The sequence below is a fragment of the Nocardiopsis ganjiahuensis DSM 45031 genome, assembly GCF_000341085.1.
Lineage (GTDB): Bacteria > Actinomycetota > Actinomycetes > Streptosporangiales > Streptosporangiaceae > Nocardiopsis > Nocardiopsis ganjiahuensis.
In genome coordinates this window covers 1-56,088 of sequence record NZ_ANBA01000027.1, presented here as the reverse complement: position 1 = coordinate 56,088, position 56,088 = coordinate 1, and the positions used below count along the sequence as shown (strand labels likewise).

General features: G+C 70.6%; 54 protein-coding genes, 1 tRNA gene and 1 pseudogene (1 of these 56 only partly in view). 34 read left to right on the top strand and 22 right to left on the bottom strand.

The window, feature by feature from the left end; all coding sequences use genetic code 11:
* Positions 1-688: the 3' portion of a hypothetical protein gene (locus D458_RS0128775; protein WP_017590185.1), read on the top strand. The gene continues 620 nt to the left of window position 1, outside the view; the window shows 688 of its 1,308 coding nt (coding positions 621-1,308); its start codon lies off the left edge, out of view; the stop codon is at positions 686-688.
* A 1-nt stretch (position 689) separates the two neighbouring features.
* On the opposite strand, the gene D458_RS0128770 is transcribed toward D458_RS0128775, so the two are convergent.
* The 3 genes from D458_RS0128770 to D458_RS0128760 form a co-directional block, all read right to left on the bottom strand.
* The gene (locus D458_RS0128770; RefSeq protein ID WP_017590184.1) at positions 690-1,253 is read right to left on the bottom strand and encodes a hypothetical protein; all 564 of its coding nucleotides are present in this window, start codon (positions 1,251-1,253) and stop codon (positions 690-692) included.
* A gap of 442 nt (positions 1,254-1,695) precedes the next feature.
* Positions 1,696-2,328 carry a hypothetical protein gene (locus D458_RS0128765; RefSeq protein ID WP_017590183.1) on the bottom strand — a complete coding sequence of 211 codons (633 nt, stop codon included), beginning with the start codon at positions 2,326-2,328 and terminating at the stop codon, positions 1,696-1,698.
* Between the two features lies 1 nt (position 2,329).
* Positions 2,330-2,935, bottom strand: a complete 606-nt coding sequence (locus tag D458_RS0128760; RefSeq protein ID WP_152521278.1) for a hypothetical protein — start codon at positions 2,933-2,935, stop codon at positions 2,330-2,332.
* A gap of 678 nt (positions 2,936-3,613) precedes the next feature.
* On the opposite strand from D458_RS0128760, the gene D458_RS37110 reads away from it, so the two are divergent.
* Complete coding sequence (locus D458_RS37110) at positions 3,614-3,784, top strand: hypothetical protein (RefSeq protein ID WP_017590181.1); 171 nt, start codon at positions 3,614-3,616, stop codon at positions 3,782-3,784.
* Between the two features lie 106 nt (positions 3,785-3,890).
* A complete protein-coding gene (locus tag D458_RS0128750; protein ID WP_449406594.1) occupies positions 3,891-6,890 on the top strand; it encodes a BTAD domain-containing putative transcriptional regulator in 3,000 nt (999 codons plus the stop codon).
* A 19-nt stretch (positions 6,891-6,909) separates the two neighbouring features.
* On the opposite strand, the gene D458_RS0128745 is transcribed toward D458_RS0128750, so the two are convergent.
* Both D458_RS0128745 and D458_RS0128740 read right to left on the bottom strand, forming a co-directional pair.
* Positions 6,910-7,761 (bottom strand): oxygenase MpaB family protein, encoded by an 852-nt coding sequence (locus tag D458_RS0128745; RefSeq protein ID WP_017590178.1) that lies wholly within the window; start codon positions 7,759-7,761, stop codon positions 6,910-6,912.
* A gap of 136 nt (positions 7,762-7,897) precedes the next feature.
* The gene (locus D458_RS0128740; protein WP_017590177.1) at positions 7,898-9,106 is read right to left on the bottom strand and encodes a DUF4037 domain-containing protein; all 1,209 of its coding nucleotides are present in this window, start codon (positions 9,104-9,106) and stop codon (positions 7,898-7,900) included.
* 558 nt (positions 9,107-9,664) lie between these two features.
* Between D458_RS0128740 and D458_RS0128735 the strand changes: the two genes are divergently transcribed.
* The 4 genes from D458_RS0128735 (at position 9,665) to D458_RS0128720 (ending at position 13,313) form a co-directional block, all read left to right on the top strand.
* The gene (locus tag D458_RS0128735) at positions 9,665-10,183 is read left to right on the top strand and encodes a lytic polysaccharide monooxygenase auxiliary activity family 9 protein (protein ID WP_017590176.1); all 519 of its coding nucleotides are present in this window, start codon (positions 9,665-9,667) and stop codon (positions 10,181-10,183) included.
* 252 nt (positions 10,184-10,435) lie between these two features.
* Positions 10,436-11,383, top strand: coding sequence for a transglycosylase SLT domain-containing protein (locus D458_RS34510; protein WP_017590175.1), 948 nt, complete (start codon positions 10,436-10,438; stop codon positions 11,381-11,383).
* Between the two features lie 65 nt (positions 11,384-11,448).
* Positions 11,449-12,177, top strand: coding sequence for a hypothetical protein (locus tag D458_RS0128725; protein ID WP_017590174.1), 729 nt, complete (start codon positions 11,449-11,451; stop codon positions 12,175-12,177).
* A 179-nt stretch (positions 12,178-12,356) separates the two neighbouring features.
* Positions 12,357-13,313 (top strand): Lrp/AsnC family transcriptional regulator, encoded by a 957-nt coding sequence (locus D458_RS0128720; protein ID WP_040702937.1) that lies wholly within the window; start codon positions 12,357-12,359, stop codon positions 13,311-13,313.
* A gap of 46 nt (positions 13,314-13,359) precedes the next feature.
* On the opposite strand, the gene D458_RS0128715 is transcribed toward D458_RS0128720, so the two are convergent.
* Entirely contained in the window at positions 13,360-14,814 is a 1,455-nt protein-coding gene (locus D458_RS0128715) for an amidase family protein (protein ID WP_017590172.1), read from the bottom strand.
* 294 nt (positions 14,815-15,108) lie between these two features.
* On the opposite strand from D458_RS0128715, the gene D458_RS34505 reads away from it, so the two are divergent.
* From D458_RS34505 to D458_RS0128695, 4 genes are all read left to right on the top strand, one after another.
* A complete protein-coding gene (locus tag D458_RS34505; RefSeq protein ID WP_017590171.1) occupies positions 15,109-15,915 on the top strand; it encodes a DUF5058 family protein in 807 nt (268 codons plus the stop codon).
* Between the two features lie 26 nt (positions 15,916-15,941).
* Positions 15,942-16,718 carry a hypothetical protein gene (locus tag D458_RS0128705; RefSeq protein WP_017590170.1) on the top strand — a complete coding sequence of 259 codons (777 nt, stop codon included), beginning with the start codon at positions 15,942-15,944 and terminating at the stop codon, positions 16,716-16,718.
* Positions 16,719-17,966 (top strand): amidohydrolase, encoded by a 1,248-nt coding sequence (locus tag D458_RS0128700; RefSeq protein WP_017590169.1) that lies wholly within the window; start codon positions 16,719-16,721, stop codon positions 17,964-17,966. It begins immediately after the preceding gene.
* A 98-nt stretch (positions 17,967-18,064) separates the two neighbouring features.
* Entirely contained in the window at positions 18,065-18,271 is a 207-nt protein-coding gene (locus tag D458_RS0128695; protein WP_017590168.1) for a hypothetical protein, read from the top strand.
* Between the two features lie 271 nt (positions 18,272-18,542).
* Here D458_RS0128695 and D458_RS0128690 read toward each other — a convergent pair whose 3' ends face one another.
* Positions 18,543-19,547 carry an HNH endonuclease gene (locus D458_RS0128690; protein ID WP_017590167.1) on the bottom strand — a complete coding sequence of 335 codons (1,005 nt, stop codon included), beginning with the start codon at positions 19,545-19,547 and terminating at the stop codon, positions 18,543-18,545.
* A 184-nt stretch (positions 19,548-19,731) separates the two neighbouring features.
* Here D458_RS0128690 and D458_RS0128685 point away from each other — a divergent pair.
* Positions 19,732-19,959 (top strand): annotated as a pseudogene (locus D458_RS0128685) (cell division protein FtsK); the annotation flags it as partial.
* Positions 19,960-20,234: 275 nt separating this feature from the next.
* Here D458_RS0128685 and D458_RS0128680 read toward each other — a convergent pair.
* On the bottom strand, positions 20,235-20,531 hold the full coding sequence (locus D458_RS0128680) for a hypothetical protein (RefSeq protein ID WP_017590165.1): 297 nt from the start codon (positions 20,529-20,531) through the stop codon (positions 20,235-20,237).
* Between the two features lie 71 nt (positions 20,532-20,602).
* On the opposite strand from D458_RS0128680, the gene D458_RS37760 reads away from it, so the two are divergent.
* Positions 20,603-21,007, top strand: a complete 405-nt coding sequence (locus D458_RS37760) for a replication initiator (RefSeq protein WP_338037030.1) — start codon at positions 20,603-20,605, stop codon at positions 21,005-21,007.
* A gap of 726 nt (positions 21,008-21,733) precedes the next feature.
* Here the strand turns inward: D458_RS37760 and D458_RS0128665 are convergent.
* Together D458_RS0128665 and D458_RS0128660 are read right to left on the bottom strand one after the other, a co-directional pair.
* Positions 21,734-21,810 (bottom strand) — tRNA-Pro (locus D458_RS0128665).
* A gap of 74 nt (positions 21,811-21,884) precedes the next feature.
* Entirely contained in the window at positions 21,885-22,805 is a 921-nt protein-coding gene (locus tag D458_RS0128660) for a metallophosphoesterase (protein ID WP_017590162.1), read from the bottom strand.
* A gap of 99 nt (positions 22,806-22,904) precedes the next feature.
* On the opposite strand from D458_RS0128660, the gene D458_RS0128655 reads away from it, so the two are divergent.
* Entirely contained in the window at positions 22,905-23,357 is a 453-nt protein-coding gene (locus D458_RS0128655; RefSeq protein ID WP_017590161.1) for a GatB/YqeY domain-containing protein, read from the top strand.
* A 145-nt stretch (positions 23,358-23,502) separates the two neighbouring features.
* On the opposite strand, the gene D458_RS0128650 is transcribed toward D458_RS0128655, so the two are convergent.
* Positions 23,503-25,899, bottom strand: a complete 2,397-nt coding sequence (locus tag D458_RS0128650) for a penicillin-binding protein (RefSeq protein WP_026119774.1) — start codon at positions 25,897-25,899, stop codon at positions 23,503-23,505.
* 440 nt (positions 25,900-26,339) lie between these two features.
* On the opposite strand from D458_RS0128650, the gene D458_RS0128645 reads away from it, so the two are divergent.
* The gene (locus D458_RS0128645; protein ID WP_017590159.1) at positions 26,340-26,657 is read left to right on the top strand and encodes a WhiB family transcriptional regulator; all 318 of its coding nucleotides are present in this window, start codon (positions 26,340-26,342) and stop codon (positions 26,655-26,657) included.
* Positions 26,658-26,682: 25 nt separating this feature from the next.
* Here the strand turns inward: D458_RS0128645 and D458_RS0128640 are convergent, their stop codons facing one another.
* Both D458_RS0128640 and D458_RS0128635 read right to left on the bottom strand, forming a co-directional pair.
* Entirely contained in the window at positions 26,683-27,891 is a 1,209-nt protein-coding gene (locus tag D458_RS0128640) for an ArsA family ATPase (RefSeq protein ID WP_017590158.1), read from the bottom strand.
* Positions 27,888-28,955 (bottom strand): ArsA-related P-loop ATPase, encoded by a 1,068-nt coding sequence (locus D458_RS0128635; RefSeq protein ID WP_017590157.1) that lies wholly within the window; start codon positions 28,953-28,955, stop codon positions 27,888-27,890. The genes D458_RS0128640 and D458_RS0128635 overlap by 4 nt, the downstream gene beginning before the upstream one ends.
* A gap of 148 nt (positions 28,956-29,103) precedes the next feature.
* Between D458_RS0128635 and D458_RS35885 the strand changes: the two genes are divergently transcribed.
* From D458_RS35885 to D458_RS0128615, 4 genes are all read left to right on the top strand, one after another.
* Positions 29,104-29,277 (top strand): DUF4177 domain-containing protein, encoded by a 174-nt coding sequence (locus D458_RS35885; RefSeq protein ID WP_017590156.1) that lies wholly within the window; start codon positions 29,104-29,106, stop codon positions 29,275-29,277.
* The gene (locus D458_RS0128625; protein ID WP_017590155.1) at positions 29,278-29,739 is read left to right on the top strand and encodes a RidA family protein; all 462 of its coding nucleotides are present in this window, start codon (positions 29,278-29,280) and stop codon (positions 29,737-29,739) included.
* Between the two features lie 59 nt (positions 29,740-29,798).
* A complete protein-coding gene (locus D458_RS0128620; protein ID WP_017590154.1) occupies positions 29,799-30,656 on the top strand; it encodes an NUDIX hydrolase in 858 nt (285 codons plus the stop codon).
* A gap of 108 nt (positions 30,657-30,764) precedes the next feature.
* Entirely contained in the window at positions 30,765-31,571 is an 807-nt protein-coding gene (locus tag D458_RS0128615) for an MBL fold metallo-hydrolase (protein WP_017590153.1), read from the top strand.
* Between the two features lie 219 nt (positions 31,572-31,790).
* On the opposite strand, the gene D458_RS0128610 is transcribed toward D458_RS0128615, so the two are convergent.
* The gene (locus D458_RS0128610; RefSeq protein ID WP_014908639.1) at positions 31,791-32,474 is read right to left on the bottom strand and encodes a Crp/Fnr family transcriptional regulator; all 684 of its coding nucleotides are present in this window, start codon (positions 32,472-32,474) and stop codon (positions 31,791-31,793) included.
* Positions 32,475-32,752: 278 nt separating this feature from the next.
* On the opposite strand from D458_RS0128610, the gene nth reads away from it, so the two are divergent.
* The 3 genes from nth (at position 32,753) to D458_RS0128595 (ending at position 35,600) form a co-directional block, all read left to right on the top strand.
* A complete protein-coding gene (gene nth / locus D458_RS0128605; protein WP_017590152.1) occupies positions 32,753-33,529 on the top strand; it encodes an endonuclease III in 777 nt (258 codons plus the stop codon).
* A 215-nt stretch (positions 33,530-33,744) separates the two neighbouring features.
* Positions 33,745-34,398: an NUDIX hydrolase gene (locus tag D458_RS0128600; protein WP_017590151.1), complete on the top strand. Its 654-nt coding sequence runs from the start codon at positions 33,745-33,747 to the stop codon at positions 34,396-34,398.
* Between the two features lie 23 nt (positions 34,399-34,421).
* On the top strand, positions 34,422-35,600 hold the full coding sequence (locus tag D458_RS0128595; protein WP_017590150.1) for a MarP family serine protease: 1,179 nt from the start codon (positions 34,422-34,424) through the stop codon (positions 35,598-35,600).
* Positions 35,601-35,701: 101 nt separating this feature from the next.
* Here D458_RS0128595 and D458_RS0128590 read toward each other — a convergent pair whose 3' ends face one another.
* Complete coding sequence (locus D458_RS0128590; protein ID WP_017590149.1) at positions 35,702-36,256, bottom strand: ATP-binding protein; 555 nt, start codon at positions 36,254-36,256, stop codon at positions 35,702-35,704.
* A 13-nt stretch (positions 36,257-36,269) separates the two neighbouring features.
* The gene (locus D458_RS0128585) at positions 36,270-36,617 is read right to left on the bottom strand and encodes an STAS domain-containing protein (RefSeq protein WP_026119772.1); all 348 of its coding nucleotides are present in this window, start codon (positions 36,615-36,617) and stop codon (positions 36,270-36,272) included.
* A 232-nt stretch (positions 36,618-36,849) separates the two neighbouring features.
* Between D458_RS0128585 and D458_RS0128580 the strand changes: the two genes are divergently transcribed.
* Positions 36,850-39,168 carry a DEAD/DEAH box helicase gene (locus D458_RS0128580; RefSeq protein ID WP_193374663.1) on the top strand — a complete coding sequence of 773 codons (2,319 nt, stop codon included), beginning with the start codon at positions 36,850-36,852 and terminating at the stop codon, positions 39,166-39,168.
* A 54-nt stretch (positions 39,169-39,222) separates the two neighbouring features.
* On the opposite strand, the gene D458_RS35020 is transcribed toward D458_RS0128580, so the two are convergent.
* Complete coding sequence (locus tag D458_RS35020; RefSeq protein ID WP_017590146.1) at positions 39,223-39,774, bottom strand: hypothetical protein; 552 nt, start codon at positions 39,772-39,774, stop codon at positions 39,223-39,225.
* A 201-nt stretch (positions 39,775-39,975) separates the two neighbouring features.
* Between D458_RS35020 and D458_RS35880 the strand changes: the two genes are divergently transcribed.
* The 4 genes from D458_RS35880 to D458_RS36845 all read left to right on the top strand — a co-directional run bounded on the left by D458_RS35880 (position 39,976) and on the right by D458_RS36845 (position 41,678).
* Positions 39,976-40,113, top strand: coding sequence for a DUF4244 domain-containing protein (locus tag D458_RS35880; RefSeq protein ID WP_017590145.1), 138 nt, complete (start codon positions 39,976-39,978; stop codon positions 40,111-40,113).
* Entirely contained in the window at positions 40,091-40,447 is a 357-nt protein-coding gene (locus D458_RS0128565) for a TadE family type IV pilus minor pilin (RefSeq protein ID WP_152521277.1), read from the top strand. Before D458_RS35880 ends, D458_RS0128565 begins: the two co-directional genes overlap by 23 nt.
* The gene (locus D458_RS0128560) at positions 40,444-40,833 is read left to right on the top strand and encodes an Rv3654c family TadE-like protein (protein WP_017590143.1); all 390 of its coding nucleotides are present in this window, start codon (positions 40,444-40,446) and stop codon (positions 40,831-40,833) included. The genes D458_RS0128565 and D458_RS0128560 overlap by 4 nt, the downstream gene beginning before the upstream one ends.
* A 683-nt stretch (positions 40,834-41,516) precedes the next feature.
* On the top strand, positions 41,517-41,678 hold the full coding sequence (locus D458_RS36845) for a hypothetical protein (protein WP_160168073.1): 162 nt from the start codon (positions 41,517-41,519) through the stop codon (positions 41,676-41,678).
* A gap of 21 nt (positions 41,679-41,699) precedes the next feature.
* Here D458_RS36845 and D458_RS0128550 read toward each other — a convergent pair whose 3' ends face one another.
* The 5 genes from D458_RS0128550 to D458_RS0128530 all read right to left on the bottom strand — a co-directional run bounded on the left by D458_RS0128550 (position 41,700) and on the right by D458_RS0128530 (position 47,459).
* Complete coding sequence (locus tag D458_RS0128550) at positions 41,700-42,464, bottom strand: type II secretion system F family protein (protein WP_017590142.1); 765 nt, start codon at positions 42,462-42,464, stop codon at positions 41,700-41,702.
* A 31-nt stretch (positions 42,465-42,495) separates the two neighbouring features.
* Positions 42,496-43,167 carry a type II secretion system F family protein gene (locus tag D458_RS0128545; RefSeq protein WP_017590141.1) on the bottom strand — a complete coding sequence of 224 codons (672 nt, stop codon included), beginning with the start codon at positions 43,165-43,167 and terminating at the stop codon, positions 42,496-42,498.
* Positions 43,155-44,294: a TadA family conjugal transfer-associated ATPase gene (locus D458_RS0128540; protein ID WP_026119769.1), complete on the bottom strand. Its 1,140-nt coding sequence runs from the start codon at positions 44,292-44,294 to the stop codon at positions 43,155-43,157. Before D458_RS0128540 ends, D458_RS0128545 begins: the two co-directional genes overlap by 13 nt.
* Before the next feature lie 209 nt (positions 44,295-44,503).
* Positions 44,504-45,676 (bottom strand): septum site-determining protein Ssd, encoded by a 1,173-nt coding sequence (ssd, locus tag D458_RS0128535; RefSeq protein ID WP_017590139.1) that lies wholly within the window; start codon positions 45,674-45,676, stop codon positions 44,504-44,506.
* Between the two features lie 970 nt (positions 45,677-46,646).
* On the bottom strand, positions 46,647-47,459 hold the full coding sequence (locus D458_RS0128530) for a Fic family protein (RefSeq protein WP_017590138.1): 813 nt from the start codon (positions 47,457-47,459) through the stop codon (positions 46,647-46,649).
* A 203-nt stretch (positions 47,460-47,662) separates the two neighbouring features.
* Here D458_RS0128530 and acs point away from each other — a divergent pair, with 203 nt between their 5' ends.
* The 7 genes from acs (at position 47,663) to D458_RS0128495 (ending at position 55,623) form a co-directional block, all read left to right on the top strand.
* Positions 47,663-49,633, top strand: a complete 1,971-nt coding sequence (gene acs / locus D458_RS0128525; protein WP_017590137.1) for an acetate--CoA ligase — start codon at positions 47,663-47,665, stop codon at positions 49,631-49,633.
* 215 nt (positions 49,634-49,848) lie between these two features.
* Positions 49,849-50,340 (top strand): phage holin family protein, encoded by a 492-nt coding sequence (locus D458_RS0128520; RefSeq protein WP_017590136.1) that lies wholly within the window; start codon positions 49,849-49,851, stop codon positions 50,338-50,340.
* A gap of 8 nt (positions 50,341-50,348) precedes the next feature.
* Positions 50,349-51,281 carry an alpha/beta fold hydrolase gene (locus D458_RS0128515; RefSeq protein ID WP_017590135.1) on the top strand — a complete coding sequence of 311 codons (933 nt, stop codon included), beginning with the start codon at positions 50,349-50,351 and terminating at the stop codon, positions 51,279-51,281.
* A gap of 7 nt (positions 51,282-51,288) precedes the next feature.
* Positions 51,289-51,804, top strand: a complete 516-nt coding sequence (locus D458_RS0128510) for a DUF309 domain-containing protein (protein WP_017590134.1) — start codon at positions 51,289-51,291, stop codon at positions 51,802-51,804.
* Between the two features lie 536 nt (positions 51,805-52,340).
* On the top strand, positions 52,341-54,779 hold the full coding sequence (locus D458_RS0128505) for a sodium-translocating pyrophosphatase (protein WP_017590133.1): 2,439 nt from the start codon (positions 52,341-52,343) through the stop codon (positions 54,777-54,779).
* 188 nt (positions 54,780-54,967) lie between these two features.
* Positions 54,968-55,123 (top strand): hypothetical protein, encoded by a 156-nt coding sequence (locus D458_RS36840; RefSeq protein ID WP_017590132.1) that lies wholly within the window; start codon positions 54,968-54,970, stop codon positions 55,121-55,123.
* Entirely contained in the window at positions 55,120-55,623 is a 504-nt protein-coding gene (locus D458_RS0128495; RefSeq protein ID WP_152521275.1) for a SixA phosphatase family protein, read from the top strand. The genes D458_RS36840 and D458_RS0128495 overlap by 4 nt, the downstream gene beginning before the upstream one ends.
* Positions 55,624-56,088: the final 465 nt, after the last annotated feature.

The window sequence follows — 56,088 nt, the reverse complement described above, 5'->3', positions numbered from 1 at the left end:
GGCGCTGAACCGCTTGGAGGTGTGGGTGAAGGGCCGGGTGGCCTGGGCCGGCTTCCAGGACGCGCTCAGCCTTTCGTTCAACTGGGCGGGGAGCCTCGTCGGGTTCGCGGACGTCGACGTGTACGTGGCGCTGCTCGGGCTGTGGGCGTCCCTGTGGGCGACGGTCAAGTCCGGCCTGCTGGCCCCGCTGCTGTGGCTGACCATCGCGGCGGTCGTCTACCGGGCCGAGATCGACGAGGACGCGGCGCTGTTCGAGCGGCGCCGCAGATCCCGGATCGGCCGGACGCTCAGCCGGTTCAGCCGGTTCAGCCGCGGCTTGGGCCGGGCGGGCGGGAAGGACCTGATGGACAAGTACACGCCGTTCCTGAACGCCTTCCGGTTCGTGCTCACCGTCGGACCGGTGTTCTACCTGACCTTCGCCTTCTGCTACGTGCTCATCGAGGTCGGGTTCAGCCGGTTGCACCGGCTGGTGTTCGTGCTCGGCGGCCCCGGCGACTTCCTGGCCGACTGGTGGGTGTGGCTGGCGCCGATCGACTTCCTCGTCGAAGCCGGGAGGGAGCTGCTGAGGATCTGCCTGCTCGCTGCGGCCTTCGAGGTCGCCCTGCGCAAGGTGGACGAGGGGGCGGTCGGGCACCGGGGACGCACGGTCGTCACGCACGTGCTCAGCCGGTCAGCACGCCGACGCTGAGTCAGTCCTCTCCGCCCAACTCGTCGGCGGAGAACAGCAGCGCGGCCGGGCTGGGCGCGTCCGGTTCCGGCCGGGTGGCGACCCGCACCTCGTAGCGCAGCTCCTCCACCACGCCGGCGGGGACCTTGAACGTCACGAGCAGCAGCTGGTCCTCTCCGGGGGTGATCGGTTCGGAGTCGGCGTTCTTGCAGCCGAACGTGATGTCTCCGGGGGTGAGGTCGCCGGTGTCACGCGACGAGAACTCGTTGGTGGGCTCCCAGGTCCGCCCCTGCCCGTCCACCGCGCGGAACCGGCACAGGTTCTCCAGCAGTCCGCTCGCCCGGTCGTCGCCGGGGACGACGTGGAAACCGACGTCGACCGCGGCCAGGCCCGCCTGATCGGGATCCTCGCCGAGGGAACTCAGGCCGTACCCGGTCACGTACCACTCACTGCCGGCGAGGTCGACGCTCTCACCCGCCGCGACGGGCTGCGGTTCGGGATCCGTCCAGCCGCGTTCGGCGCCGAGCGTGGCCTCGGTCCAGTACGGGACGCCGAGCGCGAGGGGCAGGAGGACCAGCAGCGCCACCGCGTAGGGGAGCTTGAGCTCCTTCCACAGGGGGCGGGCGTGCCGGGGCCTGCCTCCTTCGCCGGGAGGAGACGGCGTGTGCGGTGGCCGGGGCCCGGGCGGCCCTGAACGGTGAGCGTGCCTCGGGCCCTGGGGGCTGGGCGGTACGGGCGGTCCTTGGGGCGGCGGTTGAGCGGGTCCCTGGTGGGGTGGCTGAACCGGCCCCTGGGTGCGCTGCGGGGCCGGTCCCTGCCCGGGGGGAGGGGCCGGACGCCGCGTGCGGGGAAACGCCGGATCACGGCGGTCCGGAGGGACGGGCCCGTTCGGAGGGAGGGCGCGGTTCGGGGGTACCGGCCCCTGCTGGTGGCCCGGGGGCCGCGCGGGGCGGCCGGGGACCGCCCGCCGCGGGTCCTGGGGCGGCGGGTACCACGGGCGGTGCCGCGGATCACGCGGATCACGGGGGTCAGGCGGGTGCATCGGTGCTCTCCCCCAGGCGGGTCTCGGGTTCGGCCAACTCGGCTCCGCCGCGCTCACCCTCCAGGTCGTCGGCGTCGATCCCGAGGTCGACGGAGGCCTGCGCGGCCAGCCGTGCTCCTCCCCTGTCCGTGTGGGTGAGCAGCAGGGAAGGGGAGTCCAGCCGGTCCTCGGGGACCTCGAAGACGAAGGTGCCGTGTGTGGGTAGGGCGGTGGCGAACTCGGTGGAGCCGCTGATGGCGCTCTGGAACCAGGTCGACTCCGAGTAGGTCGTGCCGTCGGCCATCTCCAACTCGACCCGGGTGGCACGGATGGGGGAGCGCGTCGCGGTGACGCTCGCCCCCACGAGGACCCACACCCCGTTGGCCTCGACGGTCTCGGGTTCGAGGTGGGCGGTGTCGGTGACGGTGTCGGCCAGCCGCACGTCGGTCACCTCGACGGTGAACTCGTCCGTGGCCACCACCTCGCCGTGCTCGCCGGACGAGGTGATCGGGCCGACGACCTCGTGGTCGGCGACCTGGAACCGTTGGAGGACCAGGGTCGCCACGACCAGGACCAAACACAGCAGGAACCGGAGCGGAGCGCGGTGGGAGCGGGAGGCGCCGCGGGGACGGGGGGTCACTTCAGTTCCCGTCCAGGGGGAGCAGCGCGGTGCCGACCACCGTGCCGCCGCGGACCCAGAGGGGCCCGGAGTCGCCGCTGCCCGTGATCTTCTCCGCCTTGTGCACCGTGAGGAGCACGTCCACCGCGCCCTCGAGCTCGGAGGGGTCCTCCAGGGGCCAGGCCAGGACGGCCTCCTCGGGCATGTGCGGCTGGAGGGCCGTGATGTCGCGGGAGGGGTACCGGAGGAAGCGGAGCGAGGGTGACGTGAGCTCGGTACCGCCGGGTTCGAGGGTCAGCCGGGAGGTGGTCCCGAGGTCGAAGGAGGGGATCGGCTCGGAGTCACCGTTCTCGATGTCGACCCGTACCTGGACCTCGGTGGCGAAGTCGGCCTCGACCACAGCGGCCTCGATCGGCGTGATCTTGTACCGACCGGTGTCCAGTTCGGTCCCCGGGGGCAGAGCGCCGGTCCGCGCGTCCGCCGCTTCGAACCCGCCGAGCACGGTCACACCGAGCAGAGCGGCCGCCGCCACCGCCGCGGTGCACGACAGGAGCGCGAACCGCGCGTACGGGTCACGGGGGAAGAAGGACCGGCTGGGGATGTCTTCGGGGAGGACATGGTGGACCACGAGGCGCAAGTGTAGAGGGAGAGCGGGTCAATTCTTCCGGGATGTGCACGTATCCCCGAAGGTGGCCGATAGAGGCCAGCGAAAGATCGTCGAAGGCCCGGGGCGGGCGTGGTTCCGGACGCACGATTTCGGGGGCGGAGGCGTCGTTTTCCGGTCAGGGGATGCCCGAAGAGGTTCTTCCTGCCGTCGGCGGGGTACCGGCGACAACCGTGGCACGTGGATTCACCGATACGTGGATTCGCCGGTTTTTCGGGAAACCCGTCACTTCCCCTTCCGGATCCTTCTCCGGAGAGGGATCGAAAACATGGCGAATCGTGTTCGCTCAGTTACTCGAAGCATGGAGCGGTGCTTCGAAAAGCTCCTGGGTAACCAGGGGCGAACAGCGGGTAGCGACGGTGTGACCTTGGGTTTTCCACTTCCGGCTGAAAGCCGGTTGAAAGCGGAGCGCAAGAAGATCTCTCTAGTGTGAAGCACGTTCGCCGGACCGGTAGCTGCGTGAGGACGGCTCGCAGCTCCCCCACAGGTCGGCGTCCGTCGGACACATGCCATCCGTGGCGTAGCTGAGGCGGAAGCGCCACGGATGGCGGCTCCGTCGGAAGGCGGTGGCCCATGATGCTTCGTAGAAGACGTAGAGCTACATTGCGGCTCTACACGAGTGCTGTACGCAAAGGAGTTCGAGTGCCGAAGATGCTGACCGTGGACGAGCAGTTCGAGGCGATCGTCGTCGGAGCCGAGACCACGGCGAAGCTGAACCCTTACCAGGAGCCCAATCCCGAGCAGGGTTCCCCCTCCGAGGAGAAGCCCGCCGAGTCCGCTCCTGCCGAGGAGAAGCCCTCCGAGGAGAAGTAACACCTTGTGAGGTAGACCAACGGTCACTCCGAGTACCAGGATGGAGGGGGGTACTCGGAGCCGTTGGCATGCGCTCCTTCTGCTTTTCCGCTAATTCACCTTGCTAGTGTTACTGCTTGTGGAATTCGGAGTGCTTGGCCCCATCACCGTCCGGTCCGATGGCCATTCGATCCCGGTCGGTGGACCGCGTCAGCGCTGTGTCCTCGGAGCCCTCCTGGTCAATGTGGGCCGTGAGGTCACCGTTGACCAGATCATCAGCTATCTCTGGAGCGACGACCCGCCGCGCACCGCGCGTTCGGTAATCCAGGTACAGATCTCCCACCTGCGCAGAATCCTGCCGGACAGTATCGCCACGACCTCCGGCGGTTATGTCCTCGACGTCGACCCGGAATCTGTCGACCTCCACCGTTTTCGCCGCCTGAGGAAAAGCGCGGCGGGTTCTGACGCCGAGACAGCGGTCGTGTTGTTGGACCAGGCCCTGGACTGCTGGCGCGGGGTCCCCTTCTCCGGTGTCGGGTCCGAGTACCTCGACCACTCCGTGGTCGCCCCCCTGCGGGAGGAGCGGGCCTCGGCGGTGATCGAATGGGGTGGCCACGCCTTGGACCTGGGGCGATACCGGGACGTGGCCTCCCGGTTGACGTCCTTCGTGAGCGAGGAACCCTTCCGCGAGCGTCTGCACCACCTGCTCATCACCGCGCTGTGGCGGGACAACGAGCGTGCCGGGGCGCTCTCGGCGTACGAGGAGTTCCGTTCCCGGCTCGCCGATGAACTGGGGGTGGACCCCGGTCCCGAACTCGTCGCCCTGTACAACCGGATGCTCCAGGAGGAGGGCACCCCCCAGGAGAGCCTCGCTGCGAGCCGGGCACCGGAGACGGGCTTCACCTACCTGGTTCGAAACGACCTGCCCAGGGATCTGCCTGATTTCACGGGGCGCCAGGAACCGCTGCGGCAGCTGGAGGAACTCGCCTCCGCCGAGGACGGCCGGGCGAAGGTCTGTGTCATCACGGGTGCCGGGGGTGAGGGCAAGACCGCCACGGCGGTCCGGTTCGGTTACGAGGCCGCCAAGCGTTACCCCGACGGACAATTGTTCATCGACCTCTACGGTTACACCTCGAACAAGGAGCCGTTGGACCCGGCTTCGGCTCTGGGCGCTCTGCTGCGCGCCGTGGGTGTCGACGCGGGCGATGTTCCCGAGTCCCTCGATGAACGCTCCGCGCTGTGGCGGGCGACGTTGATGGGGCGCAAGGCACTGCTCGTCCTGGACAACGTCTCCAGCTACGCCCAGGTCAGCCCGCTTCTCCCCTCGTCCCCCGGGTCGCTGACGCTGATCACGACCCGTAACGAGCTATCCGGGGTGAGCGGAGCGCGTTTCCTCACTTTGGGGATGCTCGACGAAGCGTCCTCCCTGGAGCTGCTCGGCCGCATCCTGGGTGAGGAACGTGTCCGGAGGGAGCCTGAACAGGCACACGAGATCGCGCGGATCTGCGGCGGGCTCCCCTTGGCCCTCCGCGTGATCGCCGGCCGCATGCTCAGTCGTCCGAAGTGGACGTTCGCACATGTGGCACGGAGGATGAACGAGCAGAACCGCAAGTTCCGTGAGCTCCAGGTGGAGGGGCAGAGCGTCGAGTCTGTGATCGACCTCTCCTTCCAGAGCCTCAACAGCGAGCAGCGCAACGCGTTCCTCCTGCTGGGGCTGATGGTCGGGAACACTATCGACCTCGCCGGTGGCGCGGCCCTGCTGAAGGTGACGGTCGAGGACGCGGACGACATCCTCCAGGAACTCGTCGGGATGTGCCTGCTGGACGAACCCCAGGGTGACGTCTATCGGATGCACGACCTGATCAGGGAGTTCTCGCTGGCGCGCGCGGTGTCCGCCTTCGGGAGCGGGGACGTAGCCGACGCCAGGACGAGGCTGGCCGAGTACTATCTGTCGACCGCTCAGAAGGCCGCCGATCTGCTCGGTCCCCGAGCTCTCAGTGAGGAACCGGGAACGGAAGTCGAATATCGAACCGAACTCCTGAACCGGGAGGACGCGGAGAACTGGTTCTCCCTCCACCAGGAGAACCTGGCCGGGGCGATCGACTACTTCGCCGCGACTGACAACGGGGAACTCGCCTGGCGCATGGCCGAGGCGGTGTGGCGGTTCTATGCCCTGCACGGTGAGATGGGGCTGCTGATCAGCTCCCACGAACGGGCGCTGCAGATCAGTGAGAAACAGGGGAACCACCGCGGCCGGGCCGTCACCCTGATCGGTCTGGGTATCGCCTACTGCTTCTCCGGCCGTTTCAACGAGTCGATCTCCCTGCTCTCCGAGGCTCGGGACCTTCTGGAATCGGTCGGTGACCGCAGGGGGGTCGTCCGGGCTCTGGCCAACCTGGGGATGGCATACGAACGTGTCGGGCGGTTGGTGGATTCGGTCGGTGCCATCCAGGGAGTGATGGACAACGCGATCGAGCTGGGCGACCTGCGCCTCGAAGCTATTCAATGGGGGAACCTAGCGGTCCTTCGACAGACCTTGGGAGAACACGAGGAGGCGATCCGGTGCGCGGAACAAGCCATCGCACAAGCCCTTGGTGAAGACCACTCCGAAGTCAGAGCCCATGCCAAACGCGTCATGGGTGAGGCCCGGGCCGGCCTGGGGCAGTTGGAGCCCGCCTTCCAGGACCTGAACGAGGCCATGGAACTGTCACACGCGCTTCGGCTGGACGGGCCGCGAATATATGTCCACAATTCCTTGGGGCTGGCCTACAGGTCGGCCCGGTGCTGGGAGGAGGCCGTGGAGGCCCACTCCGAAGCGTTGGCCCTGGCAGAGAAGAGCGGTAACCGCAGCGGGGACTCCGAGATCCTGACCGACCTCGGGATCACCTACTCCGCCGCCGTCCGGTACGAGGAGGCCGCCGAGACCCTGGAGAAGGCCCTGGCCACCGCGACCGAGCGCGACGAGCGCTACATGGCGGCCCGGGCCTCGCTCGCGCTGGGGAAGCTCCCCGAGCCGGTGGTCGGCGCCGAGCGGGCCCGGGAGCTGCTCACGGACGCCCTTCGGACCTTCGAGGAGCTGGGACTGCCCGAGGCCGACCAGGCTCGGGAAGCTCTGAAGCAGCTCTGAACCCCCTCCCGGGCCGGGCTCAGCTCACCCGGCTTCCGTGGCCGCCGCCCCGGCCGTTCCTTCCGCCCTTCGCCGGTCTCCCCGACGGCTTCACCGGCTTCCATCCCTTGTTCTTCCGGAGGGACCGCATGTACAGCGTGGCGGGCAGGGAGCGCACCGTCTTCGGCAGGCGCGGGTAGACCGCCCGGGTGAGACGCATCAGGCGGTCGAACCTGCGCTGGTGGGCCCGTGACCAAGGGATCTCGAACTCGCGCCGCAGCTCCGGCGTCAGCAGCCCTCCGCTGAGGAACCTCTGAGTCAGGGTGAGCGGCCACAGCAGGCGGTTGTTCGGACGGAAGAGCTCCCGGGCCAGTTCCCGGGCCTGCGGGCCGACCTCCAGGCGCTCGGACGCGCGCTCCCAGTAGGCGTCGAACTCCGCCGGGTTTCGCGGCCACTGCTCGGGGGGTAGGCCGAGGGCGGTGGCATACACCGCGGCCTCGCGCAGGAAGCCCTCGCGCTCCTCCGCGCTCAGGTCGGCGACGGTCAGCTCGTAGAGGCGCACCGCGCTCCGGTGGAGGGTCGCCGCGACCCACAGCAGCAGCTCGGGGTCGAGGGCGTCGTAACCTGGCCCCCGGACCTTGCGGTGTACGGCTCGCACGATGGAGTGCACGCGTTCGCGCTCCTCCTCGGTCCCGTGCGCGGTCCCGTAGACGTAGTACAGGGTGCCGCGCAGGCGGTCGAGGGGGCGGGAGGCGAAGTCGCTGTGCTCGGCCACGCCCCGGGCGACGCTGGGGTGCGCGATCTGGAGCAGGACCGCGTAGCCGGCGCCGCCCAGCAGGCTGGCCTCGGCGTTGACGCGCCGGAACGTTGATTCGTCGGACGATCGGTCCATGTCTGGATCGTAGGGCAACGCCCTCGGCCGTCGCCGGTGACGCGCCCATCCTGGTTTGTGGTGAAAGATTCCCCCGGGGAGTGGCCCCGGAGAACCCGCTCATGGGCGGTTCCGGGCGGGCCCGCTCATGGGTCGCTCATGGGCGGCGGAGCCGGTCCACGGACGCGGACGCGCGGCGGGCCAGGGTGACGTCCTCCAGGGCGTCGGTGCTGTCCAGGTACTGGTCGACGGCGCCCACCGGCGGCCTGCCGACGAGTTCGGGGTCCTCGATCCCGGCCAGGAGCGCCTCGGTGAACCGCCGGGCGTCCAGAACCGGGTACGGCCGGGAGTGGAAGGGCCGCGGCTCGGGGGAGAGCTCCTCGGCCAGCCCGGTCCGATTCTGCCAGGAAGCGACCAGGCGGTAGGCCTCGGCCAGGTCGTGCTGGGGGTCCGCGGAGGTGAGTGCCCGGCGCAGTACCGGGGCCGTCTCGGCCGCCTCCGGGAGTGCGGAGAAGGCCGAGCCCAGCCACTTGGAGTAGGGCGGATAGCGGCGGGCCAGCAGCAGGCACAGCCGCATGAGGTCGCGGACCAGGCGCGCTGCGACCACCCGTTGGCCGAGATCGTCGCCGGCCTCCGCGCAGCGGCCCACGAACGGCTCCTCCTGGGCGATGCGCAGCCACTGGCAGGCCAGCACGTAACGCCAGACGTCGGTCGGGTACCAGGCCAGGGCCTCCCGTGCGGCGACCAGCTCTCCGGTGCCGTCATGGAAGACCGCCCCGCCGACGAGCCCGGCCAGCCGCTGCGTCGGGGCGGCCAGCCAGTCGGCGGTGCCCACCCCGGCGCGCGGGTCGAAACCCAGCCACTCGTCGAACCAGGGACCGAACCCGACCACGTCCACGAGGTGGTGCCCCGTCGGCGCGTCGGTGAGCTGCCAGACCCCCGGGTCGCCGGGGGCGGGCGCGTACCGGGTGGGCCAGCCTCGCACCCGCCGTGGCAGGGCCGCCCCGATCCGCTCGCGGAGCAGGGCGGGGTACTCGGGGGCGCAGCCATCGGGCAGGAACAGCTGGAGCCGGGGACCCCAGTCGTGGTCGGTGGAGCGCTCGGTGTCCAAACCGAGGACCTCCGAACCCGCGCCCACCCGGGCCGCCGCGTGCGGCACCCCCTCCAGCAGAGGGGCCACCCCCTCCTCGTACAGGGCGCGGGACAGCTCCAGGCCGGGCAGGAACGGGGGTTTCCCCGACCGGCGCGTCTCGGACCGGCACGCTTCGGTCCGGCACGCTTCGGACCGGTGCACCTCGGGCGGGTGCGCAGCGGAGGGGGCCGCCTCGGTCAGGGGTGCTTCGGACGGGGGTGCTTCGTCGACCATGGCCGTTCTCTCCGCTCTCGACGTCCCGTGCCGGTCCTCCCGCAGGGTCGGGTCCTGTTCTGCCACCCCCGCTCCGGCCCTGTCCAAGGGTTTTCGCCGGCCTTTCCGACGGGTGGGGGTAAGGAAAATATGACCTTCAGGTGAGGTCTGGTGGGGCGCGCGAAAGGTCGACCTATTGGTCTAGTCCTTTCCTCGGCAGACCGGTACCGAGCGCCGGTGATCATCGAGCCAGTTCGGGGCGCAGAGGGCTACTCACGCCCCACCAGTACCAGTGCCCGGAACCCCGCCGCTGGGCCCTTCCGCTGGTATGGGCGGAGCCCCTCAACCCCCGGTAGCAGGGATCTTGACGGGCGGTGACAACCTCTTTACCGTCTTCGGCACCGGGTGGACGGAAAGTCCCGAAACCCACGGGAACATCCCCGGGTACCCCGACCTGGGGACTCACGGAAATAACCGGCCGTGAGCGCATCCCACCCGCCCTGGGCCGGAAACGGTCCGGGTCACCCCGCTACGGCCTTCCGAGGTCGTGACCCAGCAAGAAGGGCTCCCTTCATGAGAATGCGCAACAAGATCCGCTCCACCGCGGCCGTCGGCGCCGCAACTGCCCTGGCCTTCACCCTGATGCCCGCGGGCGCCGCCAGCGCCCACGGCTACATCGACACCCCGGCCAGCCGACAGGCCCAGTGCGCCGCGGGCACCGTCTCGTGCGGGCCGATCCAGTGGGAGCCGCAGAGCGTCGAGGGCCCCAAGGGCCTGATGAGCTGCTCCGGCGGCAACGAGGCCTTCTCCGAGCTGGACGACGACAACTACGGCTGGGACGTCACCCCCGTCGGTACCACCGCCACGTTCGACTGGACGATCACCGCCGCCCACTCGACCGCCACGTGGGAGTACTTCATCGACGGCCAGCTGATCGAGAGCTTCGACGACGGCGGTGCGCAGCCGCCGTGGAACTTCTCCCACGACGTCGACCTGTCCGGCTACAGCGGCGAGCAGACCGTGCTGGCCCGCTGGAACGTCGCGGACACCCCGATGGCCTTCTACGTCTGCGTCGACGTGAACGTCGGCGCCCTCTAAGGGTTCCGGGGACACCTCCCGCACGTCGTGATCCCCTGTGCCAGGGAACCCCGCCCCGGTCCGGCCCAGTGAGCCGGACCGGGGCGCACCCGTGAACAGAGTTCTCCGCCCGAGCAGCGGGCCCGCGGCTGTTCTCTTATGGCCGGAATCGGCCGCGATCGACCCAACGGCTACCGGTGCCCGTTTCGGTGGTGACGTCATGGGACCATGCATGGGGTCAGGTCACGACTACTCCCGGACGGACCCTCTCGTATGGGACAGCCCTTCCCGCCGCCTTCCCCCGGCCACTCCGGCGACCAGGGACAGCCTCCGCTCCCGGCCGGGAGCTCCGGCTACCCGGACCAACAGAACCAGTTTCCGCAGCAGCCTCCGGGCCGGCCCCAGCAGCCCCCGCAGCCGGGTCACCCCCAGTACCAAGGCCAACCCCCGCAGCCGGGTCACCCCCAGTACCCGGGCCAGCCCCAGCAGCAGCCCCAGTACCCGGGTCAGCCCCCGCACCCGCCCGGACACCCCGGCGCGCCCGGCGGACCCCCGCCCGGCGGACGCCGTCCCCGGACCCTGCTGACCGTCGCCCTCACCGCCTCCGTCACCCTCGCCGTCCTCGGTTCCCTCACCTGGGTGGTCGCCACCTCCTACGGTTCCTCCACCGGGGTGGGCTCCGTCGGCGGTCTGCCCACCGACGACCCCTGCGCGGTCGTCGACGAAGGCACGCTTTCCGCTCTGGACGGGGAAGTCGCCTCCTGGCACACGAACACCTACGGCAACGGGTGCAGCTGGACGGTCACCCTGGACGACGAGGGTGAGACCTCCCTCTACTACAGCCGTTCCGTGCCCATGTCCGGGACCGACGCCGACCTGGTGGAGGAGTTCGACGACGAGCTCGAGGTACCCCGGGACGTCGACGCCCTCTACGAGCGCTCGGTCGAAGGCGCCGCCGAACTCGCGTACACGACGGACACCATGTCCGTCTCCGGTACCCGGGACCGGCCCCTCCAGTTCGGGGACGAGAGCGTGATCGTCCTGACCGACATCTCCTACGGGAGCGCGGGCTCCGGCAGCCAGCGCGTCTACGTCGTCGTCCGGGAGGGAGGGGTCGTCAGCCAGCTCAACTACACCCTGACCGTCCTGGACGACGAGAGCATCGACCTGGACGAGGCCGAAGAGCTGATCAGCGACGTGGCCGCCGACGCGTTCGGATGACCGCCGGCACTTTCCTCCCCTTTCCCTGAAACGTGCATGGACGACGTCCAGAACAGGAGACCGCCGTGTACAACGGCCCATCCCAGCAGTTCCCGCCGCAGCCCCAGCCGGGACCCCACCCCGTTCCCGGATCCCACCCCGCACCGTCCCCGCGCCGGGGCGGCACCGGGCGCACCATCGGGATCACCCTGGCCGCGACGGTCGGTGTCTACGCCCTGGTCGCCGGGGGCATCTGGCTGCTGGCCCCCTCCAGCGCCTCCGTGACGGGGCCCGAGTTCGAAGGGCTCCCCGGCGACCCCTGCGCCGTACCGACCGGCTCCCAGCTCAACTCCCTCTCCGCGAGGATGCCGAGCGCCCAGCTGTCCGCGGCCGACTCCAGGTGCTCGTGGAGCGTCGAGTACTCCGACGGGACCCGGGGCAGCCTGAACGTCAGGTACTGGTTCCCCACGGACGACGACAACCAGCCGAAGCGAGGCTCTTCGGAGGTCGAGGAGGCGTACGAGGACAGGGCCGAACAACTGCTCGACGGCACGAACGGGGAGGACGACTACTGGACGGTGGAGGTCCAGGAGTCACACGAGCCGGACTTCGGCGACCAGGCGGTGGTGTCGCACTTCCGGGAGGGCTACGAGGACCTTCGGGGCGGCGCCGAGGTGCTGGTCCTGGCCGACGGTGTACTGATCGAGGTCGCGGCCAAGGAGGTCGGGGAGGAGACCTCCGGACGCCCCGACTTCACCGGTGACGAGGACACCCTGGTCGCCGTCGCCGAACGCGCCGTCGCCCACCTGGAGTGACCCCGCCGCCCCGGCGGTCCCGCGGGCGAGGGGCGTCAGCTCCGGAGGCGGGCCTGCCGGAGACGGGCCCGGAGGCCGCGGGAGCGGAGAGCGCGGGACCGGACCTCCTCGTGAGGAGGTCCGGCGCTGACCGGCGAGTGGCCCCCCTCTAGGCTGACCACCATGGAAAGCGTGTGGAGATGACCCGCGTCCTGGACGGGTTGGAGCGGCGCATCGCAGCCGCGCTGCAGGTCGACGGGCGGGCCTCCTGGCGCGGGATCGCGTCGGTGCTCGCCGAACCCGAGCGCACCGTGGCCCGCCGCGGGAACGAACTGCTGGCCTCCGGAGCCGTGGCCGTCGTGGGGATACTGCCCCACGCTGACGCCGCGGTGCTGAGGGTCAGCTGCTCCCCCGGCACCGCGCGGATGGCCACCGAGTCGCTGGCCCAGCGCTCCGACTGCACCTTCGCCTACATGACCACGGGCTCCACCGACTGCGTCGCCGAGCTGATGTTCGACTCCGGGAAGCTCCCCCAGGTGCTCGGAACGGAGGTCCCCGCGACCGTGGGCCTGCTGACCGCGGTCAGCTACCCGGTCCTGCGCTACTTCCGCACGATCCGCGGCTGGCGCTCCGGACCGCTGACCGAGGCCCAGGTCGCCGCGCTGACCTCCGAGTACTCCACCGACCACACCGAGATGCCGGACAGCTCCGAGCTCACGCCCCAGGACCTGCGGATCGCCGAGGTGCTGGCCGAGAACGGGCGGGCCGGGTACGAGGAGATCGCCCGGCGGACCGGTACCTCCGAGAGCACGGCGAGCCGCCGCACCGACTGGCTGCTGCGGCACGGCCACGTCCACCTGCGCGCCCTCGTGGAGCCCGCGCTGGTGGGCCTGCCCGTGGAGGCCGTGCTGTGGATCCGCGCCGCGCCGAACCGGGTGGACGGGATCGGCCGGGAACTGTCCGCGCAGCGGGAGGTCCGGTACGCCGCCGCGCTTGCGGGCGACCACCAGCTCGTCGCCAACGTGACGGTCCCGGACAACGCCGCGCTCTACCGGTTCACCACCGAGTCGGCCTGGGCCGCCCGCGCCGAGAGCGTCGAGACCACACTGCTGCTGCACGCCCGCAAGCGCGGAGGCAGGATGCTGCCCGTCGCCTGACGGAAGGGCCGGGCGGCGCTGACCCGGCAGCGCCGCCCGGCGGTGCTCACCCGGCGGCCGCCGTCACCACCGGGCGCACGTCCTGCCCCGCCCGGGTCTCCGGTCGGCGGTCGGTGCAGCGCGTACGGTCCTCGAACGCCTTGGCGTAGCGCAGCAGCTCCACGTCCCGGTAGTGGTTCACGGCCATCTGGAAGCCCACGGGGAGCCCGGACGCGGTGAAGCCGGCCGGCATCGCCAGCACCGGGAGCCCGGTGGCGGAGAGCACGCAGGCCGAGCGCATCCAGTCCAGGTAGGTCTCGGGCCTTACCCCGTTGATCTCCGACGGGTAGCGCAGCCGTGCGTCGAAGGGGAGCACCTGCGCGCCCGGGCTCAGGAAGAGGTCGTAGCGCGAGTAGAAGGCGCGGACGGCCGCGGCCAACCGGGTCCGCGCGGCGGTCGCGTCCATGATCTGCTGCGCGGTCAGCTCCCAGCCGGACTCCACGTTCCAGACGACCTCGGGCTTGATGAGCTCCCGGTACTCGCGCACCAGCGGGCCCAGCCCGGAGGCGAAGTCGAGGGCACGGGTGGTCCGGAAGACCTCGTCGGCACCGGTGAGGTCCGGTGCGGCCTCCTCCACGGTCGCCCCGGCCTCCTCGAAGACGCGCAACTGCCGGGCGAGCACCTCCAGGACCTCGGTCTCGACGGGGATCCCGAGTCCGAAGTCCGGGCTCCAGGCGATCCGGACACCGCTCAGGTCACCGACCACCGGTCCGGCGAAGTCGGCTCCGGTCAACGGGGCCGGAGGCAGGACCCGGTCCGAAGGGCCGGCGACGGCGGACATGAACAGGGCGATGTCGGACACCTCGCGGGCCATCGGGCCGGTGCGCCCCAGCCAAGCCCAGTCGTTGTTCACCGACGGCGCGGGGAGCACCCCGTAGGAGGGGCGGAAGCCCACCACGTTGCAGAACGACGCCGGGATGCGCAGCGAGCCGCCCATGTCCGATCCCTCGCCCAGCGGCTGGATGCCGGCGGCGACGGCCGCGGCCACCCCGCCGGAGGAGCCACCCGCGCTGCGTGTGGGGTCGTACGGGTTGGTGGTGGTGCCGAAGACGTCGTTGAAGGTGTGCGACCCGGCCCCGAACTCCGGCACGTTCGACTTCCCGGTGGCGACGACACCCGCCTCCCGCAGCCGGGCGACGACGGCGTCGTCCTCGGCGGGCACGAGGTCCGCGAAGACCCGGGAACCGTTGGTGCTGCGCATCCCGGCCACCGCGTGGGTGTCCTTGTGGGTCATCGGCAGCCCGTGCAGGGGAGGGAGTTCGGCCCCGGAACCGGTGCGCCGGTCAGCGGCGTCAGCGGCGGCGAGGGCCTGTTCCGGTTCCACGGTGACCACGGCGTTGACGGCGGGGTTGACCGCGTCGATCCGCTCCAGGTGAGAGGCGACGGCCTCCCGTGCGGAGACCTCGCGACGGCGGATCGCGCCCACCAGGTCGGTCGCTGACATCTGCTGGATCTCGTTCATGGTCGCTTGCTGGCTCCTTCACCGCTGCGGCGTCTGCCGGGTCCGTCGGGAGCCGGGGAGATCCGGCGGGTCGGTCGGGGCCCGCCGGGTCCCCCCGGCTCGTGGGCCCAGTCTCCGCCGCGGCCGGGCGATCCGGAACGGCCCCCGGGTGATCGGCGCCATATTGACGGAAACGGCCATGTTCGTGGCCTTTTCCGCCAGGTATTGCCACCCCCGACGCGCCTGCCGGAAGGTGTCTGGATCAGGGGCAAGAAAAGTGTCGCCCGTCACAGGAAAGAAGGAGCGTCCCTGTCCATGGCATCCCTGAACCCGGGTCCGTCGGAGGGCCTGTCAGCGGTCCTGCCGCCGGGCCCGCCCCCAGCCCCGTCAGCGGCTCCGCCGACCGCGGACGGGGCCACCGACCTCCTCTCGGTGGCCAACTCCCCGGTGATCTGGCTGTGCGCGCTCGGCGTCTTCGCCGCCATCTTCGTCCAGACCTTCGTCTACATGCGGGCGGCCCGTACCGTCGGCCCCGAGGTCGGGATGAGCCGGACGGACCTCACCGGCGCCTTCCGAGCCGGTGCCGTGGCCTCGATCGGCCCGTCCCTCGCCGTCGTCCTGGTGGCGGTCGCCCTCCTGGCGCTGTTCGGCACCCCCGCCGTACTCGCGCGCATCGGACTGATCGGGTCGGCGGGCACCGAGGTCGCGTCCGCGGGGATCGCCACGGGCACGGCCGGGGCGACCCTGGGCGGAACCGGGTACGACGCGTCCGTCTTCGCCCTGGCCTTCATCGCGATGAGCCTGTCCGGGGGCATGTGGATGCTGGCCACCCTGCTGCTCACCCCGGTGCTCGAACGGGGCGGGAAGAAGCTGGCTTCGGCGAACCCCGCCCTCATGGCGATCCTCCCCTGCGGCGCCCTGCTCGGCGCCTTCAGCATGCTGACGGTCACCGAGATCCCCAAGTCGGGCATCCACCTGGTCACCGTCATCGCCTCCGCCGGCGTGATGGTCGGCTGCCTGCTCCTGGCCAGGGCGCTCGACGCGCGCTGGCTCAAGGAGTGGGCGCTCGGTTTCTCCGTCATCGCGGCCCTGGCCGTCGCCTACCTGGCCCACGCCGCGTGATCCCCGGTTCCGGAGAAGGGAACACCATGACCACGGAAACCTCCCAGCGCGCCGACGCCGGCATGGCCGCGTTCGTCAGCACCACCTCGCGGTGGGGGCGGATCACCATGACCACCGCCCTGCTGCTGTCCCTGGCCGGCCCGGTCCACCTCGTCGCCTTCACGGGTGTGGAGGTCGGCGGGGCCCAGATCTGGATCGCGTTCGCCGCCGTCGCCGCCACCTTCGGGGTGATCTGGGTACTGGAACCGCTGACGTACTACCCCATCCTGGGGCCGGCGGCGATGTACCAGGCGTTCATGATCGGCAACATCTCCAACAAGCTCCTGCCCGCGGCGATCGTCGCCCAGGACAGCGTGAACGCCGCCCCCGGGACACGGCGCGGGGACCTGGCCGCGGTGATGGCCATCTGCGGTGCGGCCGTCGTCCACCTGACCTCGCTGCTGGTCTTCGTGGGGCTGCTGGGGAACTGGCTCCTCTCGATCCTGCCCGCCGAACTGATCGAGGTGGCCCGCCTCTACATCCTCCCCGCCGTCCTGGGGGCGGTGCTCGTGCAGTGCGTGGCCACGATGCGCCGGCCCCGGCCCACCGTCATCGCGGTCGTCGCGGCGCTGCTGATCCAGTTCGCCCTGATCCCGGTGCTCCCGGGGCTGGCCATGTACGCCACGGCCCTGTGCGTGGCGACGACGATGGCCCTGTCCTGGTTCCTGCGCGACCGCCGTCCGCCCGGTGAAGCCCTTCAGGAGGGGGACACCGACCCCGTTCCGTCCGACCCCCACACCCAGCCCGCGAAGGAAGGCCGCTGAATGACCACCCCGACCCCGACCACCCCGAACGAGACCGGGCCGGGCTCCGTCCTGGCCGGCCTGGACGCCGAGCACATGCACGGGATCTACCTGCACCTGCACGCCCACCCCGAACTCTCCATGCAGGAGCACGCCACCGCCGACTACGTCGCGGCCGAACTGGACGGCCTCGGCATCGAGAACTTCCGCTGCGGCGGCACCGGGGTAGTGGGGATCATCCGCAACGGTGAGGGCCCTGTGGTGGCGTTCCGCGCCGACACGGACGGGCTGCCCATCGCCGAGGACACCGGACTGGACTACGCGAGCACGGTCACCGGCACCCTCGAGGACGGCACCGCCGTGCCGGTCATGCACGGCTGCGGGCACGACACCCACGTCACGTCCCTGCTCACGGCGGCCCGTCTGCTCGCGGACCGCACCGACGCGTGGTCCGGAACCCTGGTGCTGGTGTTCCAGCCCGGCGAGGAGACCGCGGCGGGCGCCCGGGCGATGGTCGACGACGGTCTCTGGGACCGCGCCCCGCGTCCCGAGGTCGTCCTCGGCCAGCACGTGATGCCGGGCCAGGCCGGGACCGTGAACCTCTCCCACGGCACCGCGATGGCCATGGCCGACGCGCTGCGGGTGACGGTGTACGGCAAACAGTCGCACGGTTCGCAGCCGCAGGCCTCGATCGACCCGATCGTGCTCGGCGCGCACATGATCGCCCGGCTGCAGACGATCGTCTCCCGCGAGATCGACCCCCGCTCCCCGGCCGTGGTCACCTCCGGTACCTTCCACGCGGGCCTGAAGGAGAACATCATCCCGGACCGGGCGGAGTTCACTCTGAACATCCGCACGTTCGAGCAGGAGGTGCGCTCCCAGGCCCTCGCCGCGGTCCGTCGGATCGTCATCGGCGAGGCCGCCGTCTCCGGCGCCCCGGAGCCGCTGATCGAGGAGATCTACACCTTCCCGCGCTGCCACAACGACCCGGCCGAGGCCGAGCGGATCGAGTCCGCCCTGCGGGCCGAGCTCGGCGAGGAGAACGTGGCCGTCTCCGAACCGGTGATGGGGAGCGAGGACTTCGGCCACCTCGCCGACTCCATCGGGGTGCCCTCGGTCTTCTGGATGTTCGGCGGGTTCGACCTCGGCGAGGGCGAACCGCCGGTGAACCACTCCCCGTTCTTCGGCCCCGCCATGGAACCGACCCTGACCACCGGCACCCGCGCCGCGGTCACCGGCATCCTGGCCTACCTGGGCACCAAACCCTGAGGGGCCGGAAAACAGGCCGCCTCCGGAACCGCGGCCGGTGCTAACGTGAGTCAATCGTGCTCCACCCCCTCCGTTCCGGAGCACGGAAGGGAACCGTCATGGCAGACCCGACCAGTACCGCTGGTGACCGATCCGCGCCCGGGGAGCCGGAGGACGAGGGTGTCGAGGTGAGCGTGCAAAGCCTGCCCCCGGCTGAGGGCGGTCCCGCTTGGGAGGCGTCGGCCGTCACCGACGACGAACGGCTCGGCACGGTCCAGCGCAACCAGCTCTTCGAGGCGATGGGTGACACCCCCGAAACCGCCTGAGGCCCCGGCACCCGGCCCTTGGCGGCTGGGCGCTCAGCCCTCATGAACGCCGAGAGGCCGGTCCCGAAGGACCGGCCTCTCGCTCTGTCGGGGTGGCGGGATTTGAACCCACGGCCTCTTTCCGTACTTGGGCCCTGCGGTGGCCTGTGGGTGAACTCCGAGAACCGGCCCTGACCTCGTCCTTCGTCCTGGTCGGTTTTCGCCTTTTTGGGGCTCTCCCGGAGCCATGCGCACTGAATGTGCATTGACAGCGGGGCTCCCGCGGCTCCGGTCAGACCTGGGTCTGGCGCTGTTCCTTCACAAGGGTGCGGAGCTGGTCGACGGTCAGCCAGGGCTTGGACACGTGGATCATGCGGTGGCAGTTGGCACACAGGAGCGCGAGGTCGTCGAGTCGTGTCTCGCTCTCCCCGATGTGGTGGAGGGGGACGATGTGGTGCACCTCGATGTAGTTGCTGCCGCGGTCGCCGTAGGCCGTCGCGAAGTCGAAGCTGCACGCCTCGCAGGAGATGGGCTTTCCCTCGGCCCGGATCCTGGCGATCTTCCGGGTGCGGAGCTTGCGGCTGCGCTCGCGTGCGTAGTGCTTCCGGACGAGCAGCCGGCCCTCGGGAGCGCTGATCTCCTCGTCCGCTTCCTCCTCCTCGAACGCGGGCAGATCAGCGAGGTCGCCCGAGAGGACACCTGCACGAATGCTCTTGGCCGCGGCGTGCATGCGCTCGGGATCTTCGAGGAATGCCTCGCCGATCCTGCGGTCCAGCACGCCGCCATTGGTCTTCTTCGTCGTGTGCGAGGGGTGCCAGTCGCGGATGTTCGCCATCTTCAGCCTGACGCTCGATGGGCTGCGGAAGTTAGCGGGACGCTGCTCCACGGGGTGCAGGGGCAGGAGCCGAAGGATCTCGGACAGATCGACCACCTCCGGCCTGGAGGTGTCCAGCGTCTTCCAGCCGTGCCGTGCCAACAGGTCGCAGGCCAGTATCAGCTCGTCCCATACCCACGGAAGGTTGGTTCGGGCGTGAAACTTGAAACCGAGCGAGTTCAGAGTCTTGGCCACGGTGGCTGCTCCTCCTGAGAACTCCGAGGCCGGAAGAGGCCGGCCGTTCGCGTACTTGTGGGCTACTCCGCAGATGGCCTTGGAGTCGTACTCCCTGCCTTCGTAGAGCAGCGTGTACGAGCGTGCGGGCTTGAACCCGTAGGTGTCGAGGAAGACGTCCTGGCCGAGTTCGTCGTACTCGGCGATCGCCTTGAGAACCGCATCCTGTGTGATGTCCGCCAGACCCATGGCGTAAGCCTAGAAGCGGCTGACGACACGTAAGAGCGGATGTGTTCGTCCTGTCCTACGACGCGGTTGAAAGCGCCTGCGGTCGGTACTCGGATCACCACTGTTTCGGTCCGAGGTGCCCGACAGCGCTGGAGCCAGACACCCGAGCCGGACGCTTCCGCTGCCGGGACGGCACTCGCGCCGTCGCCTTGATGAGGCATCCCAGGTGGACATGGTCCTCGGCGAAGGCGCTCGGGAACGCGGAGCCCAGGCGCACCTGATCGACCCCACCCTCCCCGGGGTGGCCTACGTCCGCCTGGAAACCTCACCCTCCCCGGTACGGGTACGGGCCGCCTACGTCTCGGACGAGGACATCACCGCTATGACGAGTGGTTACGGACGGGGCGTCTCCTCGCATGAGGAAGTGGCGTGATGTCGGCGGTACTCAACCCACTCATGTACGTAGAGGATCGCGCACGCTACCAAGGCGAGCAGGGAACAGACGAATGCGGCCCAGATGCTGTCTGTTCGCAGCAAATCCTCGGCCCAGAGCAGGAGGCTCGTCGTCAACGCGACGGTAGCGACAGCAAAGAGCAGAAGCCATGGCTGGGGACGCCTACTGCGCATGTATCGGTCTCTCTCCTGGGTCAACTGCGGGGATCGGGGGAATCCGCTCTGTGCTTGCAGGGCTGGTCCGGTGGTGCTGTGTCAGAGCGGTGCGTCTTCCTGCTGAGGGGCCGCTCTGTACCTCAGGTGGGCGCGGATCTCCTGGAAGAGATTGATCAGGTGGATCAGCGCACTCAACCCCACGGCCCACATTCCTCGCGGGTGCTCGATCCACACGAAGACACCGATCGCGGCGGTCAGCACCAGGCCGACGATCGAAAACTTGACCAGCCACCGGTTTGCGGGCTCGGGAGTGGTCGTTGCACGCTCGCGCTTCATGACCTCGCGTTCGAGCTTCCTGGCCTCGGGGTCGTCAGGCGCGCGATGCCGACCGGCCACGTGGGGGATCCTTTCCGAGCCGTGCGGGCGTGGTGCTCCTGGGATGCGGAGCGGTTCTGGGTGGTGGGTTGATGCCGACTCCTACCGGTAAGTCCACCCGGGCCGAACGACTCGCGCAACCCCTGGCCCGGGAAGTGGCCGAACAGGTCACCGCCGATCACGGGGTGTGCATCCGGCCCGTTTCCCTTCGACGTACGAACATCGCGACCGGTGCCACCGAGGTGATCGACGTCCCCAGCGGGTCCATGCTCGAATCACGCTGTTTGGCCTGTGCAAAGAGAAAACGCTCGCTGCGCAGAACCCAGTGTGAAGAAGACTGGCACCTGGAAGCCGAGCCTGTCGTGGAATTTGATCCACCCACCGAACAGCAACAAAGCTGGGTGGAGCAGCGCGCCATGGTCACAGCAGCACCGCGACCACGGAGATCGTGTACCGGAAGGAGCTCCGGTCGGTCATCACGGAGGGCGCGGAGGTGAGGGGAGACCTCTTCGGATAGATCCAGAAAAGTGACTTGCGACACATGAGTGATTGGTGGTTCTGGTTGGGGTGGCGCGCGGCTTCCGAGGGCTGCGCAGGTCAAGCGCCGCTCCCGTCTTCTGATAACCAGTTTCTAGACCTAGGGTTTGACCTGCGAATTTCAGGTACAGAAATTCAAGCTGTCTGGGAAGGCGCTAAATTTAGGAACGAGGATCCTTCGTTCTCCACTCACGAGATCTCCGCCAGATGTAGTGCTGGCGGCTAAAGAACGCCTGCAAGGTGCAGGTGTTTCAGAGAGGAGAAAGTATGGATCCGGTTCACAGGCCCCCCAGGTGGCGCGAGCCTGGGCTTTGGCGCTTCATGGAGGCCCTGTGTCGCCTCCTGATGGAGATCATCAGGAGTAGCTAGGCCGACCCCTCCTGTGTGGAGGGGCCGACCATTTGGCGGGTAGGGCCTCGGCTTTTGCTTTGCTGGCGGTGTCGAGGCTCTGCCTGGCCTTCATATCAATCTGATACGAAAGAATCAGATTGATATAGATGTAGATTACACCCGTTTTCACTGAGGCCCACGCTTAGGACCACTACATGCTTCATAGGATCATGGGATCTATCCTGCGAGGCGTCGGCTCGTTGCGCTGGTCGCTGGGAGCAGCCTGGTGAGACTACTGGCCCCCTATTTGGCCCTCAACACGACGAAGGCCGGTCCCGTAGGACCGGCCTTCGTGCTGGTCGGGGTGGCGGGATTTGAACCCACGACCTCTTCGTCCCGAACGAAGCGCGCTGCCAAGCTGCGCTACACCCCGAAGCAACGTCCCCAAGTCTAGCGGACTCGGGGAGTGCTTGTGCACGCCAATTTCGCCGGGGCGGAATCGGCTGCTCAGGGGCGGGCGACGAGGTCCAGGAGCGAGGCCTCGGGGCGGCAGCAGAACCGCACCGGGGCGTACGGGGACGTGCCCAGGCCGCCGGACACGTGCAGCCACGCGTCGCCGTACCCGTTGAGCCCCCAGGCCCGCTTCCGGTCGATCCCGCAGTTGGTGACCAGCGTCCCGTAGAACGGCAGGCACAGCTGGCCGCCGTGCGTGTGGCCGGCGAGGAGCAGCTGGTAGCCGTCGGCCTCGAAGCGGTCGAGGTTCGCGGGCTCCGGTGAGTGCAGGACACCCAGCCGGATGTCGGCCGCGGGGTCGGCCGGGCCCGCGACGTCGTCGTAGCGGTCCAGCTTGATGTGCGAGTCGTGCACACCGGCCAGGGCCACGTCCAGGCCGTTGGCCTTCAGGGAGCCCTTGTGGTTGTTCAGGTCGAGCCAGCCCGAGGCCGACATCGCCGATCCCAGCTCACGCCAGGGCAGGTCCGGCACCCGGCGCTTGTTGTAGTCCGTCTTGCTGGTCCGCCACAGGTAGCGCGCCGGGTTCTTCAGCTGGGGCGAGAACAGGTCGTTGGACCCGTACACGAACGCGCCCGGCCGGTCCAGGAGCGGGCCCAGGGCGTCCATGAAGGGCCCCACCGCCTCCGGGTGGGCCAGCGAGTCACCGGTGTTGACCACCAGGTCGGGCTCGTAGGCCTCCAGGCCGCGGATCCAGTCGATGAGCATCTTCCGGCCCGGCGTCAGGTGCGCGTCGGACAGGTGCAGGACGCGCAGGCGCGGGCTGCCGGGAGGCAGCAGGGGGAGTTCGTACCGGCGGAGCCGGAACCAGTTTCGTTCGATCACCGAGGCGTACCCCAGTCCGGCCGCACCGACCGCGCCGGTGATCGCGGCCGCGCGCCCGATCCGGCGCAGGAGCGGTCTGTTGTCGGATCCCATCCGGCCCTCCTTCGTCGTCGACCGATCGTCTCAGATCCGTCGGCCGCCCCGTGCGCAAACCGTTGGTGGGGTCGGTCGGCGCGGTCATAGGATCAGGTCATGTCCGAACTCAAAGCCCGCCTCAAGTCCGACCTGACCACCGCCATGAAGGCCAAGGACAAGGTCCGCACCGCCACCCTGCGCATGGTGCTCACGACCATCGCCACCGAGGAGTCCGCGGGCTCCTCCCAGCGGACCCTCAGCGACGACGAGGTCACCAAGCTCCTGATCCGCGAGGCCAAGAAGCGCCGCGAGGCCGCCGAGGCCTTCGACAAGGGTGACCGCCCCGAGGCCGCCGCCAACGAGCGGGCCGAGAGCGAGGTCCTCTCGGACTACCTGCCCAAGCCCCTCACCGACGACGAACTCTCCCAGCTGGTGGCCGCCGCGGTCGCCGAGACCGGAGCCACCGGGATGAAGGAGATGGGCAAGGTCATGAAGATCGTCAACCCCCAGATCGCCGGCCGGGCCGACGGCGCCCGCGTGGCCGCCGAGGTCAAGAGCCAGCTGGCCTAACCGCTCCCGGCTCTTCCGGCTGAGCCCGGACCCGCCCGGCTTCGGACGGTCCCGGGCCCTCCACGAGGGCCTGTGGCAGCGATGAGGGGGCGGTGGTGACCAGGTCACCACCGCCCCCTCATCGTGTTTTCCGTTCCCTGCGGGATCAGTCCCCGTCGTCCCGGGCGGTCGCGGGCGTCACCGGGTACCAGTCACCGTTGTCGGGGGAGTGGTCGGTGTTGGCCCGGCCGCCGCCGCTGCTCAGGAACACGTTGACGGTGGCACCCTCGGGAAGCCGGGTGCCCGGGTTCGGGTTGACCGCGGCCACCGAACCCTCCGACTCGGCGGACCGGACGGCCGTCCCCGACACGTTCACCACGTAACCGGCGCCCTCGAGCGCGGCCACCGCGGCCGACTCGGTCATGCCCACCACGTCCGGCACACCGCCGTCGTCGCTGGCCGGGCTGGCCTCCTCGTCCCCGTCGTCGTCATCGTCGTCCGGCTCCGGAGCGCGCGGCTCGGAGGTCGAGCCGAACTTGCCCGGCGCGGACGCCAGCTGCTCGGTCTCCAGGCCCTCGTGGGCGCCGCGCATGGTCTCCTGCCAGATCGGTCCGGGGATCGTCGCCCCGTACACGACCCCGTAGGGGCGACCGCCGATGTTGACGTTGCGCAGCGGGTACTGCTGGGGACCGCGCGGGTCTCCGACGAACACGCTGCTGGCCATCTGCGGGGTGAACCCGGCGAACCAGGCCGCCGCTGAACCGTCGGTGGTACCGGTCTTGCCCGCCGCCGGACGCCCGATGCCCAGGCTGGAGGCGGTACCGCCGTTGAAGGTCTGCGACAGCAGGTAGCTGGTGCCGTCGGCGACCTCCTCGTCGATCACGCGCTCGCACTGCGGCTCGATGTCGATGGTGGCGCCCGCCTGGCGGTCCTCGATCTGGGTGATGGCCTGCGGCTCGCAGTACGTGCCGCCGGAGGCGAAGGTCGCGTACGCGTTGGCCACCCGCAGCGGGGAGACCTCCTCGCTGCCGAGGGTGAAGCTGCTGTTGGCGAGGGAGTTGTCGTTCTCCGTGAACAGGGTGCCGTCGGCGCGCTTCAGGCCGAGCTTCTCCGCCATCTCCATCGTGTTGCACAGTCCGGCTCGGGCCTGGAGCTGGGCGAAGTAGGTGTTGGAGGAGGCCTTGGTGCCGGACACCATGTTGTGGTTGCCCGCGTTGCTGTCACCGGCGTTGCTCAGCGACCACGACTCCAGCCGCCCGCCCTTGCAGGAGACCTGTCCGCTCACCGTGGTGGAGCTCGGCGAGTTGAACGAGGTGCTGAAGGGCATCCCCTGCTCCAGCGCCGCCGCCAGGGTGAACGCCTTGAAGGTCGATCCCGCCTGGAAGCCGCTGCTGCCGCCGCGGTCCGAGTCGGTGGTGAAGTTGATCGAGGTCTCGCCGAGCTTGCTCTCGTCGGGACCGTAGTTGCGGCTCTGCATCATGCCGAGGATGTGGCCGGTGCCCGGTTCGACGACCGCCTGCGCGGCCACCTTGCGGGACTCGTTCTCGCGCGGAACCCACTTGTCCACGGCCTTCTGCCCCGCCTCCTGCGTCTGCGGGTCCAGGGTCGTGTGGATCTCCAGGCCCGCGGTGCGCAGCCAGCGGGCCCGTTCGGTCTCGTTGGGGCCGAACCGCTCGTCCTGTTCGATCTCCTGCACCACGTAGTCGCAGAAGAACGGCTGGTCGCTGGGGACGCACCCGTTGGGCGGGGTGTCCAGCTCCAGCTCCATGTCCTCGGCCTTGGCCTCCTCGGCCTCCGCCTCGGTGATGGCGCCGGTGGCGACCATGCGGTCGAGGACGACGTTGCGCCGCTCGGTGGTCTGCTCCGGGAAGAAGCGCGGGTTGTACAGGTACGGGTAGCGCACGAGGCCGGCGATGGTCGCGGCCTGGTGCAGCTCCAGTTCGCTCGCGGGCACCTGGAAGAAGTGCTGCGCGGCGGACTCGACGCCGTAGGCGCCGTCACTGAAGTAGGCGATGTTGAGGTAGCCCTCGAGGATCTCGTCCTTCGACATCCGCTGTTCCAGGGCGACCGCGTAGCGCAGTTCCCGGATCTTGCGGGCGATGGTCTCCTCGCGGGCCTCGTCCAGTTCCTCCTGGGAGGTCGCGGCCTCGATCTGCACGTTCTTCACGTACTGCTGGGTGATCGAGGAGGCGCCCTCGGTGTTCCCGCCCACGGTCCGGAGAGCGGCACGCAGTGTGCCGGACACGTCCAGGCCGCCGTGGTCGTAGAAGCGGGCGTCCTCGATCGCCAGGATCGCGTCGACCATCACCGGTGAGATGTCGTCGATGTCGACGAGCTCGCGGTTCTGGTCGAAGATCTCGGCGATCACGCCGCCTTCGCTGTCATAGATGGTGGACCGCTGCGGGGGCGGCGGTGTCTCGAGTTGGCTGGGCATGTCCAGGAAGCCGCTGGCGATGTTGCGGGCCGTGATCCCCATGCCGCCGACTGCCGGGAGGGCCAGTGCGGCGACGAGGAGACCGGCGATCACGCCGACGACCACCAGTTGGCTGATTCTTTGAAGCAATGTCCCCTGACCCACCCCATCAGACTAAGTGACCACGAACGCTCAAAAACGGTGCTGTCGGCGACGGACGGTGCGTTCTCACGCCGAATCGCCCAAGCCGACGCACGAGCCGTGCCCCCGGACCATCTTTCCACGGTTATCGCTGACCGGTCCCGGCGCGGTTCGGCAGATATGTACCCCTGCCCCGGTCGGGGAGGGGGTCCGGTCGGCCACGCAATGGCCCGCTCGGGCCATATCCCTGAGACGGAAAGTGGGTCGAGTGGGTTCTGTTGGCGCGGCGATCCGAACCGTAATTTCGAGATAACGGGGGGTGCCGTGACAGCACGTGTACGTCGCACCCCACGCGGTAGCGGGAGGCCACCGTGTTCACCTCCACTCAACCAGAGCACACCAACCACCTGTGACCGCGAGCGCAAGCACACGTCTGGGAAGTGGGCCACATGTGGACCAATCAGTGGACGACGAAGGCTCTGTGCCGACGAATCGACCCCGACGCCCTCTTCGTTCAGGGGGCCGCGCAGAACCGGGCCAAGCTCTTCTGCCACGGCTGCCCCGTGCGCAACGAGTGCCTGGCAGACGCGCTCGACCACCGGGTCGAGTTCGGGGTCTGGGGCGGTATGACCGAACGCGAGCGCCGCTCCCTGCTGCGCAAGCACCCCGAGGTCACTGACTGGGGTCCCCTCCTGGAGGAGGCGCGAAGAGAGGGCGAGGACGATCTCTCCCGCTACGCGCGGACCCTGGGGGACCCAGCCGCCTGAGACCCGGCCCGAAACCCGTCGGGTCTCAGTGGTCCTCCTGCCCGGTCCCGTCGCCTTCCCTCCGCCGGGTCCCCTCACCGGTCTGTCCGGCCTCCCCGGCGAGCGCCGAGCCGATCCCGCGCAGCCCGGCCAGGTCGTGCACGTCCTCGGGCCGTGCCGCGACCTCGGACACCCGGACCCCCCGGTGCGCCGACAGCAGCCGGGCCCGCAGCCGTGTCTCGCGCTCGTGGGTCCGAACCCGCTCCGCGTGCAGCCGCAGCGCCGCCACCGCCAGCGGGTGGGTGCCGGCCTCCGCGAGGTCCCCCGCCGCGGCCAGCGCCTCGGCGGACCCCAGGCGCGCCCCGGGGCCGGACGGCAGCGGATGGGTCCGGTTGATCACCAGCCCGGCCAAGGGCATGGACTCCTGCGCCAGCCGGTCCACGAAGTAGGAGGCCTCACGCATCGCGTCCGTGTCCGGGACCGCCACCACCACGAACGCCGTCCCCGGTGTCTGGAGCAGCCGGTAGGTGCGCTCGGCCCGCTCCTGGAAACCGCCGAACACCGTGTCGAAGGCCGAGACGAAGGAACGCAGGTCGGCCAGGAACTGGGCGCCGACGATCTTGCCCACCACCGAACTCACCACGTTGAACCCGGCCCCCAGCAGCCGGAACGCCCCGCTCGCGGGGGTGCTCAGGAAGCGGATGAGCTTGCCGTCCAGGAACCGGCCGAGCCGCTCGGGCGCGTCGAGGAAGTCCAGCGCCGACCTGCTGGGCGGGGTGTCCACCACGATCAGGTCCCACTCGTCGGACTGGCGCAGCTGCCCCAGCTTCTCCATCGCCATGTACTCCTGCGTGCCGGAGAAGCTCGTGGAGAGGGTCTGGTAGAAGGGGTTGGCCAGGATCTGGCGGGCCCGTTCGGGGTCGGCGTGCTCCTTCACGACCTCGTCGAAGGTCCGCTTCATGTCGAGCATCATGGCGTGCAGGCTGCCCCGGGCCGTCTCGGGGAGCGGCACCGGACGCGGAGTGTTGTCCAGTTCCGCCAGCCCCATCGACTGCGCCAGGCGCCGGGCCGGGTCCACGGTGATCACCACGGCCCGCCGTCCGCGTTCGGCGGCCCGCAGCCCCAGTGCGGCCGCGGTGGTGGTCTTTCCGACCCCGCCCGCACCGCAGCACACGACGATCCGTGTCCGGGGGCTGTCGAGGAGTGCGTCCACGTCCAGTCGGGCGGTCTCCCGCACGTCGTTCGTCTCCGTCACTGTCCCGCCCCCTGCTCGGCGAACCCGCGCGCCAGGTGGGACAGCGCGTCGCGGTCCACCCCGCCCTCCAGCCTGGGCAGCTCCACCAACGGGCGGCCCAACCCCTCGAGCTCCCCGCGGACCCTCTCCTCCAGGAGGTGGCGCAGCGCGTGCGCCCGCACCTCCTCCGCGAGGTCCGCCGCCAGTGCCTCGTGCTCCCCCGTGCGAGCGGTGTCCAGCCGCGCGGCCTTCAGCCCCGCGGCGAGTTCCGCGGTGTCCAGCTCCCCGGCCGCGGCGGCGGCCAGACCGGCCCCGTCGAGCAGCGGCGGGGACACCATGTTCACCACGACCGCACCCACGTCGAGCCCCATGCCCCGGATCTCGGCGATGCCGTCCCGGGTCTCCTGGGCGGGCATCTCCTCCAGCAGGGTCACGAAGTGCACGCGGGTCTGCTCGGAGCGGATGACCTCCATGACCCGGTCGGCGTGGTTGCGGATCGGCCCGACCCGGGCGAGCCCGGCCACCTCGGAGTTGACGTTCAGGAACTGGGCGATCCGCCCGGTGGGCGGCGCGTCCATGACCACCGCGCCGTAGTGGAAGGGGGCGTCGGCGGGGGTGTCCGTGGAGCGGCGCCGTCCGCCCGCGCGCCGCCGGACCGCCTCGGTGGCCTTGCCGGTGAGCAGGACGTCCCGGAGGCCGGGCGCGATGGTGGTGGCGAAGTCCACGGCGCCCAGCCGGGTGAGCGCCTGACCGGCCCGCCGCATCCCGTAGAACATCTCGAGGTACTCCAGCAGGGCCGCCTCGGCGTCCGCCGCCAGCACGTGCACGGAGCCGCCGTTCGGCGCGGAGATCATCTCGCGCTCCTCGTAGGGCAGGGCGGGGCTCCCGAGCAGGGTGGCCACGCCCTGGCGGCCCTCCACCTCGACCAGGAGCACGCGTCCGCCCCGGGAGGCCAGGGAGAGCGCCAGCGCCGTGGCCGCCGTCGTCTTCCCCGTGCCGCCCTTGCCCGTCACGATGTGCAGTCGGGCACCGGCGAACGCCGCCCCCGGGCCGCTGGTCCGCGGTCCCTGTTCACGATCGTTCACCCAACGGAGTCTATGTGCGGGCACTGCCCCCGGCGCGGGCGAGGTGTCACCGGGTCGGCCTGGACTGCCGGGTGGGTGCGGGTGAGTAAGGTGAGCGGCGTTGAGGTGCGGTCCCACAGGGCCGCCGGCGACCGAGAGGGGTAGACCGATGAGCAAGTGGGAGTACCAGAGCGTGGCTCTGCTGTCGCACGCCACCAAGCAGATCCTGGACAACTGGGGCGAGGACGGCTGGGAGCTCGTCTCCGTCGTGCCCGCGCCGCTGCCCGAGGGGACCGACCCGCGCAACCAGCAGTACGTCGCCTACATGAAGCGGGCCAAGTAGATGGCGACCCCCGAGGACCGGATCGCCGAACTCGGTCTGACCCTTCCCGAGGTGGTCCCCCCGGTCGCGGTGTACCAGCCGGCCGTCCGCAGCGGTGACCACGTCTACGTCTCCGGCCAGCTGCCGTTCGTCGGGGGCGAGCTGCCCGCGACCGGCAAGGTCGGGGCCGAGGTCGACGCCGAGGCCGCCAAGGACCTGGCCGCCGTGTGCGCGCTCAACGCCATCGCGGCGGTGCGCGCCGAGGTCGGGGAGCTGTCCAAGGTGGTGCGGATCGTGAAGGTGGGCGGTTTCGTCGCCAGCGCCCCCGACTTCACCGGCCACCCCGGTGTGATCAACGGGGCCAGCGAGCTGCTCGGTCAGGTCTTCGGGGAGGCCGGGGTGCACGCCCGCGCCGCCGTCGGTGTCGCGGCCCTGCCGTTGGACGCCCCGGTCGAGGTTGACATGATCGTCGAGGTCCGCTGACCGGACCCGAGGACGACCCGGGCCACAGCGGGGCTTTCGCGAACGACAGGAGTACGTCGATGACCGAGAACGACGGTGTGGCCCGGCCCCGACCCGCCGCCACCGTGATGCTTCTGCGTCCGGCGGCGGGCACCGCGGCCCCCACGGCCGCCGGGGGATCCCGGGCGGAGGGCTCCATGGAGGTCCTGCTCATGCGCAGGGTCTCCTCCATGGGCTTCGCCCCGGGCGCCTATGTCTTTCCCGGCGGCCGGGTGGACGAGCGCGACGCCGACGGCGACCTTCCGTGGACCGGCCCGAGCCCCGGCGAGTGGGCGCGGACCCTGGGCACCGACGTGCCGATGGCCCGGGCCCTGGTCTGTGCCGCCGTCCGGGAGACCTTCGAGGAGACCGGCGTCCTGCTGGCCAGCGAACCGGAGCGGGCCGGGGAGGAGGCCATCACCCTGGACACCGCCACCGAGGACTGGGAACGGGACCGGGTCGGCCTCATCGACCACACCCACTCCTTCACCGAGGTGTTGCGGCGGCGCGGGCTCGTGCTGCGCTCGGAGTGGCTGCGCGCCTGGGCCCGGTGGATCACCCCGAAGGACCAGCCGCGCCGCTTCGACACCTGGTTCTTCACCGCCGAGCTCCCCCCGGGGCAGACCTCGCGCGACGTCGGCGGGGAGGCCGACCTCACCCGGTGGACGGACCCGTCCGTGGTCGCCGGTGAATGGCGGGCCGGGCGGATGCCGATGCTGCCGCCGACCGTGATCGCCTGCGCTGAGCTGGCGGACCGGCGGACCCTCCGAGGTGTGCGACAGGCCCGACGGGATATCGTTCCCATCGAACCGGACGTTCGTGTGATCGACGGCCAGATCCGTGTCGTTGCCCCGGACGGGAGCGACTTCCCCCTACCGAAACCCGACGCGACGCCCTGAGCGTCCTCACCCAGCGGTGTGGATCGCCTCGTCACGGATAGGTTTCCCAGCATGTCCTCTTGGCCGTCCTTCAGACCAGTCCGGTTTCGGCGAGCGAAGCGAGGTGCGATGAGGATCGACGGTTCCGGGACACTGCGCGCCGGCTGCGTACTGTGCCCCAACCCAGGCCCGATGACGTTGGAGGGAACCAACACCTGGATCCTGCGGGAACCGGGTGCGCGCGGGGTCGTGGTCGTCGACCCCGGGCCGCACGACGAGCGGCACCTGGAGCGGGTGGCGCGGACCGTGCAGGAGCAGGGCGCCCAGGTTCTGATGACGGTGGTGACCCACCGGCACTTCGACCACACGGAGGGTTCGCGGTACTTCTCCGACCTGACCGGCGCCCCCGTGCACGCGGTCGACCCGGAGATGCGGGTGAGCGGTTCGGGGCTGGAGGACGGCCAGCTGCTCGACGCGGACGGGCTGGAGGTCCGGGTCATCACGACCCCCGGGCACACCGACGACTCGGTCTGCCTGTTCGTGGAGGCCGACAGCGCCGTCCTGACCGGCGACACGATCCTGGGCCACGGCACCACGGTGATCGACGGCGACGACGGCCTGGCCCCCTACATGGACTCGCTGTACAAGCTCCGCGACCTGGTCAGGGAACACCAGGTGCGGACCCTGCTGCCGGGCCACGGCCCGATCCTGACGTCTCCGCTGGCGGCGCTCAACTCCTACATCGACCACCGCGAGTCGCGCCTGGCCCAGGTGCGGGACGCGGTGGAGGCTGGCGCGACCGCGGTCGACGAGATCATCGACCGCGTCTACCCGGACGTCGTGGAGCGGATCCGTCCCGCGGCCGCCTCCTCGGTCCGGGCGCAGCTGCGCTACCTGGCGACCAGGGGCGAACTCCCCGAGGGCGTCGAGAACTGATCCGGGGCCCGGACGCGGTCAGGGTCCGAGGCCGGTCCGGCAGGGTTCCCTCTGCCCCGGCGCGGTCCCGGGTGCCTCTGCGCGGCCCCGACTGCCCCGGTGCGGACCCGAGTCGCCTCCGCGCGGCGCTGAGAGGCCTCCAGGAGGCCGGGACAGCGCTGCGGCCGCCACCCCCGAAGGGTGACGGCCGCACAGCGTCTTGAGTTCTGCTGAAGCGGTCTAGCGGGCGCGGCGGCGCATGCGCTCGACGTCCAGCAGGACCACGGCCTTGGCCTCGATCCGCAGCCAGCCGCGGAGGGCGAACTCGGCGAGGGCCTTGTTGACCGTCTCACGGGAGGCGCCCACCAGCTGGGCCAGCTCCTCCTGGGTGAGGTCGTGGTGAACGTGCAGGCCGTCGTCGCCCTCCTTGCCGAACTTGTCGGCGAGCTCGAGCAGGGCCTTGGCCACACGGCCGGGCACGTCGGTGAAGACCAGGTCGGCCATCACGTCGTTGGTGCGGCGCAGACGGGCGGCCAGCGACTTGAGCAGCTGGAGCCCCACCTGCGGGCGGCTGGACAGGAACGGCCGCAGGTCGTCGTGGCCGAGCCCGGCGAGCACGGAGTCGGTGACGGCCACGGCGCTCGCGGTACGCGGGCGCGGGTCGAACAGCGACAGTTCACCGAACATCTCGCTGGGGCCGAGCACGCCCAGCAGGTTCTCGCGGCCGTCCACGGCCGTGCGGGTCAGTTTCACCTTCCCGCTGAGGATCACGTACAGGCGGTCGCCCTCGTCACCCTCGTTGAACAGGGTCTGACCGCGACCGAGACGCACCTCGTTCACCGAGGAGCGGAGCGCGGCCGTGTCCTCCTCGTCCAGCGCCTCGAACAGAGGGGCCTTCCGGAGCACCTCGTTGATCTCGTCCACACGTCCTCCTAAAACCTGACCGTCAACAGTGTGACGTATATCGCAACCGGGTGTGAAACCAGGTCGTTACCTCGGCTTGTCCGCCGGGAGACAACGTGCCCACAACAGCCGACGTCAGCCCATGCGATCTTAGTCGTAATCGGTCTGTGTCAGGGCTTGCCCGCGCCGTGTGACCGGACATTGGTTACATAATCTCGGTCACCAGTCGAAATGTCGGCGCGTCACCGAATTCCGACGACCCGGGTGTGCCCCCGCAATCGGACGCCTACCCTGTGACGATGCCTCGTGACACCCCAGATGCCCGCGACGCCGCGCCCAGCGGCACCGCGGCCGTGCCCGCGGAGAACACCACGCCCACCGGCGAGAGCCGACTCGCGTTGGTCCGCCGTGCTCGAAAGACGTACCGGAAGCTCTCGGAGCTGTATCCGGACGCCCACGCCGAACTGAACTTCACCACCCCGCTGGAGCTCCTGGTCGCGACGATCCTGTCCGCGCAGTGCACGGACAAGCGGGTCAACCAGGTCACCCCGGCGCTCTTCGCGCGCTATCCCGACGCCGAGGCCTACGCGTCGGCCCGGCGTGAGGACCTGGAGGAGATGATCCGTTCGACGGGGTTCTTCCGGGCCAAGGCCAACAGTCTGCTGGGGCTGGGCCAGGCCCTGTGCGAACGGCACGGCGGCGAGGTTCCGGGAAACCTCGCCGACCTGGTCAAACTACCGGGTGTAGGGCGAAAAACCGCAAACGTACTGCTCGGTAACGCCTTCGGTGTGCCGGGTATCACGGTCGACACCCACTTCGGTCGGCTCGTCCGGCGTTTCGGGTGGACCGACGAGCAGGACCCGGTCAAGGTCGAGCACGCGGTCGGTGAACTCTTCCCGCCCAAGGACTGGACGATGCTGTCCCACCGCGTGGTGTGGCACGGCCGCCGCGTCTGCCACGCACGCAGGCCCGCCTGCGGGGCCTGCGGCGTGGCCCAGTGGTGCCCGTCCTTCGGTGAGGGTCCCACGGACCCCGCCACCGCCGGGAAACTGCTCCGCATGCGCTCGTTCGCGTGAGCGGGAGGAGCCGCGGAACACGCCCCCGGTCCGCCGGCACACGGGGCGAGCCGGTACGGCGCGGATGGGCCCCACCGGTGCGCGGAACCGGTAGCGGCGGGCACAGGTCGCGGCAGTTTGTACCCTGATTCACGTGAGTGCGCACACATCGGCCCCCGAGGCGTCCGCACCCGTACCCCACGTCGGCGCGACAACCCCCGGAACAGGTTCTTCGAATGAACTCGACCCCGCTCTGGCTGTCCGCGCTCGCGGACGCCGCCCGGACGATGCCGGTGCCCGAACCGATGCGCCCGCCGGAACAGGGCGGCCGCGAGTCGGCCGTCCTCATCCTCTTCGGTGAGACCGACAGGGGTCCCGACCTGCTGCTCATCCAGCGCAACGCCGGGCTGCGCCGCCACGCGGGCCAACCGGCCTTCCCCGGCGGCCGGATCGAGCCGACCGACCCCTCACCCGAGGCCGCCGCGCTGCGCGAGGCCGAGGAGGAGACCGGCGCCGTCCCCGCGGGGATCGACGTGGTCGGACGCCTGCCCGAGCTCTACCTGAGCTTCAGCGACTTCCGGGTCGCCCCCGTCCTCGGCTGGTGGCGTGAGCCCTCCGAGGTGCGTGCCGCCGACACCGGTGAGGTCGCCGCGGTCTCCAGGGTGCCCGTCGCCGACCTCGCCGACCCGGCCAACCGGGTCGAGGTCCGCTACGGGGGAGGGCCGGTGTGGGGCCCGGGCTTCAGGGTGGACAACATGCTCGTATGGGGCTTCACCGGTGCGATCATCGACAACCTGCTCGCTCTCGGGGGTTGGGAACTTCCGTGGCGTGACAGGGGTCTAACCGACGTGTTCGAAGCCACCCCGCAGGGCCTCCGGCCGGTCGGGTAACGCTCACTTCTTGGAGGGCATCCGTGCTCGACGCGGTTCTGGTCATCCTGTTGCTGCTCTTCGCGGTGACCGGCTACCGGCAGGGTTTCATCGTCGGAGTCTTCAGCTTCGTCGGTTTCATCGGAGGGGGGATCCTCGCGGCCGTCACCGCCCCGGGCCTCATCCAGGACTGGGTGGCGGACCCCGGCCGGCAGGCCCTGCTGGCCATCGCCGTGGTGTTCCTGTCCGCCGCGCTGGGCCAGTTCCTCGCCTCCTACCTGGGCACCCTGGTCCGCAACAAGGTCACCTGGGACTCGGCGCGGGTCGTGGACGCGTTGGGCGGGGCGCTGGTCAGCGGGCTCTCGGTGCTCCTGGTCGCCTGGTTCATCGGCAGTACGGTGGCCAACTCGGCCCTGCCGTACGTGTCCAGCCAGGTCAAGGACTCGCGCATCCTCCAGTCGGTGGACGCGCTGATGCCCAACGCCGCACACCAGGGCTTCTCGACCTTCCGCCGGGTCGTGGACCAGAGCGCCTTCCCGCAGGTCTTCAGCGGTCTGGGCACCGGTGAACTCGCCGAGGTCGAACCGCCGGACCCCGACGTCCTCACCACCCCGGAACTCATCGAGTCCAGCCGCAGCGTCGTCAAGGTCCTGGGCACCGCACCCTCCTGCCAGCGGCGGGTGGAGGGCACCGGCTTCGCCTACGGCGAGGACCGGATCATGACCAACGCGCACGTGGTCGCCGGGGTCACCGAGGACCTGCGCGTGGTGACCCGGGACGGGCACCAGCTGGAGGCCACCCTGGTGCTGTTCGACGCCCAGCAGGACCTGGCCGTGCTGCACGTTCCGGGGATGGACCTGGAACCGCTCGAGTTCAACGGTGAGGCCGCCCAGGGCGACGACGCGGTGGTGGCGGGCTTCCCGCGCAACAGCGGGTTCACCGCCGTACCCGCGCGCATCAGGGCCAAGCAGACCGCTCAGGGCTCGGACTTCTACCACTCGCAGCAGGTGAGCCGGGAGATCTACCAGGTGCGCGCGGTCGTGCGCCCCGGAAACTCCGGCGGTCCGCTGCTGGCCCCCGACGGCACGGTGTACGGGGTCGTGTTCGCCGCCGCCACCAACGAGGACGAGACCGGCTACGTGCTGACCTACGAGGAGATCGCGGACAACGTCGAGGCGGGGCTGACGGCCTCCTCGGAGGTCTCCTCCCAGACCTGCGACTAGGTCCTGGCCAGGGGCCGGGCTCCTGGCCCTTCCGCACGAACGACGAGGGGGCGCCTCCCGCACCGGGAGGCGCCCCCTCGTGACGTGCTGACAGATCTGAGCTAGTTCGAGCTCGGGTTCTGGGTCTGGTCCGCCTGCAGCGGCCAGCTCATCCGGACGACCGTGCCCGCGTCGTTGGGTTCGATGGTCACCTCGTCCGCGAGGCCCGTGATCACCGCCAGGCCGAGGCCGGGGGAGAACCCGGAGATACCACCGGGAGGGGTGTCCTCGCCGTCCAGGAAGAGGCCGTCCAGCAAGGGCTCCAGGTGGTTGGCCGTCTCCTCGGTGTCCTTCGCCGGGGCACGGTCGGAGACGACGACCTCGAAACGTCGTGTGGCGCTCCCGTTGGCGCGCAGCGTTCGGCTCGAGGTGTCGGTGCGGGGGTCCGACACCGGATCAGTTCCGCTGTCGTCGATCAGCTGGAGCAGGATCGGCTGTGTGGGGCAGTGCAGCTTGTGTGCCGCCACCGCCCGGGAACACGCCTCTCCGACCGCCAGCCTGATCTCGTCGATCGCGGAGGCGGCGATACCCGCCCGCCGCGCGACGGTCGCGGCCATGAGCCGCGCCGTACGCACGTGGGCGGGAAGCGCACTGATCGTGAGCGTGATGGTTGCCATCGCTCGCTCTGGGCTACTTCGAGGAACGCTTGTCGATGGCTTCCTGCACCGAGCTGTGGATACCGAACACCTTGGTCAGCCCGGTGATCCGGAAGATCTTCAGAATCCGTTCCTGGGTGCAGACCAGATCCAGGGTCCCGTCGTGAGCACGGACCCGCTTCAACCCGCCCACAAGCACACCGAGGCCCGTCGAGTCCAGGAACTCCACCTTCTCCATGTTGACCACGAGGTGGAAGTTGCCCTTGTTGACCAGGTCGATCAGCAGCTCGCGGAGCCGGGGCGCGGTATAGACATCGATCTCACCCTCAACGACGACGATCTCGGTGTCGCCCTCGGTGTAATGATCAAGCTTCAAATCCACAAGTCCTCCAGCGCCGAACCGCGAAATATCGCGAAGTATCTCTGCCGGGCGTTACCCCACCAGCACGCATTCAACCACGGGTGTCCTGAGTGTCTCCCCGTCATGCACAGGAAAACGGTGACCCCGCGCCACTCTTCCCCCGGATGTCACACTGAAACCGATGTCGACCGGCGCCCCGACCTCGGGACGAGGACCAGCGACTCGTGAACGTGTCCAGTGAGGAGGGGTCTCGATGAGGCGATCGGAGCCCGTGCTCCCCGGTGTGTGGCGTGACGACACCCGGTACCCGCAGGTCACCCATATCGAGCATGTGGCCCGGAACGCAGGAGTGAGCGGGGACTGGCCGGAGTGGACAGCCTCCCACCTGGTCGAGCGGTTGGCCGAACGGGGGATCACGGGTCCGTGGTCCCACCAGGCAGCCGCCGCCGACCTCGCACGCTCGGGCCGTGATGTGATCATAGCCACGGGCACCGCCTCGGGGAAGTCGCTTGGCTTCCTTATGCCCGCAGTGGAGGCGGTTGACTCCGGTGAAACGGTGCTCTACCTCTCCCCGACCAAAGCGCTCGCCCAGGACCAACTCAGATGGATTACGGACCTGGGACTTTCGGGCATGCGCGCGTCCGTCTACGACGGGGACACCACCCCGGAGGAACGCTCCTGGGTGCGCGAGCACGGGAACTACGTCCTGACCAACCCGGACATGCTGCACCACGGGATCCTCCCCCGGCACGGGGCGTGGGCGAGGTTCCTGCGGCGGCTCCGTTACGTGGTGATCGACGAGGCGCACCGGTACCGCGGGGTCTTCGGCTCGCACGTCGCCCAGATCCTGCGGCGACTGCGGAGGGTGTGCGCCCGCTACCGGTCCGAGCCGGTGTTCGTCCTGGCCTCGGCGACCTCGGGTTCACCCGCTGAGAGCGCCACCCGGCTGACCGGGGTCCCGGTCACCGCGGTGAGCGAGGACGGCTCGCCGCGGCCGGGGATGTCCGTCGCCCTGGTCGAGCCGGAGCTCACCGACCTGACCGGGGAGCACGGTGCCCCGGTGCGCCGTACCGCTCCCTCACAGGCCGCCGAGATGCTGGTCGACCTGGTCCGGGACGGGGTGCGCACGCTGGTGTTCGTGCGTTCGCGCCAAGGGGCCGAGGTGGTCGCGATCAACGCCCGGCGCATGCTGACCGAGAACGGTGAGCACGACCTCGCCGACCGGGTGGCCGCCTACCGCGGCGGGTACCTGGCGAGTGAGCGCCGGGAGCTGGAGGAGGCCCTGCGCTCGGGGGAGCTCCTCGGGCTGGCCAGCACCAACGCGCTGGAACTCGGTGTGGACATCAGCGGGCTGGACGCCGTGCTCATCGCCGGCTGGCCGGGCACGCTGGCGTCCCTGTGGCAGCAGGCGGGCCGTGCGGGACGGCGCGGCGAGGACGCCCTGGCGGTGTTCATCGCCCGGGACGACCCCCTGGACACCTACCTGGCCCACCACCCCGAGGCTATTTTCGGGCGCTCGGTCGAGGCCACCGTCCTTGACCCGGAAAACCCGCACATCCTCGGTCCGCACCTGTGCGCGGCCGCCCAGGAGCTCCCGATCACGCGTGACGACTTCGCCCTTTTCGGTGAGACGACCGAGGGACAACTCGCCGAACTCGTGCATTGCGGACTACTCAGGAAGCGTCCGAGGGGTTGGTTCTGGACAAGCAATGAGCGTGCGAGTGACCTGGCCGATATCCGTGGGGCCGGTGGGCCGCCGATCCAGATCGTCGACACCGGCAGCGGACAACTGCTCGGCGAGATCGACGAGGCGGCCGCCCACGGCACCGTCCACACGGGCGCGGTCTACCTCCACCGGGGGGCGACCTACCTGGTGGACGACCTCGACCTGGACGAGGGGGTGGCCCTGGTGCACGCGGCGGAGCCGCCCTACAGCACCTGGGCGAGGGACACCACGGACATCACCGTGCTGTCGGTTCTGCGGCAGGAGACCTGGCCGAGCGGGGCCGTGGTGCACTTCGGCGAGGTGGAGGTGGCCCGCCAGGTGGTGGGCTTCCTCAAACGGGACGTACGCACCGGATCCGTCCTCGGGGAACAGCCCCTGGAGATGCCCGAGCGCACCCTCCGGACCCGCGCGGTCTGGTGGACCCTGCCCCAGGAGGGCGAGGACCGGCTGCGCAAGGAGGACGTGGCGCTGCTGGGGGCCGCACACGCCGCCGAGCACGCGGCGATCGGCCTGCTGCCGCTGCTGGCCACCTGCGACCGCTGGGACATCGGCGGGGTGTCCACCGCCGTGCACAGGGACACCGGGAAGCTCACGGTGTTCGTCTACGACGGCTACGAGGGCGGAGCCGGGTTCGCCGAACGCGGCTACGCGGCCGCCCGGGAGTGGCTCTCCGCCACCCGGTCCGCCATCGCCGACTGCGAGTGTGATCAGGGCTGCCCCTCGTGCATCCAGTCGCCCAAGTGCGGGACCGGCAACGAACCGCTGAGCAAGTCCGGCGCCCTGCGCCTCCTGGACGAGGTGCTGGGCGAGGTCGGGGACCGCGACCACGGGGACGCCGAGGGATGACGCGCCGGGCCTGAGGAGGCGGCAGCAGGGGAGCCGGTGCGGCCCCGGCCCTCCTCACCCTCCGAGGAGCCCTCCGGGCAGGGCCGACCAACCGTCGGGGGACAGCTGCCTCGCAGGAACGGGACCGGAACGCGGGGGTGCGGGGACGGGTCCTCTGCCGACCACCCCCACCAGCATGATCTCGAGTTCGCGGTCGTGCTGGACCGAGGTCAGGCCGAACCAGCGCTCCGAGCCGGAGAGCTGCCAGACCCGCAGTTCGCGGAAGGCGTCCTGGAGGGAGGCGAACGGCTCGGCCACCGCCTCGTTCCTGAGTGCGGCCGCCTCGTACCAGGGGCGCGGATCCAGGATCCCGTGCGCACCCCAGCGGTTGTCGAGGGCCGTGGTGAGCTCGTCCCCGGCTCCCCGGATCTCCTCCTCCGCTGCCTCCACGGCCTCGACCGAGCCGTCCTCCCAGAAGTCCCGGCTCATGGCCAGCACGACCAGGTGGTGGTCGGGACTCCCGGACAGGTGTCCCCCGGGGAGGTGCCGCGAGGGGAACGGGGAGCCGACGACCTCCTCGACGGTGCTCAGCCGCTGGGCGGGCGAGGAGGGTACGGAGTTCACCATGGGCGGCACCCTAGGGGCTCGGGGCGGAGTTATCCACAGGCTGGGGAGGGCCGCTTCCCTTCCGGCCGGGCTCGGCGCAGTCTGGAAGGGCCGGGGCGGAACCGTTCCCGCCCGGCTCACCAGGGAGGTCCCATGTTCTCTTCGCCGTGCCCGAATCCGCCCGCTGCCACCCCCGCTCCCGCCCCCGCTCGCGACCGGGGCATGAGCACCGCCGAGTACGCGATGGGCACCATCGCGGCGGTCGCCCTCGCCGGGGTCCTCTACTTCGTCGTCACCAGCGACGCGGTCAGTGCCGCCCTCACCTCGATCGTCGTCGATGCGCTCCAGTCCAGCCCCTGACCGCGGGTCCGTGACGATGGAGGCCGCGATGGTGCTGCCCTCCCTGCTGCTCGTGCTGGCCGTCGCCCTCGGCGCGGTCGGCGCGGCGGCCGCACAACTCTCCTGCGCCGACGCCGCCCGGCTCGGGGCCCGGGCCCTGGCCCGCGGAGAGCCACCCGAACACGCCCGTGCCCTCGCCCTGGCCGCCGCACCGGCTCAGGCCCGGGTCCACCTGGCGGAGAGCGACGGCACGGCCCGGGTCACCGTCCGGGCCGAACTCAGGATCGGGCCGCTCCGGGCACCGCCCCTGGAAGTCGACGGCAGCGCGGCGGTTCCGCTGGAACCGGGCCGGTGAGATCCGCGGGGCGCCAGAGGGCGGGGCCGGGCCCGGCGGACGGCGGCTCGGCCACCGTCTGGTGGATCTCCCTGTGCCTGGCGCTGTGGTTCCTCACCTACGCCGTACTCCTCACCGCCGCGGCCCGCCTGGACCGGGACCGTGCCGCGACCGCCGCCGACCTCGCCGCGCTCGCGGCGGCGGCCCGGGCCCACGAGGGCGCCGGTGCGGCCTGCGCCGTTGCCGAACGGACCGCCTCGGCCAACGGGGCCGCCCTCGACACCTGCGACCTGAACGGCCTCACGGTCACGGTGAGGGTCTCCCTCCCCGCGTCCGCCCTGCCCCACGAGGTCGGTGCCCGCTCCAGGGCCGGACCCGCCCATGACCCCGCCGAGGAGGTGGAATGACCGCCCCACCGGTCCTGGTGTGTGTTCTCCTGCTCTGCGGTCCGGCCCTGACCGGCATCGGACCCGGGCCCGAACCCTGTACCGGGGCGCCCGCCACGGTGCGGGGGTCGGACCCGGAGGCGGAAGCGGACGTCGAGGCGGACCCGGACGCGGGAGCGGCTTCGGACGCGGAAGCGGGACCGGAAACGGGTCCCGAACCCCGGTCGGCCCCGGGCAGCTCAGAACCGGCCCTTCCCGAGCGGCCGCCCTCCTCGGCCGATCCGTCCGAACCGCCGCGCCCCCCGCCCGAGTCGAGCGCCGTCGCCGAACCCTGCCCCTCCGGCCCCGAACCCCTCGACGCGCCGCAGGAGGGGCCCGGGACAGGTCCGGCCGAGGGACCTCCTCGGAGCTGGGCCGGGGCACAGGGGCAGACGGAGGAGAAACCCCCGGAGTCCGCAGGGGCCGGACCCGCCGGGGAACCGGCGGCCCGGGCCTCCTCCGATCCCCCGGAGGCGATTGGACCCCCGGAGGCGACCGAACCCCCGCAGAGGAGCGGCCCGACCTCCCAGAGGCCGGACCCAGGTCTCGCGCCACCGGCTGACCGTGTCACCGCCACAGTTCCCGCGCCGCCGGAGGAGGCGGCCCCGGATCCGGTCGGGCACTTCGCCTTCGAGGACCCCGCCCGAGCGGGGACGGTCGGCCGTGTGGTCGGGACCGCATCCACCGCCCTGTTGCTTCTGCTGGGGACAGGCACCCTGATCCTGCGTCTGACCGTCGGCTGGCCGCGCTTCCCCGCGCGTTACCTGGGCCGCCGCCGTGAGAGGCGGACCGGGCAGCACGGAGGCGGCGGGCCGGGGGCTCTGTGAGCGGGAGGGGTCGCACACGGCTCAGCGAGACAGCGCCGAGGTGAGGAGCTCGGCGGCCATCGGGACCACCCCGATGAGGATGAAGGCGGGCAGGAAGCACAGACCCAGCGGGGCGACCACCAGCACACCCAGACGTTCGATCCGGGCGGTGGTCCGGGCCTTCAGCCGGCGGCGCAGATCCGCCACGTGCCGGTCGAGCAGGTCGGCCGCCGGAGCGCCGGTCTCGGCGGCTCGGGCCAGGTCCCGGCCGACCTCGACCAACGGCTCGGGCAGCGCCGACCGCTGCCAGGCCAGAACGGGTTCGGAGCCCAACCGAAGACGCTCGGAGACCGCGGCCAGCTCGGTGCCCAAACCGTCGCGGGCGGCCCGGGACACCGCGGTCAGGCAGGCCGGGACGGTCGCCCCGGCGCGGATGCCCGACGCGATCAGCCCGATGAGCACCGGGAGGTCGTCGGTGACCGGCAGCCGCTCGAGGCGCTCCCGGGCCCTCCGGGCGCGCAGCCACAGGAAGGCGCCGCCGCAGACCACGGCCACCGCGCCCACCGCGCCCAGCAGGGCCACCAGCAGGGCCGCGGCGCCGCTCCCGGCGAGCAGCCGGAGCCAGGGGCGCACTACCGGCCGCCGGGCGCCCTCGTCCGCCACACGCCCCCTCCCGCCGGCCCTCGCACCGGCCTCCGTGCCGGACCTCGCGCCGACCGCCAGGCCCGGTACCCGACGACGGTCCGAACCGCACAGGACCCACACCGCCGCCACCGCGCACAGCACGGTTGCCACCTCGAAGAACATCCCTCTCCCCTTCCTCCCGGGCCCCGTGCTCTCAGGGCACCGCGCTCCGGACCATCCGCAGGGTCCACCAGGCACCCACCAGGTCGAGCAGCACACCGAGGCCCAGGCAGAGCAGGCCCAGCGGTGTGGTGAACAGGAACACCAGCGGGGACCCGCCGAGCCCCGCGGACATCGCCATCCCGAGCAGCGGCAGCCCGCTCAGCACGAGCGCGGTGGTGCGCGGGCCCGCGGTCCTGGCGGACACCTCCTCCCGCTGTTCCTCGCGTTCGGTCAGGCTGACCGCCAGCGCGTCCACCACCCCGGCCATCCCCGCACCGGTCTCCGCCGCCACCTCCCAGCACGCCGCCAGGTAGGCCAGTGCCCACAGGTCCTCCTCCCGATCGGCCGCTCGGCGCAGCGAATCCGCGTCCGTGACCTCTCCCACCAGCGGACCGGCCTCCAGAGCCGCCACCCGCAACGCCACCTCCGGAGGCTGTCCGGCGCGGAGCTCGGCCGCCGTCACCCGGCACAGCAGGACCACGGCCCGCCGCCGGTCCGCCCCCTCGTTCCGGCGGTCGAGGAACGCCTGGAGCGAGGGCCGGGGGAGCCGTGGACGGGGCGCCGCGGGAAACAGCCAGGCCAGTCGGCGGCGTCCGGTGAGGGGCAGCGCCCACACCAGGGCCGCTGCCAGCGCGAACACCACCACAGGGGTCACCGGCGCCACCCCTGGCCCAGGCGGGAGATCACCTCCGCCACCCCCGAGTACTCGTGCCGACGCCCGTCCGGGGTGAAGGCCACCGCCGGTACTGCCCGCACCAGCCCGGAGTCCTCCTGGCGCAGGACCCGCACCTCGGACAGGCGGCGCCCCCGACCGTCCCTGACCAGGTGGACCACCAGGACCCTGGTGGCGGCGAGCTGGCTGTGCACCGCGCCCCGGCCGAGTCCGGCGGCGCACCCCATCGCCTCCACCCGGGCGGGCACGTCCTCGGCCCCGTTGGCGTGCAGGGTGCCGGCCCCGCCCCGGTGACCCGTGTTGAGAGCACCCAGCAAGGACACGATCTCCGGCCCCCGGGCCTCGCCGACCACCAACCGGTCCGGGCGCATCCGCAGCCCCTGGCGGACCAGCGACGCCAGTGAGACCTCCCCGCTGCCCTCGATGTTGGGCGGCCGGGTCTGGAGCCGAACCACGTGCGGGTGCTCGGGTCGCAGTTCGGGGGAGTCCTCGGCGAGCACGATCCGTTCACCCGGGTGCACCAGCGACAGCAGGGAGGAGAGCAGCGTGGTCTTTCCCGTGCCGGTACCGCCGCTGATCAGGAAGGGCACCTGTTGGGCGATCAGCGCCCGCAGCAGGTCCGCCCCGGAGGGGGTCAGGGTCCCGCAGGCGGTCAGCTCCTCCAGTCCGAACACCCTCCGGGGCGGCATCCTCAGGGACAGGCAGGCACCCTGGGGGGAGATCGGCGGCAGTACGGCGTGCAGCCGGGCCCCGTTCGGCAACCGGGCGTCCACGTAGGGCGCGGCCGCGTCGAGCCGCCGCCCTGCCTGGAAGGCCAGCCGCTGAGCGAGTCTGCGCACCTCGTCAGCGGAACCGAAGCGCACGTCGTTCACCCTGCGCAGCCCGTCCCCGGCGTCCACCCAGACCTGGTCCGGGCCGTTGACCAGGACATCGGTGACGTCCGCGGTGAGCAGTTCCTCCAGAGGACCGGCGCCGGAGAGGTCGGCGGCCAGTCTGCGGGTCATGGCGAGCAGTTCCCGGTCGCCCAGGGCCCCGCCCTCGGCGCGCAGCGCGGCCGCGACATTGGCCGGGGTCACCGGCACCCCGGTGGCCACGAACCTGTCACGCACCCGCTCCAGTACGGCGCTCTCGTCCCTGAGCGCGGCCGGGGGAACGGTCCCGGCCCGGGGTGCCCCGTCCGCCTGGGCAGCCCACCCCCGCCAGACACCCGGGTCAGGTCCGGGAGCCCGAGCGGCACCGAAGGCGGTCCGGTCGCCAGCGGGGTGTGCCGGCTGCTTGGGGTGGGCCCGCTCGGTCAGGCGTTCCCAGAAGGTCGTCCCCGTCCTGCTCACCGGGCCTCCCGCGCACCGACGAGGGCGCCGACGACCCGGTCGGCGTACCGCGCCAGCGGGGAGCGGGGGTGCTGTGCGGGGACGTCACCGACCCGCAGCAGCCGGGACAACCCCGGTTCCGGGGGCAGGTCGGCGCCGAGTTCGACCCCGAGGCTCTTGGCCACGACCTCCGTGGACAGGCCGCCCCCGGCCCCGCGCACCACCACCCGCACCCGGTCGGCCTCCTGCCGGAGCCGGTGGGTCATGCGGGCGGCGGACACCACCGAGTACACGTCGGCGGGGACCACCACGAGCACGAGCGCGGAGTGGTTGAGGAAGACCGTGGTGGCGGGGTCGAAGGACCGCGGCAGGTCCGCGACCACCAGGTCGGTGCCCCGTCGTGCGGAGGCCAGGACCGTCCGGGCCGCGCCGACGGGCAGCGGCCGCCCCTGTCCGGCACCGTTGCTCCGGGCCCAGGTCAGCACGTCCACACGGCCGACCTTGGGAAGGCCGTCCCGCAGTGTTCGCCAGGGCATCCGGCCGCGTTGCCGCAGCAGGTCGTCCCAGCCGGTCCGGGCGTCCGAGGCGGTGTGGTCGCAGCCGAGGTAGATGTCCGGTCCGCAGCCCAGGGGGTCGGCGTCGAGCAGGGCCGTGGCCAGCCCCGCCCGCTCACCGGCGAGGGAGAGCGCGACCGCGAGGAGGCTGGCGCCGGCACCGCCCCGGCCGCCGACGACGGACACCACGGGTGCGGGCGGCCGGTCGGACACCGAGGCGAACAGGTCGACGAGGGCGGACTCGTCCCGGGGGAGCAGGTGGGTGACGTTCCCGCCTGTTCCGGCCGTGACACCCGGGCCGGCTGTGGGGCCCGTGCCGACCGTGCCACCCGTACGGCCTGTGCCGCCGGTGCCCTCCACATGCTCTGCGCTGCCCGTGCCGCCGGTGCCGGACGGGGGCGCTCCGGAGCGGGCCACGACCGCCACCCTGGGGTGCGGAGGGGGTTCGGCGGCACGGAGGGTGCGGACCAGGTCGCGGCCGACCACGACGAGCGGGGCGCGGTCCCAGGCCCGCAGGGCCTGTTCGGGGCCGGGAGCGATGGTGACCTCGGCGGCGGCCGCCGAGGCGAGCCGGAGGAGGTCGTCGAGGAGGGCGGGGTCGGCGGTGGCGATCAGGGGTCGCTGCGGGACGTCCATCGGACCTTCCGGGGAGGGCGGGAACCTTCCCTTCCGACCCTCGCCGAACCGGGGGCGCGGCGGAAGCCACCATTTCCGATCTGTGGATAACTCCGTCGGCTCGGCGGGGGCGGACACCGCGCAGGCACGAGGAACAGAGACGAGAAAGGGGGCGGAGCGGCCCACCCGGCGGGCGGGACACACGTACGGGGGCTGTCGTGTGTCCCAGCCCGTCAGGCGAGACGGAGCGGATGGCGTCGGACGGACCCCGCAGGGGGGAACTGGGGGCCGACCGGTTCCGGCCTCGGGGGGACAGGCCGGAGTCCGCTCTCCTGGGAGAGGTTCGTCGGGAGCGGTCGTCCGATCCCGTACTCGCCCCGTGTGGGGCGCTCGAGTTCGCACTTCCCGCGAAGAACGATGGCTGTTCCGTTCCTTCGGCACAATGTCCGCATTGGCGGTCTGTGCCCATAAAGGCCGGGTAACCCGGGGATTTGGCCCGACGCTGTCGGTCCTTCGCTCAACTCCAGAACAGACGCTACCACGCGACGCTGTGTATGGGTTCGGGAATCCAACAGAAAAACTTCGGTCAACCACCTTTTCGGAGAAGGGTCCCCGGCGTACAAAGGAAAGCAGCAGGTGGCTTGAGACCCACCCCGACACAGAGGACGGGAACCCACGCTCCACTGGGCCCCATAGGGCCTGTCCAGGGCTGATGGAACCGACTTCCACCAGGTCGGACTAGAGATAGTGACGCTTGCTAACCCGCTCCTGTGGGTCGGAAACGGCGCCCCGGACCAAGGTCCGAGGCGCCGTTCGCCATGCATGTGCACAGGCGCGAAGCAATCGGGAAACATTCGCGAACGATCAAGTGTGATCGAAATGATATGCATCCGGCTGGCTACTTGTTAGTAAATAAACTACTTCGCAGGCCTGGGAGTTTTTCTCCGAACCAGTCGAACCCGGTCGACCCGTCCGGAGTGGTCCGCCCTGATCAGCCGCGCTTGAGCGCCTCGCACGTGGCCAACGAGTCCTGTGCGCCCGCCCGGACCGCGCGGCAGCAGTACACAACCCACTCGGCCACGCCCTCGGGGGTGCCGGCCATGTACCCGCGCAGGGCCGGGCCGTACTCGTCCTTCAGAGTCTGGTGCCCGAGCTCGGAGGTGACCAGGGACTTGGGGTCCAGGCCGCGCTCGACCAGCGTCAGCCGCTCGGCGGCGCGCGCCACGAGCCCGTCTCCCCAGCCGAACGGCCGGATCGCCATCAGCTCGCCGTGGACCAGCGCCGAGGTCACCAGGGCGGGGACCTTCGTCCGCGAGCCCAGGAGCGCGTACAGGCCCTCCAGCCGGGCAGTGGCCGCGGCGGCGCTCGGCGCGGGGCCGAGCTCGAGGGGGTCCTCGACCCGCTCGCCCTCCAGCCGCGGGCGGCCCAGAGCGTCCTCGGCCACGGCGTCGGCCGCGGCCAGGGTGTGCAGCCGCGCCAGCGCCTGCCGGGGTGTCCGGGGCCAGGTGTCCACCAGGGTGCCCAGCTCGCCGCCGATGCGCAGCGCGCCCTTGATCCGGGTGTCGTACACGTGCCCGTCACGGATCTCGTCCATCGAGACCTCGGCGCCCTCGAGCGCGGCCGACGCACACGCGCCGCGCAGCGAGGACTCCATGGACACGTCGCTGCTCCGGCGGCGCAGGATGCGGTGCCCCAGCAGCCGGTCGACCAGGGTCCGCGTCTCTTCGACCGCGTCGCTCACCCCCGGCAGTTCGGCGATCCGGAAGAGTGGGTCGGACAGGGAGGCAGAAGTCGATTCGCTCACGAAAAACAACACTACGCGTCGGTAACACCGTGTGCTCCACTGCCGTGCCGGGCACTACGGGACCGCTCGTCGCGGACCGGCGACCGTTCACCGACCGTTCGTCGCGTGCCCGGCCCCCACTGCCGATGGACGTCGCCCCGCCTGTTCACGCGGTATGGACCACATGATTAATTGGACTTATCGTCAACGTAAGGAGAATCACAGTGGCCGACAGCACTCCCCCGAGCCAGGAGACACTGTCCAACCTTCTCCACGAGACCCGAAGCTTCCCGCCGCCCGCGGACCTCGCCGCGAACGCCAACGTCAAGGCGGACGCCTATGACACCGCGGCGCAGGACCGCCTCGGCTTCTGGGAGGAGCAGGCCCGGAGGCTCCAGTGGGAGCAGCCCTGGGACACGGTCCTGGACTGGAACCCGCCCTACGCCAAGTGGTTCGTCGGCGGCAAGATCAACGCCTCCGTGAACTGCGTGGACCGGCACGTCGCGGCCGGTGTCGGTGACCGCGTGGCCCTCCAGTGGGAGGGCGAGCCCGGCGACAGCCGCAGCATCACCTACGCCGAGCTCAAGGACCAGGTCTCCCAGGCCGCCAACGCCCTCACCTCGCTGGGCGTGGCCAAGGGCGACCGCGTCGCCATCTACATGCCGATGATCCCCGAGACCGTCGTCGCCATGCTCGCCTGCGCCCGCATCGGCGCCGTGCACATGGTCGTCTTCGGCGGCTTCTCCGTGGACGCCCTCGGCCAGCGCCTGGACGACAGCCAGGCCAAGCTCGTCATCACGGCGGACGGCGGCTACCGGCGCGGCAAGCCCAGCGCCCTCAAGCCCGCCGTCGACGGCGCCGTCGCGGACCGCCCCGCGGTCGAGAACGTCCTCGTCGTCCGCCGCACCGGCCAGGACGTCGAGTGGACCGACCGCGACGTGTGGTGGCACGACGTCGTCGACACCGCCAGCACCGAGCACACCCCCGAGGGCCACGACGCCGAGGACCCGCTGTACATCATGTACACCAGCGGAACCACGGCCAAGCCCAAGGGCATCCTGCACACCACCGGCGGCTACCTCACGCAGGCCTCCTACACCCACTGGGCGGTCTTCGACCTCAAGCCGGAGACCGACGTCTACTGGTGCGCCGCCGACATCGGCTGGGTGACCGGCCACTCCTACATCGTCTACGGGCCGCTCTCCAACGCGGCGACCGTCGTCATGTACGAGGGCACCCCGGACACCCCGCACAAGGGCCGCTTCTGGGAGATCATCGAGAAGTACAAGGTCACCATCGCCTACATGGCGCCCACGGCGATCCGCACCTTCATGAAGTGGGGTGACGAGATCCCCGCCAAGTACGACCTGTCGAGCCTGCGCGTCATCGGCTCGGTCGGTGAGCCGATCAACCCCGAGGCCTACATGTGGTACCGGGAGAACATCGGCGGCGGGACGGCCCCGGTCGTGGACACCTGGTGGCAGACCGAGACCGGCGCGATCATGGTCAGCCCGCTGCCCGGTGTCACCGCGGGCAAGCCGGGCGCCGCGATGCGCGCCCTCCCGGGCATCGTCGCCGACGTGGTGGACGAGGAGGGCAACTCCGTCCCCGACGGCGACGGCGGCTTCATCGTCATCCGGGAGCCCTGGCCGTCCATGCTCCGCGGCATCTGGGGCGACGACCAGCGCTACAAGGACACCTACTGGTCGCGCTTCGAGGGCCTCTACTTCCCGGGCGACGGCGCCAAGAAGGACGAGGAAGGCGACATGTGGCTGCTCGGCCGCGTGGATGACGTCATGCTCGTCTCCGGCCACAACATCTCCACCACCGAGGTGGAGTCCGCGCTGGTCTCCCACCCCAAGGTCGCGGAGGCCGCGGTCGTGGGCGCCGCCGACAAGGTGACCGGTCAGACCATCGTCGGCTTCGTCATCCTGCGCGGCGGCCTGGAGGAGGTCCCCGAGGACCTGGTCCAGGAACTGCGCAACCACGTCGGCACCTCGCTCGGCCCCATCGCCAAGCCGACCCGGCTCCTCGCGGTGCCCGAGCTGCCCAAGACCCGCTCGGGCAAGATCATGCGCCGCCTGCTGCGCGACATCGCCGAGGAGCGGGCGGTCGGGGACACCTCGACCCTCACCGACTCCTCGATCATGGACGTGATCGCCAAGCAGTTGCCCTCCGTGAAGAGGGGCGACTGACCCTTTCCCTGCCACACCGTCCCCCGCCCGCCGTCCGGGCGGGGGACACCACGGCGCCCCGCCCCTTCCGAAGGGGCGGGGCGCCGTTCCCGCTCACCCGCGTGACGAAACCGAACCCCGTTGTTTTGCGTGCCGTGAGAGACATGAGTGGGAGGGCATGTGCGAGGATGCGGAGGATCATTCACGTGTACGGACCGAGAGAAGGGAACTCCACGATGGTGGACAAGCCGGGTGCCGGCCAACCTGGCGCTGCCAGCGATTCCGAGCGTTCCATCGGTGCGCTGGTCTCCGACGCCACCGACAACCTCTCCCGCATCGTGCGGCTCGAGATCAAGCTCGCCAAGCTCGAAGCCAAGGCTGACGCGGTCAAGATCGGCAAGAGCCTCGGGGAGTTCGGGGCCGCCGCCTTCTTCCTCCACCTCGTACTGATCCTCTTCTCGGTCACCGTGGGCCTCTTCCTCGCCGAGGTGTTCGGGTGGGCCTTCTGGCTCTCCTTCCTGACCGTCACCGGCTTCTACCTGCTGATCGCCGCCGTCCTCATCCTGATCGCCGTGATCAACCTGAAGCGCCGCCAGGGCCTGGCCCGCACCGCGGTCACCACCTCGCGCCTCATGGGGATCCTGCGCGGCGAGGTCCGACCGCCCAGTAGCGGCAGCAACGCGGGGGCTACCGCGGTCAGTGACACTTCGGCGTCCACCCACAGCTAGTCACCCCGGTGCTGGACGAATCGGCCGCCTACGTCGACGGTCCCTGGACCCACCGGACGGTCAGTGCCGCCGGCGCCCGGTTCCACGTGGCCGAGCTCGGCGAGGGACCCCTCGTCCTCCTCCTGCACGGCTTTCCCCAGTTCTGGTGGGCCTGGCGCGCCCAGATGACCGGGCTGGCCGAGGCCGGTTACCGGGCCGTCGCGGTCGACCTGCGCGGCTACGGGGCCAGTGACAAGACACCGCGCGGCTACGACCTGGTCGGGCTGGCCCAGGACATGGCGAGCCTGGTCCGCGCGCTCGGCGCCGCGGACGCCGTCGTGGTCGGCCACGGTGTCGGCGGACTCGTCGGATGGACCATGACCGCCTACCACCCGGGCGGGGTACGCGCCCTGGCCGCTGTCTCCGCCCCCCACCCCCGGCGTGCGGCACGGGTCCTGTTCTCCGGAGGCCCGGGCGTCCGGCACATGCTCCGCGCCCAGTTGCCGATCCTGCCGGAACACCGCCTCCTCGCCGACGGCTGTGTCCGTGTGGGAGAGCTCCTGGACGAGTGGTCCGCCCCGGGCTGGCCGGACCGGGAGGCGCGGGAGCGCTACCGGCTCGCGTTCTCGATCCCGAAGGTCTCGCACTGCTCCCTGGAGTACCACCGCTGGATCTTCCGGTCGCGCTGGCGTGCGGACGGATTCAGGTACGGGAACCGGATGCGGCGGCCGGTCCGGATCCCCGTGCTCCAACTGCACGGTTCCCTGGACCCCGTGTGCCCGCCCGAGACCGCCCGTTCCTCGCGGAAACTGGTCTCGGGGCCGTTCCGGTGGGCGGCCGTTCAGGGCGCCGGGCACTTCCCGCACGAGGAGCGCCCGCACGAGGTGGAGGCGGCTCTCGTAGGGTGGTTGCGGGAGCTCGACAGCGAACACCTGACGGCGAACGACGGCGAACGGCGGTGAGGCACGTATGACCATGAGACCTCGGCCCGGTGCGGACGGCGTCCGCGACCGCAACGAGACCGGTCAGGCGCAGAACCAGCGACCGAGGGACCGCTACGGCCGCCCCATGCTGCACGGCAGCACGGGTGAGGTCGACCGTGTCCCCGACGACGCGGTGTTCACCGTGGAGGAGGGGATCGCCGAGGCGCAGCGCCTGCTCGACGGCGGGTTCGCCTTCACCGCGCACGAGGTGCTCGAAGCCGTGTGGAAGTCCGCTCCCGAGCCGGAGCGGGAACTGTGGCGGGGGCTCGCGCAGACAGCGGTCGGCGTCACCCACGCCCAACGCGGCAACCGGGTCGGCGCGGCCCGCCTGCTCAGGCGCGGCGCGGACCGGGTGGAGGTCTTCGGCCCGGACGCCCCGCACGGTGTGGACGTGACCGGTGTGGCGGCCTTCGCCCGAGGGCTGGCCGACGACCTCGACTCCGGACGCGCGAGCTCGGGTGACGGGATCGACCCCTCCGGGATGCGGTTGCGCGGCGCCTAGCTCTGCGTCTGTGCCGCCCTGGCGGCGTCTCGGCTCCTGGTGCTCCAGGGCTTCCTGAGGCATGTGTGGAACCTGGGGCCTAAGGGACAACTTCCCCTTTTGTGCTGCTTGCGTGCTTTAACGTTAACATCGAATTAATGCATTATACGAGATCATGTGCGGCCGATGATGTCGATAAAGGCATTTATGTGATTCCCGGGATCACCGTGAGATCACATCTTTAACCACTCTTGGGTAAATGCCGAACCGGCCCTCTGCTTTATTCCTTTCCGTGCGTAGAATCCCCGGATCACCGTCCGCGCGTGTGTGACTGCGGGCGGCGTGCACCACACAGAAAGGTGGCACTGCTTCGACCCCTGCAAGCGTGCCGTCGAGCCAGTTCAGAAGCCTTCCGAACGGCGGTACGTCCACGGCGGTGCGCGGCACCGGAGCCCACGGGGCAAACGTTCCGCACACCTTCGACGAGGGGCCGAAATGGACGTGCCCGTCTCAAGGAGGACGGATTGTCTGGGCTCAACCTCGCCACTCAAGGTGGCATGGCACTAGCGCTCGAGGGGAGGGACCTCACCCTCGTCATCATCGTCATGGTGGTCGCGCTTCTCGCGCTCGCCGTCGCGGGAATGCTGGTTCGTGAGGTCCTCGCCGCCGGTCAGGGCACCGAGCGAATGCGCAACATCGCGGTCGCGGTCCAGGAAGGAGCCGCGGCCTACCTGAAACGGCAGTTCCGAACCCTCGCGGTGTTCGTCGTCGCCATCCCCCTTCTCCTTCTCCTGCTGCCGGCGGACAGCTGGGCCATCGCCATCGGGCGGTCGGTCTTCTTCGCTCTCGGCGCGCTGCTCTCCGCGGCCACCGGGTTCATCGGCATGTGGCTCGCGGTGCGCGGCAACGTCCGGGTCGCCGCTGCCGCGCGGGGCGGCACCGAGGGCGACAACCACAACGCCATGCGGATCGCCTTCCGCACAGGCGGCGTCGCCGGCATGATCACCGTCGGCCTCGGCCTGTTCGGCGCCGCGCTCGTCGTCATCCTCTACCGGGGTGAGGCGCCCATCGTCCTGGAGGGCTTCGGCTTCGGCGCCGCGCTCCTGGCGATGTTCATGCGTGTCGGCGGCGGCATCTTCACCAAGGCCGCCGACGTCGGCGCCGACCTCGTCGGCAAGGTCGAACAGGGCATCCCCGAGGACGACCCGCGCAACGCGGCCACCATCGCGGACAACGTCGGCGACAACGTCGGCGACTGCGCGGGTATGGCCGCCGACCTCTTCGAGTCCTACGCCGTGGTCCTCGTCGCCTCGCTCATCCTCGGCCGGGTCGCGTTCGGCACCGAGGGCCTGGTCTTCCCGCTGCTGGTCCCGATGATCGGTGTGCTCACCGCGATCATCGGCATCTTCATCGTGGCGCCCAGGGCCAAGGACAAGTCCGCGATGACCGCGATCAACCGCGGCTTCTTCATCTCCGCGGCGATCTCCGCCGTCCTGGTCACCGCGACCGCCTTCTGGTACCTGCCCGGCAGCTTCGACGAGTTGAACGGGGTCAGCGAGAGCGTCCTGGCCGAGATCGCCGAGGCCGGCACCAACCCCGACCCGAGGTTCATCGCGGTCGCAGCGGTGCTCATCGGCCTGGTGCTCGCCGCCGCCATCCAGCTGCTCACCGGCTACTTCACCGAGACCGACAGGCGCCCGGTCAAGGACATCGGCGAGAGCTCGCAGACCGGTGCCGCCACCGTCATCCTGTCCGGTATCTCCGTGGGCCTGGAGTCCGCGGTCTACTCCGCCCTGCTCATCGCGGGCGCCGTGTACGCGGCGTTCCTGCTCGGCGGCGGCTCGATCACCCTGAGCCTGTTCGCCGTGGCCCTCGCCGGAACCGGGCTCCTGACCACCGTCGGCATCATCGTCGCGATGGACACCTTCGGTCCGGTCTCCGACAACGCCCAGGGCATCGCGGAGATGTCCGGGGACGTCGAGGGCAAGGGCGCCGAGATCCTCACCGGCCTCGACGCCGTCGGCAACACCACCAAGGCCATCACCAAGGGCATCGCGATCGCCACCGCGGTGCTGGCCGCCACCGCCCTCTTCGGGGCGTTCCGCACCTCGGTCCAGGAACAGCTCAGCCTCGCCGGGCTGGACCCCGACTCCTTCTCCCTCTCCATCGACCAGCCGGACGTGCTCGTCGGCGTCATCATCGGCGCCAGCGTCGTGTTCTTCTTCTCCGGCCTGGCGATCATGGCGGTGGGCCGCGCCGCCCAGCGCGTGGTCCTGGAGGTGCGCAACCAGTTCCGCACCCGCCCGGGGATCATGGACGGCACGGAGAAGCCGGAGTACGCGCGGGTGGTCGACATCTGCACCAAGGACTCGCTGCGAGAGCTGGTCACCCCCGGCCTCCTCGCGGTCCTGGCCCCGATCGCGGTCGGCTTCGCCTTCGGGTACGCCCCGCTCGGCGCCTTCCTCGGCGGCGCCATCGCCGCCGGTGTGCTCATGGCGGTGTTCCTGTCCAACTCCGGCGGTGCCTGGGACAACGCCAAGAAGCTCGTGGAGGACGGCCACCACGGCGGCAAGGGCTCCGCCGCCCACGAGGCCACGATCATCGGTGACACCGTCGGCGACCCCTTCAAGGACACCGCGGGCCCGGCCATCAACCCGCTGTTGAAGGTGATGAACCTCGTCGCCCTGATCGTCGCGCCCAGCGTGGTGCTCTACGCGGACAACGTCGCCCTGCGGGTCGGCGTGACCGTGGTCGCCGTCGGCGTGCTGGTGGGTGCGGTGCTCTGGTCGAAGAACAGGGGTTCGGGTACGGAGACCGACCTCGCCGAGATCGGCGGGAACTCCGCGCCCCAGGACGCCCCCGAGGCCGGTGACGGTGGCGCCGTCACCGAGGACGGGGAGAAGGCCGGGGCCGACGACGGCACCGGCCCGGAGACGGAGAGCAAGGACGGGGACCGCAAGGAGGAGGCCCGGGCCGGAGACGCCGGCAAGGGCTGACACCCACCTCGCCGAACGGCGCAGGGCGCAAATGACGTCCCTTCGTCCGACCCTCGTGGAACCGAACACGCGGCCGCCCGGAGCACTCCGGGCGGCCGCGTCGCGGTCTGGGCGGACGGTGCCCCGGGTGGGGCCGACGAAGTCCCGGTGGGGGCGGAGCGGCCGGCCCGGGGGGCGCACCTAACCTGGTGTCGCAGGTCGAGCAGTCGGCGGGCCAGGAGAAGGCCAACGGTCAGGGGAGTGGTGCAGCGGTGTCGGGACTGAAGGGTTTGTTGGTCATCGTGGGGGCGATGGTGGGCTTCATGGTCCTGCTCGCCGTGGTCGCGACGGTGTTGACGTCATGAGTGCGGATACGGGCACGGACAAGAGCCGGACGCTGCTGTTGATGCGCCACGCCCAGGCCGAGGAGGGCTACGGCGTCACGGACTACGACCGTGAACTCACCGACAAGGGGAGGAGGCAGGCCGAACGGGTCGGTCGCCTGCTCTCCGAGCGGGGGTACGCGCCGGACCACGTCATCTGCTCCGCCGCCAAGCGGACCCGCCAGACCCTGGACGGCGTCCTGGGTGCCATGGGCCCTTCCGTGCGGCCGGAGATCGACTACGCGGAGACCGCCTACCTCGCGGGGGCGGACGAACTCCTGGAGCTCGTCAACCAAGTGGACGCCGACGCGAGCACGGTCCTGGTGGTCGGACACAACCCGACCGTCGCCCAGGTGGCCGCGTCCTTCGTGGGGAGCGAGGCCCTGGTCGCCTACTCCCCGGCGACCGTGGCCGCCGTGGAACTCGAGGTGGAGTGGCTGTACGCCGCCCCGGGAACAGGCGCCGGCAGCATCCTCGACTGATCGCCCGAGGCGATCCGTCAAGATGTGATCCAGGACACGCTCAGAAGCGTTTGCGTCGCCCCGAAGCGAGGGGTAATGTTCTCCGAGTCGCCTCCGACCGGCCCAAGGCCGCGAGGGGGGTCAGGATCTTCTCGATCGAAACGAACGCGGGTTCTCCGTGAGCGTGATCGGATCTTCGATTTCAGACACTCTCCGAAACACACCGGTTCGAGCACTGCTCGGGCCATGTAAACTCAGAGAGTTGCTCCGAACAGACCAGCGCGAACAACGCGGTGAAAACACCGCGAAGGAAACGCTAGACTGGGAAAAGCAAAACGGGCTTTACCCCGATCTGGTTCACACAAACCGCCGATTTGGCGGGGCGCGGAACACCTGATAAAGTAAAGACACAACGAAGCGGGCCGGTCGCGAAAGCGACTGAAACGCAGAAAGCCTTCCACGGAAGAGCAGACAGAACACTGGTTC

What these genes read in the sequence shown, in the direction of transcription:
- D458_RS0128745 (WP_017590178.1), bottom strand. Translation starts at nt 7,761, where the DNA reads ATGGACCGATCGTCCGACGAATCAACGTTCCGGCGCGTCAACGCCGAG.
- D458_RS0128740 (WP_017590177.1), bottom strand. Translation starts at nt 9,106, where the DNA reads ATGGTCGACGAAGCACCCCCGTCCGAAGCACCCCTGACCGAGGCGGCC.
- D458_RS0128735 (WP_017590176.1), top strand. Translation starts at nt 9,665, where the DNA reads ATGCGCAACAAGATCCGCTCCACCGCGGCCGTCGGCGCCGCAACTGCC.
- D458_RS34510 (WP_017590175.1), top strand. Translation starts at nt 10,436, where the DNA reads ATGGGACAGCCCTTCCCGCCGCCTTCCCCCGGCCACTCCGGCGACCAG.
- D458_RS0128720 (WP_040702937.1), top strand. Translation starts at nt 12,357, where the DNA reads ATGACCCGCGTCCTGGACGGGTTGGAGCGGCGCATCGCAGCCGCGCTG.
- D458_RS0128715 (WP_017590172.1), bottom strand. Translation starts at nt 14,814, where the DNA reads ATGAACGAGATCCAGCAGATGTCAGCGACCGACCTGGTGGGCGCGATC.
- D458_RS34505 (WP_017590171.1), top strand. Translation starts at nt 15,109, where the DNA reads ATGGCATCCCTGAACCCGGGTCCGTCGGAGGGCCTGTCAGCGGTCCTG.
- D458_RS0128705 (WP_017590170.1), top strand. Translation starts at nt 15,942, where the DNA reads ATGACCACGGAAACCTCCCAGCGCGCCGACGCCGGCATGGCCGCGTTC.
- D458_RS0128700 (WP_017590169.1), top strand. Translation starts at nt 16,719, where the DNA reads ATGACCACCCCGACCCCGACCACCCCGAACGAGACCGGGCCGGGCTCC.
- D458_RS0128695 (WP_017590168.1), top strand. Translation starts at nt 18,065, where the DNA reads ATGGCAGACCCGACCAGTACCGCTGGTGACCGATCCGCGCCCGGGGAG.
- D458_RS0128690 (WP_017590167.1), bottom strand. Translation starts at nt 19,547, where the DNA reads ATGGGTCTGGCGGACATCACACAGGATGCGGTTCTCAAGGCGATCGCC.
- D458_RS37760 (WP_338037030.1), top strand. Translation starts at nt 20,603, where the DNA reads ATGCCGACTCCTACCGGTAAGTCCACCCGGGCCGAACGACTCGCGCAA.
- D458_RS0128660 (WP_017590162.1), bottom strand. Translation starts at nt 22,805, where the DNA reads ATGGGATCCGACAACAGACCGCTCCTGCGCCGGATCGGGCGCGCGGCC.
- D458_RS0128655 (WP_017590161.1), top strand. Translation starts at nt 22,905, where the DNA reads ATGTCCGAACTCAAAGCCCGCCTCAAGTCCGACCTGACCACCGCCATG.
- D458_RS0128645 (WP_017590159.1), top strand. Translation starts at nt 26,340, where the DNA reads ATGTGGACCAATCAGTGGACGACGAAGGCTCTGTGCCGACGAATCGAC.
- D458_RS35885 (WP_017590156.1), top strand. Translation starts at nt 29,104, where the DNA reads ATGAGCAAGTGGGAGTACCAGAGCGTGGCTCTGCTGTCGCACGCCACC.
- D458_RS0128625 (WP_017590155.1), top strand. Translation starts at nt 29,278, where the DNA reads ATGGCGACCCCCGAGGACCGGATCGCCGAACTCGGTCTGACCCTTCCC.
- D458_RS0128620 (WP_017590154.1), top strand. Translation starts at nt 29,799, where the DNA reads ATGACCGAGAACGACGGTGTGGCCCGGCCCCGACCCGCCGCCACCGTG.
- D458_RS0128615 (WP_017590153.1), top strand. Translation starts at nt 30,765, where the DNA reads ATGAGGATCGACGGTTCCGGGACACTGCGCGCCGGCTGCGTACTGTGC.
- nth (WP_017590152.1), top strand. Translation starts at nt 32,753, where the DNA reads ATGCCTCGTGACACCCCAGATGCCCGCGACGCCGCGCCCAGCGGCACC.
- D458_RS0128600 (WP_017590151.1), top strand. Translation starts at nt 33,745, where the DNA reads ATGAACTCGACCCCGCTCTGGCTGTCCGCGCTCGCGGACGCCGCCCGG.
- D458_RS0128590 (WP_017590149.1), bottom strand. Translation starts at nt 36,256, where the DNA reads ATGGCAACCATCACGCTCACGATCAGTGCGCTTCCCGCCCACGTGCGT.
- D458_RS0128580 (WP_193374663.1), top strand. Translation starts at nt 36,850, where the DNA reads ATGAGGCGATCGGAGCCCGTGCTCCCCGGTGTGTGGCGTGACGACACC.
- D458_RS35020 (WP_017590146.1), bottom strand. Translation starts at nt 39,774, where the DNA reads ATGGTGAACTCCGTACCCTCCTCGCCCGCCCAGCGGCTGAGCACCGTC.
- D458_RS35880 (WP_017590145.1), top strand. Translation starts at nt 39,976, where the DNA reads ATGAGCACCGCCGAGTACGCGATGGGCACCATCGCGGCGGTCGCCCTC.
- D458_RS0128565 (WP_152521277.1), top strand. Translation starts at nt 40,091, where the DNA reads ATGCGCTCCAGTCCAGCCCCTGACCGCGGGTCCGTGACGATGGAGGCC.
- D458_RS0128550 (WP_017590142.1), bottom strand. Translation starts at nt 42,464, where the DNA reads ATGTTCTTCGAGGTGGCAACCGTGCTGTGCGCGGTGGCGGCGGTGTGG.
- ssd (WP_017590139.1), bottom strand. Translation starts at nt 45,676, where the DNA reads ATGGACGTCCCGCAGCGACCCCTGATCGCCACCGCCGACCCCGCCCTC.
- D458_RS0128520 (WP_017590136.1), top strand. Translation starts at nt 49,849, where the DNA reads ATGGTGGACAAGCCGGGTGCCGGCCAACCTGGCGCTGCCAGCGATTCC.
- D458_RS0128510 (WP_017590134.1), top strand. Translation starts at nt 51,289, where the DNA reads ATGACCATGAGACCTCGGCCCGGTGCGGACGGCGTCCGCGACCGCAAC.
- D458_RS0128505 (WP_017590133.1), top strand. Translation starts at nt 52,341, where the DNA reads ATGGCACTAGCGCTCGAGGGGAGGGACCTCACCCTCGTCATCATCGTC.
- D458_RS0128495 (WP_152521275.1), top strand. Translation starts at nt 55,120, where the DNA reads ATGAGTGCGGATACGGGCACGGACAAGAGCCGGACGCTGCTGTTGATG.